The sequence below is a fragment of the Lacisediminihabitans profunda genome (genome assembly GCF_008040105.1).
Taxonomy (GTDB): Bacteria; Actinomycetota; Actinomycetes; order Actinomycetales; family Microbacteriaceae; genus Lacisediminihabitans; species Lacisediminihabitans profunda.
Window position 1 is genome coordinate 679,077 of record NZ_VRMG01000005.1, and the last position, 57,671, is coordinate 736,747.

Sequence of the window (57,671 nt, forward strand, 5' to 3'; positions counted from 1 at the left end):
ATCCCGGCGAACCAGCTCGACCTGGCCAATGGTCGGGAGAACGGCCTGAGCGTGGGCCTGCAGGACCGGCTCCGCCTCGACGAGAAGCGGCTCGCGTCCCTTGCCGAGGCCGTGCGACTCGTCGCCACACTCGTGGATCCGGTCGGCGAGTCCGTTCGCGGAAAGACCCTGCCGAACGGCCTCCAGCTCAGCCAGGTGCGCGTACCGTTCGGGGTGATCGGGGTGATTTACGAGGCCAGGCCCAACGTCACGATCGACATCGCGGCCCTCGCGCTCAAGAGCGGCAACGCGGCCGTGCTGCGCGGCGGAAGCGCCGCCGAGAACACCAACCGGGTGCTCGTGGACCTCATCCAGGGGGCGCTGGCGAGTGTCGGCTTGCCGAGGGACGCCGTGCAGACCGTCGACGAGTTCGGCCGGGACGGCGCGCGGCAGCTCATGCAGGCGCGTGGCCTCGTGGACGTGCTGATCCCACGAGGCAGCGCGGACCTCATCAACACGGTCGTCAACGAGTCGAAGGTTCCGGTGATCGAGACCGGGGCCGGAGTCGTCCACGTCTTCCTCGACGAGTCGGCGGACGAATCGTGGGCCGTCGACATCGTGCAGAACTCCAAGGTGCAGAGGCCGAGCGTGTGCAACGCCCTCGAGACGCTGCTCGTGCACGAGGGGTCGGCCGCCCGGCTGCTGCCGGCCGTTCTCGGCGAGCTGCGGGCATCCGGTGTCACGATCCACGCCGACGAGCGCACGCGGGCGATCTTCGCGGATGCCGTGCCGGCCACCGAAGACGACTGGTCGACCGAATACATGTCGCTCGACCTCTCGGTGCGGGTGGTCGACGGCCTGGACCAGGCGATCGAGCACATCCGCCGATACTCGACCCACCACACGGAGTCGATCATCACGAACGACCTCGGCAATGCCGAGCGCTTCCTCGCCGAGGTGGATTCGGCCGTCGTCATGGTGAACGCGTCGACCCGCTTCACCGACGGCGGGGAGTTCGGATTCGGCGCCGAGGTGGGCATCTCCACCCAGAAGCTGCATGCCCGCGGGCCGATGGGGCTCAGCGAACTCACGAGCACCAAGTGGATAGTGCGGGGCTCGGGCCAGGTTCGGCCGTAGCGCCGCAGCACGCCTGCGCGCGCCGTGGGCTCTCGCCCAGCCGCCGATTGCTAGGCTGCTCTAGTTGGGACCGAACGAAGATGGGTGGATGGCGTTGCTAAGCACGATTGTTCTGGCGGCCGCAGAGGCCAAGATTGAGCTGTTCTTTCCGGCGTGGGTCTTTCCGCTGATCGCCGTCGTCGTCTTCGCCGCGCTCGCGTTCGTCGTCTATACCTACCGCGACGTCGCCAACCGTCACAGTCACAAGGTCGATGCTTCGGCCTCCGCCCACGGAACCGACCACCACTAGCTTCACTCGTGGTCGACACTGCGCAGCGGCGCCTTAAAATCGGCGTCATGGGTGGCACGTTCGACCCCATCCACCATGGCCACCTCGTGGCCGCGAGTGAGGTCGCGCAGTCCTTCGGCCTCGATGAGGTCATCTTCGTGCCCACCGGGCAGCCGTACCAGAAGCCCGGCGCCACCTCGAGCGAGCACCGCTATCTGATGACCGTGATCGCCACGGCCTCCAACCCGCGGTTCACCGTGAGCCGGGTGGACATCGACCGCGAAGGTCCAACGTTCACCATCGACACGCTGCGGGACCTGCACGCCCAGCACCCGGATGCCGAACTGTTCTTCATCTCCGGCGCCGACGCGATCGCCCAGATCTTCGACTGGAAAGACGTGCGGGAACTGTGGTCACTCGCTCACTTTGTGGCCGTGACACGACCTGGCCACCAGCTCTCCATTTCCGGTTTACCGGAGTCGGACGTAAGCTTGCTGGAAGTGCCCGCGCTGGCGATCTCCTCCACTGATTGTCGCAGCCGGGTAAGCCGGGGTTTCCCGGTGTGGTATTTGGTCCCCGATGGTGTTGTTCAATACATCTCCAAACATCACTTGTATCGGAGTCTTACATGACAGCCTGGCACGATGAGCCGCCTATTAGCAGGCGACAGGTTCGGCAAAACGAGCGCGCAGACGCGGCCGACACGCAACTGAGCCTTGCCCAAATGCCCGAAGAACAGCCCCCGGTTGGGGCCTTTCCCCGGGAAGGGTGGGACGCGGATGCCCGTCGCCCCGCACCGCAGGACGATGCGTCAGCGACGCCCGATCCTTCGTCGACCCCTCCCGTAGCCGGTCGCCGCTCGCAGGAACCGGGCCAGGAATCCGCCTCTCCCCAGAACGACTACCCCACTCCGGCACGCCCCCAGGTGCCGAGCTACGACGGACCATCGTTCCGCAGCCGCTCGATCTCTGCCGTCCCCGAATCCCCGGCGGCATCATCCGCCGTGCCCGGTTCGGAGGGTGACACGGCAGGTGCCGACGGCGACACGCCGGTCGACCAGACCCCGCCGTCGAGCTACCGGGTACGCGACTTCAGCCCGGACGGGCGCCGTTCGTCCTTCCCCGCGGCGACATCGTGGTCGGCGCCGGTCGCTCCCGGAGCGACTCCGGTCGAACTCGACTATCACACGCTGGGTGCGCTGCCGTCGTCCCTCGCCTCGTCGCCACCGCCCGTGCCTGACCCCGCACCGCGCTACGAAGCCGCACCAGAGCGCACGATGACCCGACGTGAGATGCGGGCCCTCGAGCAGAGCGGCGCGCTCCGCCCGGTGGAGGACGCGCCGTCGCGGGAGCACAGCGAGGCGCCCCGCCTGCGCGAACGCATCCGCAACACCGCTCCAGAGGGCATCGACCCGATCGAGGCGCAGCCCACCGCTGCTCCGGTGAGTGCCACCCCGCCCGTCAGCGCGGCACCCCCGGTGACCGAGCCGCCAATCCTGGTCGAGCCGCCGCAGCAGCCAACCGTGTACGTCGCGTCGCCGAGTTTCGCCGAGCAGCCCAGCCTGCACCTCGAGGCGCCAGCCGACGACCATGTCGTCGAGGCCACCATCGAGCCGGAGTCGTCTGCCGGCAACTGGTTCGATGCGATCGCCGACGAGCAGGCCGCGGATGACGCCCCGGCAGTCGCGCACGACGCGCCGGTTCCGGCCGACGCGCCGAGGTCGTTCGCCGACTCGCCTGCGAGTTTCAAGTTCGAGGAGCTGCTGTTCAACGCCCCGGTGGCCGACGTGCCAGAGCCGTTCGTCGCCCAGCTCGAGCCCGAGCCGCTGCTCGAGGCGCCCGAACCCGCCGCGCCCGTCGAGCAGACGCCGGCACCGGCCGCCTGGCTCGCCGCCTTCCCGGCGACCAAGGCACCGCAGATAGTCGTGCCCCAGTCTGCGGCTCCCGCACCCGCTTCGCCAGCTCAGGCTCCGGCAGCGCAGCAGCCGGCATCGGAGGCCCGGCCCGCCGAGGTCGACACCGCCGCCTCGTATTCGCCGCCCGTCGGCCACTGGTCCACCCAGGCGTCGATCGACGACGACGAGCAGGTGCAGGAGAACACGTTCAGCCGCAACGTCGGCGCGACGAGCGGTGCGATCACCACGAGCGCCCTCGTTCTGCCGTCCATTCCCACGGCGGACGACATCCTGAGCCCGCTCGGAAGCACCGGTGAGATTCTCATCACCGGTTCGATCAACCTCCCGAGCAGCATGGGCACCACCGGCGTCCACCCCGCGCGCTACGACCACTCCGACGTGGACGCGCTGCTCGAGGCCGACGACCGCGAGGACTCCGACCACCCGGACTCCGCTCCGGTTCGTGCCATTCGCGCCGTGAGCACCCACACCTCGTCCGGCGCGGTGATCAGCGCGAAGAAGCCCAAGGGCGACAGCCGCCTGCCCATCGTGCTCGCCGTCTCGGCCGCGGTCATGGCCGTCGGCGTCGTCGTTCTGTTCGTGGTCGGAATGATCTTCAAGATCTTCTAAACCCGTGACATCCCCTTCTTGCCTCCCATCCGATAGGACCCTGTGACTGCGACCGACCATGCCCGCGAACTGCTTCAGATTGCCGCCGCGGCCGCCGACTCCAAGCAGGCGGAAGACCTCGTAGCGCTCGACGTGTCAGGTCCGCTTCCGCTGACCGACATCTTCCTGCTCGCCACCGGTCGCAACGAGCGCAACGTGATCGCCATCGCGAGTGAGATCGAAGACAAGCTCATCGAGCACGGGGCGAAGCCGTTGCGCCGCGAGGGTCGCGCGGAGGGCCGCTGGATCCTGCTCGACTTCGGCGACCTCGTGGTGCACGTCTTCCACGAGGAAGACCGCATGTACTACTCGCTCGAGCGTCTCTGGAAAGACTGCCCGGCCATCCCGATCACCGTTCCAGTGCGCGAGACCGCCGAGTAGCACCCGAACGATAGACCCGTGACGGACGGCCCGCTCGAGCTTCCGTCGTGGCGGCGCGCTCCGGATGACCGGGCACGCGCCCTCGCGGTGATCGACTCGTGGGCGGGGAGCGCCGCGCTCGCCGAACTCGTGGCGGCCTTCGGCGGCTCGACGGCGGCTCTGCCGGACGACCGCCTGCTGGACTACCTCGAGGCCTTCTCGGCGGAGCACTGGGACTTCCGAGCAGGCCGGGAACGCAACCTCGCCGAGCAAGTCACCCTCACTCCCGAGCAGGATGCCCTGATCCGCGCCCGAGCCAGTGCTCTCGGCCTCGCCGGGCGGGAGCGGCCCTCCGGGCGGCGTTACGATACCGTGCTGATGACCGGCGGCATGGTGCGGGCGGGCATCGTGAAGCCCCGGTTCGTTGCCGAGCTGCTCGACCGAGGGCTCGAGGTCGGTCACGTGGTGTTCCTCGGCGGATTCCGCGCCTTCGCGGGCGACGAGATCGAACTCGCGACGGCGCTCGGGGTGCGGGGGAGCGACGAGGTCGCCGCCATGGTGGGCGGCATGGAACTCGCCTTCGGGCCGCTCGGTGAACCGGAGGTGCAGGAGCGGATGACCGACAACCCCCACCTGTCCTGGCGCGAATACTCGTGGTCGACGCCCGGTGCGCGGCTGAGCGTGATCGCCGCTCCGTCGGCGGACCCGTCACGGCGGGCCAACTCCGTGGACACCTACCGCTTCTGGGCGCGCGAACGGCGGGCGGCATCCGAACTGTCGGTGCTTCTCGTGACCACGCCGGTCTACGTGCCGTACCAGGGCGCCGCAGCGGTGGAGATACTGGGGGTCGAGCACGGCCTCGGGGTAGAGGCCGTGGGGGTGAGCGCCTCGGCCAGCGACCTCGGCGAGTACAGCCAGCCGTTCCTGCCCCGGCACCACCTGCAGGAGCTGCGCGCGGCCGTCTGGGCGATGCGCTCCTTGCGCGGGAGGCTCATCGCCGAACGCGGCTAGTCCGACGCAATCGGTAACACCGATTTGTCGGCCGGCCGCGTCCTTGGCAGACTGGGTGGGCTGCCGTGTGCAGCCCCTTTTCGTGTCGCTCATCGTCGTGTGGCTTCCCTTTCGCGAGCGATGCGGTTTCGATGATCTCCCTCCAGAACGTCAGCAAGTCCTTCGGCAGTGGTCCGTCGGCGGTGATCGCACTCGATCGGGTCGACCTCGAGGTCGCCGATGGCGAGATTTTCGGTGTCGTCGGCCAGAGTGGCGCAGGCAAGAGCACACTGATCCGATCGGTGAACCTCCTCGAACGGCCGGACTCCGGAACGATCACCGTCAACGAGCGCGAGTTGACCTCGCTCTCCGACGCCGAACTGCGCGTCGAGCGACGCAGGATCGGCATGATCTTCCAGCACTTCAACCTGCTTTCCAGCCGCACGGTCCGCGGCAACGTCGAGCTCGCCCTCGAGGTGACCGGCGCCGAGCGTCGCGAGCGTCGCCGGCGTGCAGACGAGATCCTCGACCTCGTGGGGCTCACGGCGAAGGCGGGCGTGTACCCGACCCAGCTCTCCGGGGGACAGAAGCAACGGGTGGGAATCGCCCGCGCCCTCGCCGCGAATCCCCGGGTGCTCCTCTCCGACGAGGCGACATCCGCCCTCGACCCGGAGACGACCCGATCCATCCTCGAGCTCGTGCGAACCATCAATCGCGAACTGGGCCTCACGGTGCTGCTGATCACCCACGAGATGGACGTCGTGAAGACCGTGTGCGACTCGGCCGCGTTGCTCGAGGCGGGCCGCATCGTGGAACAGGGGCCGCTCGTGTCGTTGATTTCGACCGCGGGTTCCCGGCTCGCCCGCGATCTGTTCCCCCTGGGGCCGGTGCCCAGGCACGCCGGGAGCACCGTGATCGAGATCACCTTCAGCGGAGGCTCCGCCGACCGCCCGGTGATCGCGCAGCTCTCGCGCAACCACGGACTCGACGTGAGCATCCTCGGCGCCGTGATCGAGACCATCGGCGGCAATCAGGCCGGGCGCACGCGGCTGCAGATCCCCGGGTCGGCCGCCGGCGCGCGAGCGGCGATCGACGACCTCCGCTCGCAGGGACTTCTCGTCGAGGTTGTGGGGGAGGGGAACCGATGATCGATCCGAGCACACCGGGCTTTTGGCAGAACCTGTTGGGGGTTGTCATGGTCGGCACCGGCCAGACCCTCTACATGGTGGGAGTCGCCCTGGCGGTGACCATCCTCGTCGGACTCCCGCTCGGCATCGCGCTCGTCGGCACGGAACGCGGAGGACTCTTCGACGCGCCCTTCGGATCGCGAGCCGTGGGGGTGGCGACAAACCGCGTGCTCGACTTCGTCGTCAATCTGGGCCGTTCCATCCCGTTCATCATCGTGATGATCGCGATCATTCCCCTCACTCGACTCGTCGTCGGCACCTTCATCGGCACCACGGCGGCGATTGTTCCCCTGTCGATAGTCGCCATCCCGTTCTTCGCGAGGATGGTGGAGATCGCGCTCAAGGAGATCGACCCGGGGCTCACCGAGGCGGCCCAGTCGCTCGGCGCGACGCGGGCGCAGATCGTGCGCAAGGTGTTCATCCCCGAGGCGCTGCCGAGCATCGTGCTCGGGCTCGCGACGACCATCACCTCGATCATCAACTTCTCCGCGATGGTGGGTGTCGTGGCCGGTGGCGGCCTCGGCGACGTCGCCTTCCGCTACGGCTACCAGGCCTTCAGTCCCACCTACGTGCTCGTCGTCGTCGTCATCATCTTCGTCATCGTGCAGCTGATCGCCACGGCGGCCGCCGCGATCGCTCGCCGACTCAGCCACGCCTCGCTTCCGCAACCCGGGCTGCGCGGGATTCTTGCTCCGGGCACCCGGCAGCAAAGCATCTGAACCAACCACCACACCGAAGGAATAACCGCATGAATATCCCCACCCGCTTCGCCGCCGCCGGAGCGGTCGTCGCCCTCGCCGTCGCCCTCACCGCGTGCTCCACGACAGCGCCGGCCACGAGCGCGACGGTGAAGAGCCTCGGCACCATCAACGTCGGCGCGCTGCAGACCCCGGCCGGCGACATCCTCAAGTACGTTTCGGACAATCTCGCGGCGGACGCCGGTCTCACGATCACGTTCACTCCGTTCACCGACTACAACACGCCGAACACCGCGCTCGGCGACGGATCGATCGACGCAAACCTCTTCCAGAACAGCACCTTTCTGCAGACCTATAACACGGCGACCAAGTCCACCCTGGTGAGCGCCGGGGAGGTCTACCTGCCGAGCGCCGCCTTCTACAGCGACAAGATCTCGAGCCTCAAGAAGCTCGGCAAGGGTGCGAAGATCGCGGTTCCGAGCGACCCGACAAACGAGGGCCGCGCCCTCAAGATCCTGGCGGCGAAGAAGCTCATCACGGTCGGCGCCAACCCGACGAAGCTCGCGGACATCACCGCAAACCCGTCGAAGTTCGATTTCGTGGAGATCGACAACGCGACACTCGCGCGTTCGCTTCCAGATGTGGATGCGGCCTTCGTCACGATCTCCTTCGCGCTGCCGGCCGGCCTGACGGCCAAGCAGGCGATTCTCATCGAGGGCAGCGACAGCCCGTACTACAACGTGCTCGCCACCTCGAAGAAGCTTGAGAAGGACCCGCGCGTGCTCGAGTTGTACAAGCTGCTCACCTCCGCCGCGACCCAGAAATACATCGAGAAGACGTGGGGTGGCCTCGTCGTCCCGGTCGCGAAATAGGGCGTCCCGACACGGTCGACTCTCGCGCGTGTTTTATCGCGGGCGATCTGTAGTAATCTAGACAAGTTGTCCGGCTCACCAACTCAGTTGGAGGGTGGGGCGGCTTGGGTCCATGGCGCAGCCCGGTAGCGCACCTGCATGGCATGCAGGGGGTCAGGGGTTCGAATCCCCTTGGATCCACCAAAGTCCTTGGTCAGACGGCCATTTCTGAATCCTGAACAAGGGATCAGGGATGGCCGTTCTCCATTGATTCGCCCCTTCAGCGCACTCTTCTGGCACTCTCGGGTGTTCGGGGGAGTGTGCGCGCGCCCGTCGAGCATGACACCGAATCCCGCAGCCCCCGCTTCTCGCCCGCTGCACCCATACTCCTGCGGTATCGGGTGCAGGGGGTGAACAGCCGGCTAGGGCGCTTCTTCCAGGGTGGTTTTGTTGATGACCTCCTTCACCACCGCGCCGGGGAGATCCTCTGCGGCCCTCAGGTTCGCCTCCTCCTCCTGCTTAACCTCAACTCGGGCTGCCTGCCACGCCGACCAGTGGCCGGAGACGAGCGCCCACAACGACAGGGCGGAGACATACACAACGCTGTTCACCCAATGGGTCAGGAGAGAAATGGGGATCATGGCGATCCAAAACAGGGTCAACCACCCGTTGACGCGTCTCATGAAGATGGGATCGCCCTGAATTGATGACCACAGTGCTTTCATTTCCGCCTCCCTGGATCCGTCCGTTTTGTCACCAACAATCTAGATCTGTCCTTGGCTCAGGAAAAGTGAGAGATCTCACATGTTCTATCGCGCCACAGCTGCGGTCCGATATCAGAATGGGTGGCTGCAGCGATTTGTGATTGTCGGTTCGCGGCTCAGTCGACCTGAAGGGCGAACGCCCGATACACATGATGTAGGCGCGTCAATCTGCTGAGTGCGGCTAGTCAGGGTTCGAATCCCTTGGATCCAGCGAACTCGACGTCAGAGGGCCATTCCGGAATCTTGAATGAGGGATGAGAGATTGCTGTTCGCCATCTATTTGCCACTTCAGCGCGCCAGATCTTGCCTCCCGACTCGGCTTCACCGCCCAGAGCATCCACAAATTGCACGACCAGGGCCGCGGCTCGCGGGGCTTCAGGCTCGCCTCGGAGGTGCCCGCGAATGGACCTGTCCGGCTCGGTGCCTCGTGGCTCGTGGCGATGCTCCGGAGTCGCGGAATGGCGACGTCAATGCTCCTCAAGCGGAACGCCTTGCGGGTTGCTCTCACCCCGAGCGGGATTAAGACGCGAAAAGCCTCTTGCTTAGGGCCGGAACGACTAGTAACGTCCGCTCTAATGGGTCCGCGGACCGCTGGCCCCTTCGAGAGGACCCGCCATGCCAGCCGTCATCGCCCGCCACAACGTGAAGGACCCGGATCACTGGCTTGCCTCACCGAAGCGCCAGGAGGTCGTCGTCTCCTTCGGCGTCACCAACACTCGGACGCTCGGCGTGCTGGGTGAGACCGTGGTGTCTCGCATCGAGGCCTAGTTTCTCTTCCGGCGCCGGGCGGGCGCCGACGCATCTGCGGGGGTCGCGGGGGCAATCGAAAGCGATTCGATGATTGGTTCATCAAGCTCTGGCGGCGCACGATCGCGGCGGTCGCGGCGGTGGCTGGCCGCAACGCTGGCCTGGGCGACTGGTGCGGTACTCCTGCATCTCGTCGTGGTCGCGTCGCCCGTCGACGCGGCGAGCAGCTGCGGATCCGGGAATGCCGTCACCTGTGAGAACGCGCTCCCCGGCGACCCGGCGAGCGACTGGCAGGTGTCCGGGGCCGGAGACGCGACAATCCAGGGCTATGCGACCTCGATGAGCGTGAACATCGGCGAGACGGTGTCCTTCAAGATCAGCACTCCGGCGTCGAGTTATCACATCGACATCCTCCGGATGGGGTACTACCAGGGCAACGGCGCGCGCAAGGTTGCCGCCGGGCTGGTGCCCTCGGCGATCCTGCCGCAGAGTCAGCCCGCCTGCCTGACCGACTCCAGCACGGGTCTCATCGACTGCGGCAACTGGGCGGTGTCCGCGAGTTGGCCGGTCCCCGTAACCGCCGTATCGGGGGTGTATCTCGCTCACCTGGTGCGCAATGACACTGGTGGCAGCAGCCTCATCCCGTTCGTCGTTCGCAACGATGCGAGCACCAGCGACATGGTCGTCCAGACCAGCGACGAGACCTGGCAGGCCTACAACACCTACGGCGGCAACAGCCTGTACAGCTGCACCGTAGCCTGCCCGCCGGGAAACCCTGGAGGGTACAAGGCGGCGTACAAGGTGTCCTACAACCGGCCGTTCCACACGTCGCTCGACGACTCCGGCCGAAGCTGGCTGATGTACACCGAGTACCCGATGATTCGCTGGCTCGAGTCGAACGGATACGACCTCAGCTACATCAGCGGACTGGACGTCGCCACCCGCGGCGCTTTGCTGACCAACCACAAGACGTTCGTCTCCGTCGGCCACGACGAGTACTGGTCCGGGGACCAGCGTGCCAGCGTGGAGTCTGCGCGAGCCCACGGGGTGAACCTGGCCTTCTTCAGCGGCAACGAGGTGTTCTGGAAGACGCGCTGGGAGCCGAGCGCGGATAGCTCGAAGACTCCGGGACGCACGCTGGTGTCCTACAAGGAGACACACTTCGACGCGCCCACGGATCCGCAGGACCCGTCGACGTGGACCGGGACGTGGCGCGATCCCCGGTTCAGTCCACCCGCCGACGGAGGCCGGCCGGAGAATGCCCTCACCGGGCAGTTCTTCATCGTCAACGCGGGTACGACGGACATCCAGGTGCCGGCGCAGTACGCCTCGCTGCGGCTGTGGCGCAACACCGCAGTGGCTGGGCTGAGCGCCGGACAGAGCCTGACCCTCGGGTCCGGACTGGGAACGCTGGGCTACGAATGGGACGAGGACGCCGACAACGGCGCCCGCCCGGCCGGCCTGTTCGACCTGTCCGCGACTACCTCGACCAACGCGGAGGTATTCGTCGACTACGGCACGAACGTTGCGTCGGGAAGAACAGCGACTCACCATCTCACCGAGTACCGCGCCGCGAGCGGTGCCCTGGTCTTCGGTGCCGGAACCGTCCAATGGTCATGGGGTCTGGACAACGCGACGACCGGTCGCGCGACTGACAAGAACATGCAGCAGGCAACCGTGAATCTGTTGGCGGACATGGGCGACCAACCCGCCTCTCTCGCCTCGAACCTGATTGCGGCGGCGGCTTCGACGGACACCACCCCGCCGACATCGAGGGTGACGTCTCCCGCGGCCGGGACGATTCTCGCGGACGGCGCGGCGACGACGATCTCCGGCACCGCGACCGACGCCGGGGGCGGGACCGTGGCCGGCGTGGAGGTTTCCACCGACGGGGGAAAGACCTGGCATCCGGCGAAGGGAACAACGAGCTGGAACTACTCGTGGATTGCCCACGGCAGCCCGATCGCGACAATCCTCGTGCGGGCCACCGACGACAGCGGCAACCTCGAGACGCCGGGCCCTTCGACCACGGTCAACGTGTCCTGTCCGTGCTCGATCTGGGGGACAGCCGTGACGCCCGGCGGGGTCGACTCCAAGGATGGCAGTGCGATCGAGGTCGGCGTGAAGTTCACGACCGACACGTTCGGCACGGTCAGCGGCATCCGATTCTTCAAGGCGACCACGAACACCGGCACCCACGTCGGGAACCTCTGGACCTCGACCGGGCAACTCCTCGGCCGGGTGACGTTCACCGGTGAGACCGCCTCGGGATGGCAGCAAGCCCAGTTCGCGCAACCCATCGCGATCAGTCCCGGGGCGACCTATGTGGTGTCCTACTTCGCTCCCGTGGGTCACTACTCGCAGGACGAGGCCTACATGTACAACGCTCCTGCCCCGGAGCCAGACGGCAACGACAGCCTCGACAGTCCGCCGCTGCACGCGTTGCGCTCGACCGCGTCGAATCCGAACGGTGTGTACGCGTACACCAGCTCGACGACCTTCCCCAGCAATTCCTTCAACGGCGAGAACTACTGGGTCGACCTCGCATTCTCACCCTCGCCCGCGCCGGGCCAAGTCACCAATGTGGTTGCCACCGCCGGCAACGCCTCGGCCGGGGTCAGCTGGAGTGCCCCGAGCACCGGGGCCACCACGACCTACACGATCACCCCGTACGTCGGGACAACACCTCAGGCGGCGAGTACTGTCACCGGCAACCCTCCAGCCACCTCTACCGTCATCACCGGGCTGACCAACGGGACGCCATACACCTTCACGGTGACTGCGTCGAATCCCAATGGGTCAGGAGTGGCCTCGGCGGCATCGAATACCGTCACGCCGTCGGTCAGCGCCTCGTCCGTTCAGAACGGAGGCTTCGAATCGGGAATCACGTTGTGGACCACGGGCGGCGTACCACCGTCGAGTGCCAGCACCGCGACGGTGCACTCCGGCACCGGATCGGCCCTGCTCGGTGTCGTCTCCGGCACCGAACCCGGCGGCGACGGTTGGCTCAGCCAGACCGTCTCCGTGCCGAGCGGCACCAGTTCATTGAGCTTCTGGTACTGGCCGGCCACCACCGACACACTGTGTTCGGGGTCGGGGTGTGTCTTTGACTGGCAAGAGGCGCAGATCCGCACCACCGCTGGCGCCACGTTGGCGTCGGTGTTCAAGGGCAACAGCAATGCCCGAACGTGGACGCAGGTCACTTTCAACACCAGCGCCTACGCCGGGCAGACCGTCGTCCTCTGGTTCAACGTCCACGAGGACGCGTCCAGCCCGCCGGACGACACCTGGATGTACCTCGACGACGTTGCCCTGACCGGATCGCAGCCGACGGCACCGGCAGCGCCGACAGGGGTCAACGCGGCCGCAGGCAACGGCCAGGCCACCGTGTCGTGGACCGCGCCCGCGTCCGGCGGCGCGCCCATAACTTCGTACACCATCACGCCATACGCGGGAACGACAGCGCTCACGCCGACGACCATCGCCGGCTCCCCGCCGGCGACGTCGACCACCATCACGGGGCTGACCAACGGCACCGCGTACACCTTCAGGGTGTCGGCCACGAACAGCGTGGGAACCGGCCCGGCCTCGACTGCGTCCAACAGCGTCACACCGAGCGCGCCGACACCGCCAGGCGCGCCCACGTCCGTGACCGCAATCGGTGGCAACGGTCAGGCCACGGTGTCGTGGACCGCTCCCGGCGACGGCGGCTCACCGATCACCGCCTACACGATCACCCCCTATGTCGGCACAACCGCGCAGCCGTCGACCACCATCACCGGGACGCCGCCCGCGACGACGCTGACGGTCACCGGCCTGACCAATGGGACCACCTACACGTTCACCGTTACCGCGACAAACTCTCTCGGTTCCGGCACTCCGTCATCACCATCGAACGCGATAACGCCGTCGCCGGCGCCCCCAGTGGCGTTCGTGCAGCAAGCCGTCGGTCACGGCAGCGGGACGACGAGGTCTGTCACGCTCGCCTCTGCCGTTGCCTCCGGCGATCGGATCGTCGTCGAGGTCAGCATCTGGGCAGCCAATCATCCGACCGCGTCCTCGGTGACCGACTCGGCGGGAAACACCTACACGAGCGTGCTGCGGTTCACCGGTCCCGACGGCGATGAGGAGAGCATCTGGACGGCGCCGATCACCGCCGGCGGCGGAACCAAACCGACCATCACCGCGACCAGCACGTCGAGCGCAGACATGGGGGTGGCGGTGCTCGAATACTCGGGTCTGTCCACGACAGCCGGCATCGGTGCTGTCGACGTCTCCAAGGGTGCCACCGGCACGACGACGGCGGCCACGACCGTCTTCTCCGGAGCGGTACCGCCGACGACGGTCAACGGACTGGCCATCGGTTTCTACGCAGACTCCGGTTTCGGCAGCACCCCGACGCCATCGACGGGGTTCACCAAGCGGGCTTCGATCGCGGGTGCGGCGGACATGGACCTCCTTGTCGAAGACCAGGTCGTCTCCGCCGGGTCAACCCCCAATGCCGGCGCCGGCACGTCAGCGAACACGATCTGGTTGATGTCGACTGTGGTCTTCGCGAGCGCGGCGGGAACAGCACCGCTCACGCCCGGGGCTCCCACCGGAGTGACTGCCACGGCCGGCGACAGCCGGGCGACCGTTTCCTGGACCGCGCCAAGCAACGGCGGCTCGCCACTCAGCGCCTACACCGTGACCCCCTACATCGGCACCACTGCGCAGCCCGCGACAACGGTGACCGGAGCGCCGCCCGCCACGACGGCGACCATCGTCGGACTCACCAACGGGACGGCGTACACCTTCACCGTCTCCGCGACCAACTCGGTCGGAACGGGACCGGCTTCCGCGCCTTCCAACAGCGTGACCCCGGCCAGCACCTCCCAGGGCCAATGGGGCGCACTGCAGACCTGGCCGCTCGTCGCGATCACCAACGTCGCGTTGAAGACCGGGAAGTACCTCATCTTCGACGGATGGCAGAGCCCCACTCCGACGATGGTGTGGGATCCCGTCACCAACACTTTCACCACCGTCAACGCGCCGGCCAGCATCTTCTGTTCCGGCGTATCTCACCTACCCGATGGACGGGTGCTGGTCGCCGGCGGATTCGGCAGCCTCGGGATCACGACGACCTCGATCTTCGACCCGGCCACAACCGCCTGGACCACGGCGGCGAACATGAATCTTCCGCGCTGGTACCCATCGTTGCTTCAATTGTCCGATGGCCGGTACGTGGCCATCAGCGGGAATTCGACCGACGCAAGCCACTGGGCGGACACTCCCGAGGTCTACGACCCGGCCACCAACAAGTGGACGTTGCTCAGCGGGGTCAACACATCGCAGATCCATGAGGAGGAGTATCCCTTCTCGTACCTGATGCTCAACGGAAAGGTCTTCGCGATGGGACCGTCGGAGGACGTCTCCTACGTCCTCGACGTGAACGCACAGAACTGGACTCCCGTCGGGGCGAGCGGCGTCGTGAACGGGTCCGCCGTGATGTACCGCCCTGGCAAGATCCTCTACAGCGGCGGAGCACCCAGCGTCCTCACGACGACGGCGGCGTCCGCGACCACGGCCGTCATCGATACCTCCGCCGCCACGCCTGGTTGGCGCCAGACGGCCTCGATGAACACCGCGCGCGTCTATCACACCCTGACCATGCTCGCCGATGGCAAGGTTCTCGCGGTCGGCGGTGAACAGAGCAGCGATCAGACCAACGTGACGTCCGGCGTACTGTCGACCGAGATCTGGGATCCCTCGACCGAGACCTGGACCACCGGCGCGTCGATGACCGCGGCCCGCAACTACCACTCGACGGCCGTCCTGATGCCCGACGGCCGGGTTCTGGTGGCCGGGGGCGGACACGAGGACTCGCTCACCAATCCCGGCCAGTACTCGGCGCAGGTCTACACCCCGTCCTACCTCCTCAGCGGTGCGAGACCGACCATCGGATCAGCCACCACGTCGGCGTCCTACGGCGGCACCATCACCGTCAACACCCCGGACGCGGCGAGCATCTCCGCCGTCAATCTGGTTTCCCTCGCTGCGGACACCCACCAGGCCGACATGGGGCAGCACTTCGTTCCGCTGACCTTCACCGCCGGAAGTTCCAGCCTGTCGGTCACCGCGCCCGGCTCTGCCGCGATCGCCCCGCCCGGGGACTACATGATGTTCATCGTGAACGGCAGCGGCGTGCCGTCGGTGGCATCGATGGTGCACATCAGCTCCGCGGCCGCCACCGCACCGGGCGCCCCGACCGGAGTGGCCGCGACGGCCGGGGTCGGGCAGGCGACGGTTTCGTGGGCGGCACCGGTGGACGGTGGCTCCCCGATCACCTCCTACACGGTGACCCCCTACGTCGGCGGGACGGCGCAGACCCCGACGACGATCAACGGGGCACCGCCGGCCACGACAGCCACCGTCACGGGGCTCACGGCCGGGGTGACGTACACCTTCACCGTGGCAGCGACGAATGCGATCGGCACCGGGTCCCCCTCCGCGCCGTCGAACTCCGTCACGCCGACTGCGCTCACGGCGCCCGCCGCTCCGACCGGAGTCGCCGCAACCGCCGGAAATGCGCAGGCCACCGTGACCTGGACGGCTCCAAGCAATGGCGGGTCGGCCATTACGAGTTACACGGTCACTCCGTATGTCGCGGGCATCGCCCAGCCCGCGACCACGGTGAGCGGGTCGCCGCCTGCGACATCGGCGACGATCACCGGGCTCACCAACGGCGTGACCTACACGTTCACCGTGTCTGCGACCAACGCGATTGGCACCGGTCCGGCGAGTGCGCCGTCGAACTCCGCGACCCCCAATTCCGCCACTTCCGCGCCGAAGTTCGTCCAAAGCATCACGGCACATGGGGCAAACTCCGCGACACGGACGGCTGTCCTCCCCGCTGCGATCACGACGGGCGATCGGATCATCGTCGAGGTGGGGGTCTGGTCCTCGACGAACGCAACGGCGAGCACGGTGACCGATTCGGCCGGGAACACCTACACCGAAGTCCTGCACTTCACCGCCTCGGATGCGACCGAGGAGAGCGTGTGGACCGCGCCCATCACCGCGGGTGGCGGAACGAAGCCGACCATCACCGTCACGACCTCGAAGGCCGCGGATATCGGGATCGCGGCGCTCGAATACTCCGGGCTGTCCGCGGTGTCCGGCGCGGGGGCGGTCGACGTCTCCAAGACGGCGACCGGAACCGCCGCGGCGGCCGGCACGGTGGTCTCCGGCGCGACTCCGGCGGCGACCACCGCGGGCCTCGCGCTCGGCTTCTATGCCGATTCCGGGTTCGGGGTGACGCCGGTCGCCAGTTCTGGCTTCACGCCTCGCGCGACGATCAGCAACGTGACCGACATGGACCTGCTCGTCGAGGACCAGCCGACCGCGGTGGGCGCCACGCCGAGCGCGGGTGCGACCACGAAGGCTGGCACGATCTGGCTGATGTCGACAGTGGTGTTCAAGGGGGCCTGAGTCCGGCTCTCGCCGTCGAGCGGGGCGATATTCCCCTTCCGGGAGGCCCCGCCAGACGTCCCGAGAACCTTCCGCTATACTCGAACAACCACGACACCCGGTTCCGAGATGTCTCGAGTGATCAGGCGTTTTGCCGAGAAACAGCACGTTTCTTGGGTCCATGGCGCAGCCCGGTAGCGCACCTGCATGGCATGCAGGGGGTCAGGGGTTCGAATCCCCTTGGATCCACAGAGAGCCCCCGTGATCAGTGCGATCACGGGGGCTTGTTCGTTCCCCGGGTGCGCCTCGAGGCGCACCGTCGTTCAGAGCGTCGTGACGCGCCCGAACAGGACCAGGATGATGGACCTGGCCGGCGCTTCGGTGGTCGGCCCGCGTCCGACGCTCCAGCGGTCGTCGGAGGCCGTGAGGGTGCGCGCACGCACGATCGCCCTCGTGGCGGCCGGGCCCCCGGCGGCACGGGCGATGGCGACGGCGCCCGTCTCCACGGGAGAAAACGAAGGATCGAGGCCGAGCGGCACGGCGAGGTCGTAGCCGTGCACCACGACCTCGGTGAGCTCGTGCACCGACTTGCGTCCCTGCCCGGCCGCGTAGGCGGCGGCCGACTCGCGCAGCCGCCGCACGAGCTCGGCTGTCGGTGCGGTGGCGCTCTCGCGGCTGACCGCATCGATGATGCGGTCGGGGGTGAGCGTGCCCGGGCGCACTGCCCTCAGCCCGTCGCGCACGAGCCGGCGGGTGGGACCGAGGCGCCAGAGGAGGTGGCCGGCGACATCCCGAACGCTCCAGCCCGCGCAGAGGCTCGGCGTGGCCCACTGCTCGGGAGTCAGCCCGTCGAGCAGGTCGGCGATGCGCACCAGCCCGGCGGCGATGTGCGGCCGCCAGTCGCCCGTGACGGCGGTCTCGTCGTCGCCCGACCGGTGGCTGAGCGGAAGATACCGCGCGATATCCGGCATGCCTGCCTCCCGCCTCCCACGCTACGCCTCATCTATAGGATGGGGACAATGACCGACACCCGCCCCGTGCCCCTGTGGGCCGGTCGCAGCATGGCTCTGCTCGGCATCGTACTCGTGGCGCTGAACCTGCGCACCGCCGTCGCCGCGATCTCGCCGATCGCCGCGCAGATCGGGGCCGACGTGCCTCTCGGCGCCGTGGCGCTCGGCATCATCGGCATGGTGCCGCCCATCGCCTTCGCCCTCTCCGGCATCTTCGGCGCCTACGGGGCCCGCAAGGTCGGGCTCGAACGACTACTGGCGATCGCGATCGTGTCGATGATCGCCGGGCATCTGCTGCGCGCGGCCGCCACGTCGTACCCGGTGCTGCTCGTCGGCAGCGTTCTGGCCCTCGCGGGAGCCGGAGTCGGCAACGTGCTGCTGCCGCCGATCGTCAAGCGGTACTTCCCCGACCAGATCGGCCTCGTCACGTCGCTGTACGTCACGGTGATGTCTCTCGGCGCCTCGGTTCCCGCGCTCGTCTCCGCGCCGATCGCCGACAGCGGAGGATGGCGGCTGTCGCTCGCGGTCTGGTCGGTGCTGGCGCTCGGCAGCCTCGTGCCGTGGGTCGTGGTGATCGTGCAGCACCGGCGGGAGAAGGCCGCGCTCGAGAGCGATGTTGAGCCGCCGCACGAGCGGCTGTCGGGCAGTATCTGGCGGTCGCCGACCGCGTGGACACTGGCGGTCGTCTTCGGCCTGCCCTCCTTCCACGCCTACGCGGTGTTCGCCTGGCTGCCGCAACTTCTCGTCGACTCGGCCGGCGTCAGTCGCATCAACGCCGGAGCCCTGCTTGCGCTCTTCGGCATCATGGGTCTGCCGGCCGCGCTCATCGTGCCGGTGCTCGTGATCCGGCTGCACAATGTGAGGGGGCTCATGCTCGCGGGTCTCGCGGCCTTCGTGATCGGCTACCTGGGGCTCCTGCTCGCGCCCTCGACCCTCACCTGGCTCTGGGTGGCGCTCGTCGGGGCCGGTCCGCTGCTCTTCCCCGCGTGCCTCACGCTCATCAACCTGCGCAGCCGCAGCCACGAGGGATCGGTGGTCCTGAGCGGATTCGTGCAGGGCATCGGCTATTCGATCGGCGCTCTCGGTCCGCTGCTGGTGGGAATCCTGCACTCGGTGACCGGCTCGTGGACGGCCCCGCTTCTCCTGCTGCTGGCCACGGTCCTGGCCTGCGCGGTTCCTGCCGTGCTGGTGGGGCGCCGCACCTTCGTCGAAGACGAGTTGCTGCCGCACTGAGCGCCCGGCTGGTCGTCTCCTGCGGCGCTCAGCCGACGACGTTGGCGCGGTGGATGAGGGCGGCCGCACCGATGAGCGGCCCGTCGCTCGACAGGCCGGTGGGCACCACCTTGACCTTGGTGACGAATTCGAACTGCCAGCGCGTGGCGATGGCGGTGCGGATGTGGTCGAAAAGGTCGGGGGTGACGAGCGAGAAGCCGCCGCCGATGGCCACGAGCTCCAGGTCGACCAGGGCCGTCGCGGAGGCGATCGCCTGACCGATGGCCCGGCCGGAGCGCTCCACGGCCGCACGGGCGATGGGGTCGCCCGCGCGGTAGCTCGCACCGAGCTCCTCGCCCGTGGAGCCGGTCCAGCCCTGACGGTTCGCCCACGCGACGGTCTTGGGGCCGGACGCGATCGCCTCGACGCAGCCGATACCGCCGCAGAGGCAGGGGTCGTCGAATCCCGCGACCTCGACGTGGCCGATGTGGCCGGCGTTGCCGGTGGGCCCGGAGACCGTGTTGCCGTGCAGCACGAGCCCCCCGCCGATCCCGGTCGACACGATCATCCCCATGACGTTGTCGTAGCCGCGCCCGGCCCCGACCCAGTGTTCGGCGAGGGCGATGCAGATGCCGTCCATGCGCAGGGTGACCGGCATGCTCGGGAGGGCGGCGACCACGAGGTCACGCAACGGATACTGCCGCCAGGCCTCGAGGTTGAGCGGGGAGACCCGTCCCTCGGCCTCGTTCACCGGGCCGGCCGAGCCGACGCCGGCGCCGAGCAGGGTTGCGCCGGACGGTAGGGCGGTGAGAACGCCGCGGAGCACCTCGTTCACCGAGTCGGCGAGCTCATCCGCGCTGCGTTCGGGACCGGTGGGCGCGCGAAAGCGGCTCCCCGCCAGCACGACGCCGGACGGGTCGACGAGCGCGGCCTCGACCTTGGTGCCGCCGAGGTCGACGGCGATGGCGAACTCGAGGCTCATCGGGTGCCGCCGGTCGCCAGCGGCCGATCGAAATCGCTTCGTCGGATGGCCGCGGTGTCCGCGGGCTGTGCGCTCTCGAGCTTCGTCGTCATGCGATCAGCCTATTGGCCATGACCGGACCGGCCCTGACGGGATCGAGCCGCGACGGCGTAATGTCGTCCGCGTGGATACGGTCACCCTGCGGTTCGAGCGAGAGCTTGAGTGGTCGCCGGTGATCGTGTGGGATGCGCTCGTCGACCCCGTGCTCGTCGGTGGTTGGCTCGGGGACGCCCGGATCGACGGTCGCGTGGGCGGTCGGTACGACCTGTCTGGCGAGGGCTTCCCGGCCGTCACGGGACTGCGCGGCGAGATCACGGGGTTCGAGTCGCCCACCGAACTCGCCCTCTCCACCGATGATCGGGGCGCCCTGCGGTTCGCGCTCCGCGCGGTGCCGGGTGGGCCGCGAGGCACCAGCACGGCATTGAGCCTGGCCGTCAGCCTCGAGATCGAGTCGGCGTTCGCCGCGCGGATCGGCCAGTTGTGGGAGACCCGTCTCGACCAACTGCACGAACTGCTTCGCGGGCATCCGGCGCGTCGTGCTCATTTGAGCAGGGTCCCCACATCTGTTGATCCGGACACGAGGCGCGCGTAGGCTCGGGGCATGGCTGCCCGCGATGCGACGATGAGCGATGAACTGCTCTCGGTGCGCGCGGCCGAGCTCTACTACGACGACGTGAAGACCCAGGACGAGATCGGCGCCCTCCTCGGCATCACCCGGTGGAAGGTCGGCCGGCTGCTCGCCCAGGCCCGCGAGAGCGGGATCATCCGCATCGAGATCGTGCACCCCCGGGCAAGACGGCTCTCGCTCGAGCACGAGCTGATGGCGCGCTTCGGCCTGCGGGATGCCGTGGTGGTGCCTGTGCCGTCCGACGGATCGACCCTCCAGGCCCGCGTCGCCGAGGCGGCGGCCGACTACCTGCAGGCCCTTCGTCCGGTGCCGCGGACGCTCGGCGTGAGCTGGGGGCGCACCCTCGACGAGATCGCCGAACGTCTGCCCAACGGCTGGTCGCGCGGGGTGGACGTGGTGCAGATCAACGGCGGCGTGAGCCTCAACACGCGTTCGAGCACGGCGGCGGCCACCGCCGTCACGATTGCGCGCAAGGGCGGCGGCCAGGCGACCCTGCTGCCGATCCCCGCCATCCTCGAGCGCCGGGAGACGAGACTCGCGATCGAGGCGGACCGCGCCGTTGCCGGCGTCCTGGAACGTGCCGCCGAGGCATCCGCCTACCTGTACAGCGCCGGCGTGGCCGACGAGAGCTCGGTGCTCGTCGACAGCGGCTACCTGAGTCCGGGCGACGTCGCCGAGCTCGTGCGCAAGGGTGCGGTGGGCGACGTCGTCGGCCGCTACATCGACGCGAATGGCGCGATCGTCGACCACGATCTGGACGAGCGCACGGTGGGACTCGGGCTCGACGCCCTGCGCGCGGCGACCACGAGCATCGCGGTGGTTGCCGGCCGCGCCAAACAGCAGGTCGCGCGAGCGATCGTCCGCAGCGCGCTCTGCACGGTCTTCGTGACCGATGAGCAGACCGCCGCAGCACTAGTGGAGGAGAATAAATCATGACTCTCGACAACGCGGTGGCCCTGGCCCCGGCCGAGCGGGCGACCCAGCTCATCGGGGGCGACCTCACCGAGAAGAGCCTCCGGCTGCACCTCGAGGGGCTGCCCGGAGTGGATGCCGTGGGCCTGGAGGCGCGCGCGGCCGACCTCGGCACCCGCTCCATCAAGACCACCTCGAAGGCCCGTGCCCTCGACACCATCATCGGACTCATCGACCTCACCACTCTGGAGGGAGCGGACACGCCCGGCAAGGTGCAGTCCCTGGCCGCGAAGGCGATGATCCCCGACCCCTCCGACCTGTCGACGCCCCGGGTCGCAGCGGTCTGTGTGTACGGCGACATGGTGCCGTGCGCGGTCGAGGCGCTCGGCTCCGCCGGGGGCGAGGCGGGCATCCACGTCGCCGCGGTCGCCACGGCGTTTCCGAGCGGTCGTGCCTCGCTGCCGGTGAAGATCGCGGACACCCGGGATGCCGTGCTCGCCGGCGCGGACGAGATCGACATGGTCATCGACCGCGGAGCGTTCCTCTCCGGTCGGTACGGCCTCGTCTTCGACCAGATTGTGGCGGTGAAGGAGGCCTGCCGGCGCGAGGACGGGAGCTACGCGCACCTCAAGGTGATCCTCGAGACGGGGGAGCTGACCACCTACGACAACGTTCGCCGGGCGTCCTGGCTCGCGATCCTCGCCGGGGGCGACTTCATCAAGACCTCCACCGGCAAGGTGGCGCCGGCCGCCACCCTGCCGGTGACCCTGCTCATGCTGCAGGTGGTGAACGACTGGCACCGCCTCACCGGGGAGAAGATCGGCGTGAAGCCGGCCGGCGGCATCCGCACCTCCAAGGACGCCATCAAATACCTGGTGACGGTGGCCGAGACAGTGGGGGAGGAGTGGCTGCAGCCGCACCTCTTCCGGTTCGGCGCGTCGAGCCTGCTCAACGACGTGCTGCTCCAGCGCCAGAAGCTCACGACCGGCCACTACAGCGGCCCCGACTACGTAACGGTGGACTGACCATGACCGACATCAGCACGCGATTCCTCGACTACGCGCCGGCACCCGAGTCGACCTCGATCCTGCACCTTCGCGATTCCTATGGGCTCTTCATCAACGGCGAATTCACCTCCGGCCACGGCGAGACCTTCCAGACCATCTCGCCCGCCACGGAGAAGAAGATCGCCGACATCGCCTCCGCCGACGCGCAGGACGTGGATGCCGCGGTCGCCGCCGCGCGTCGCGCCTACGAGCGCACCTGGTCGAAGCTCTCCGGAGCGGACCGCGGCAAATACCTCTTCCGCATCGCCAGGCTCGTGCAGGAGCGCGCCCGCGAGCTCGCGGTCGCCGAGAGCCTCGACAACGGCAAGCCGATCAAGGAGACCAGGGACGTCGACATCCCGCTCGTCGCCGCGTGGTTCTTCTACTACGCCGGCTGGGCCGACAAGCTCGACTACGCGGGCCTCGGGCCCAACCCGGCATCGCTCGGTGTCGCCGCCCAGGTGATCCCGTGGAACTTTCCGCTGCTCATGCTCGCCTGGAAGATCGCCCCGGCGCTCGCCGCGGGCAACACCGTCGTGATCAAGCCGGCCGAGACGACGCCGCTCACCGCTCTGCTCTTTGCGGAGATCCTGCAGCAGGCCGACCTGCCGGCCGGAGTCGTGAACATCATCACGGGAGCCGGGGACACCGGTGCGCTGCTGGTGAACCACCCCGACGTCAACAAGGTGGCGTTCACCGGCTCGACCGCCGTCGGCCGCGCAATCGCCCGCTCCACGGCGGGCAGCGGCAAGAAGCTCACCCTCGAGCTCGGTGGCAAGGCGGCCAACATCGTCTTCGACGACGCGCCCATCGACCAGGCCATCGAGGGCATCGTCAACGGCATCTTCTTCAACCAGGGGCACGTCTGCTGCGCTGGTTCTCGCCTGCTGGTGCAGGAGAACGTGCACGACGAGGTGGTCGACAGGCTCAAGCAGCGGCTGACCACGCTCCGGCTCGGCGACCCGCTCGACAAGAACACCGACATCGGCGCCATCAATTCGCGCGAACAGCTCGACCGCATCCGAGAACTGTCGAACGTGGGAGACGAGGAGGGGGCCACGCGCTGGACCGCCCCCTGCGAGATTCCGGCGAAGGGCTTCTGGTTCGCCCCGACGATCTTCACCGGGGTGTCGACGAGCCACCGGATCGCGCGCGAGGAGGTCTTCGGGCCGGTGCTCAGCGTGCTGACCTTCCGCACCCCGGTCGAGGCGATCGCCAAGGCCAACAACACCCCGTATGGCCTCTCCGCCGGCATCTGGAGCTCCAACGGCAGCCGCGTGCTCGCGGTGGCCGACAAGCTCCGTGCGGGCGTCGTGTGGGCCAACACGTTCAACCAGTTCGACCCGTCCAGTCCCTTCGGCGGCTACAAGGAGTCCGGCTACGGCCGCGAGGGCGGCCGTCACGGGCTCGCCGCCTACCTCGAGTCCGCCGGCTGGGGCAGTCAGACCACGATCGCCAAGGGAGCCACCGCATGAGCCGGATCGCCGTCGCCAAGACGTACAAGCTCTACATCGGGGGCAAGTTCCCCCGCAGCGAGTCCGGGCGAGTCTACGAGGTCTCGACCGCCAAGGGCGCGTTCCTCGCCAACGCCGCCAAGGCATCCCGCAAGGATGCCCGGGATGCTGTGGTCGCCGCCCGCGCAGCGGTCTCCGGCTGGTCCGGCGCGTCCGGGTACAACCGTGGCCAGGTGCTCTATCGCATCGCCGAACTGCTCGAGGGCCGTCGGGCCCAGTTCGTGCAGGAGATCAGCCAGGGCGAGGGCGTCTCCTCTGCGGTCGCCGAGAGGCAGGTGGATGCCGCGATCGACGTGTGGGTCTGGTACGCCGGCTGGGCCGACAAGTACGTGCAGGTGGCCGGCAACGGAAACCCGGTGAGCGGTCCCTACTTCAACATCTCCACGCCCGAGCCGACCGGGGTGGTGGCGATCATCGCCCCGCAGGAGTCCAGCCTGCTCGGCCTGGTGAGCGTCGTCGCCCCGGCGCTCGTGAGCGGAAACACCGTGGTGGTGGTCGCGAGCGAGGCGGCGCCACTCAGCGCCATCAGCCTCGCCGAGGTGCTCGCGACGAGCGACGTGCCCGGCGGTGTCGTCAACGTGCTGACGGGATCGGCGGCCGAGATCGCGCCGTGGCTCGCCAGCCACGCCGACGTCAACGCGATCGACCTCGCCGGGGCCGGCGACCTCGCCGGCGACGCCACCTGGGTCGACCTGCAGATCGCCGCCGCCGAGACGCTCAAGCGCGTGCTTCCGCCCGAGGTGGGCGTCCCCGCCCCCTCGGTGGAACGAGTGACCTTCTTCACCGAGACCAAGACGGTCTGGCACACCAAGGGGCTCCTCTAGCGGGACTACCGATCGCCGTGTGGGGCCTGTGGCGATGGTATTCACAGAGCCATGCCGGGAGGGTGTTTCGGCTTCACCGCCACTGTGCGGCGCTCCCTTGCCCTGGCACGCGTTGTGCGGGACGTCCTGGCGACTTACGGGTGTCCATCCCGCAGACTCCAGTTGTGCAGGACGGGTTCTGCAGGACGGGTTAAGCAGGACGGCTCGGGCGTCCACGTGTGCCCACCCCGCAGACTCCAGTTGTGCAGGACGGGTTGTGCAGGACGGCTCGGGCCGACGGCGAGGACAAACGGCGAGGACAATAGGTGCAGAACCGACGGGAGCTCCTGCAGACCGGGATCCTTCGGGTTGCCACACCCCTGCCGTGTCCTGCACAAGCTGTCCTGAACAACTGGAGTCTGTGGGGTGGGCACCACGCCTCCCGGGGCCGTCCTGCAGAACACGGCCCGACCGACGCGGGCGGCACAACTACGCGGCACAGCTGGAGGGCCGAAAAGGTCCAGCCTCCGGCGTCGCGGCGACCGGCATGCGGCGGAGGGCGTTCGGGGTGGCCGCGAGGGACCCGGCGGCGACGTCCTAGGCTTGTCGGATGCGGAAGCCGAGAATCAGCACCGGAGCACGCGGCCTCGCGGTCGTGCTGCTCACGGCGACGCTCGCGCTCGTGGGGGTCGGCGCGGTCGGTGTGCAGTCCGCATCAGCGAGCGAGGCCGACACCATCGGGTCTCTCGTGAACGAGGCCCGCGCGGCCAACGGGCAGGCCGGGCTGCTGCGCAATGCCGCGATGGATGCTGTGGCCCTGACGTGGGCCGAGCAGATGGCGGCGACCAACAGCATGGTCCACAATCCGGACTACAGCGCGCAGATCCCGGTCGGATGGACGCGGGCCGGCGAGAACATCGCGATGGGCCAGCCGACACCGGGCGCGATGCACACGGCGTGGATGAACTCTCCGGGCCACCGGGCGAACATCCTCGGCGATTTCACGGACATCGGCATCGCCTTCATCACCGTGAACGGCGTGACCTGGGGCGTCGAGGACTTCGGCAAGTATCCGGGGCACGTCGGCCCGCTCCCGCCGGCCGCCGCGGCTCCGGCCCCCGCGCCGGCCGCTCCGGCCCCGAGGGCCGCCGCCCCCGTCCCCGCAGCGGTGCCCGCCGCGTCTGCGCCGGTCCAACCGAGTGCTGAGTCGAGTGCCGCACCGAGTGCCGCACCGAGTGCCGCACCGAGTGCCACACCGGTCGCCCGGTCGCACGGGCCGCTCGCGGCGAAGTCGACCGTCTCATCCACCCCATTCCCCTTCGGCTATCTCCTGGGCGGCGTGCTCGTGGTGCTCGGCGTCGCCGGCGGCATCTACGGCCAGGTGCTGCGCCGCCGCGGACGGCGACCTCCGGGAAACTGAGGCCGCACGCTCCCTCGGGCCTCCTCCTACCCGGCATTCAGGGGCTGTCCCTAGGCTTGGACGATGGCCATTGCAGGAACAGCGCTCGTCACCGGTGCCACCGGATACATCGGCGGGCGCCTCGTGCCCCGTCTCCTCGCCGCCGGCTACACCGTGCGGGTGCTGGTGCGTGATCCGGGCAAGCTCACCGACGTGCCCTGGGCCAGGGACGTGCAGATCGTCACGGGCGACCTCGGCGACGCGTCGACCCTCGTCCCCGCCGTGGAAGGCGTCTCCGTGCTCTACTACCTCGTGCACTCGATGGGAGGCAAGGGCGACTTCGAGAGGACCGAGCGCACCGCGGCGACGAATGCAGCGCGCGCCGCGAAGGCGGCCGGTGTCGAGCGGATCGTGTACCTCGGCGGACTGCACCCGGACGGCAAACTGTCCCCGCACCTCCGGTCGCGGGCCGAGGTGGGCAGGATCCTGCTGGAGTCGGGCGTGCCGACCGCGGCTCTGCAGGCCGGGGTGGTGATCGGGTCCGGGTCGACGTCGTTCGAGATGATCCGTCACCTCACCGACGTGCTCCCGTACATGCCGGCGCCGAAATGGGTGCGCAACTTCATCCAGCCGATCGCGATCCGCGACGTGCTCTACTATCTCGTCGAGGCGGCCGGGCTCCCGGCCGACGTCAACCGCACCTTCGACATCGGCGGCCCAGACGTGCTTCGCTACGGGCAGATGATGAACGGCTATGCCCTCGAGGCCGGCCTCAAGCAGCGTCCGATCGCCTCCCTGCCCGTGCTCACGCCGTGGCTCGCCTCGCAATGGGTCAACCTCGTGACGCCGATCCCGCGCGCCCTGGCGGTGCCGATCATCGCCTCACTGCAGTACGACTGCGTCGTTCACGAACACGATATCGAGAAGTTCATCCCCGATCCGGAGGGTGGCCTCACGCGCTACCGCACGGCGGTCAAGCTGGCCCTCGAACGGATGCGAGACGGCGAGGTCGTCACCAGTTGGCAGAACTCGGCCGTGCGCGGGGCTCCGAGCGACCTGCTGCCCAGCGATCCGGACTGGACGGGCCACACCGTCTACACCGATCTCAGGGAGCGGGATACCGATGCCCCGGCCGGCGAGGTCTGGCGTGTGATCGAGGGAATCGGGGGCGATAACGGCTGGTACTCGTTCCCGCTGGCGTGGGCCGTGCGCGGCTGGGCGGACAAGATCGTGGGGGGAGTGGGCCTGCGCCGGGGTCGCCGCAATCCTGACCATCTCCACGCGGGCGACGCCCTCGACTTCTGGCGCGTCGAGGAGTTGCGGCGCGGAAGCTTCCTGAGGCTTCGGGCCGAGATGAAGGTGCCGGGCCAGGCCTGGCTCGAGCTCAGCGTCACCCCGAACAGCCGGGGTGGATCCCACTATCGGCAGCGGGCAGTGTTCTTTCCGCGGGGGCTGGCCGGGCGCCTGTACTGGTTCAGCATCCTGCCGTTCCACGGCGTCATCTTCAGCGGGATGGCGGACAAAATCACCCGGACCGCCGAGGCGCAGGCGCGGTCCCGGAAGGTGGATGAAGGCATCGCGGCCTGACCTCCGAGCCGAAGGTCCCTAGCGATTCCCAGCCTGGCTTGCAATCATGGAGTAAGTGGTCCTCACTATGACGCGACCTCGGGAGGTCACACAATGACTGAAGAAACCGTACTCTTTCTCGGCGACAGCATCACGCAGGGCGGGGACTGGGCCACGTGGTTTCCCGGCGTCACGACCCTCAATTTCGGCGTCGCCGGCAACAGCTCCGAGGACGTGCTGGCCCGCCTGGACACCGTGGTCGCCGCCAAGCCGGACGAGATCGTGCTCCTGATCGGCACCAACGACCTGGGCATGCGACGCAACGTCGAACAGCTCGTGCGCAACATCCAGTCGATTCTGGTCGATCTGCGCCGCGACCTTCCGGGATCCCGGATGCTCGTGCAGTCCGTTCTTCCCCGCGGACGGGAGTTCGCCGACCGCATCCGCGAGGCGAACATCCACCTTCGCCAGTTCGCGCCGACGGTGCACGCCCAGTATCTCGACCTCTGGCCGACGATGGCGCTGGAGGACGGCGAGCTCAACCCCGCCTACTCCGACGATCGCCTGCACCTCAACGCGGCCGGCTACGAGGCGTGGCTGACCGAGTTGCGTCCGGCGCTCGAGCGACTGCGCGACGAGCCGCCGATGAGTCGCCCGATCCAGGCCATCATCTTCGACGAGTACGCGAGGCCGGGCTCCTAGTCGAACCGGCTCACAGCCCGGCGATCAGCCTCGTGTAGAAGTCGACCCCGCGCAGCAGGGTGGACACCCTCAGGCGCTCGTTTCTGGCATGAAGGGTGCCGCGCTCCGCCGTCGACATCTCGAACGGGCTGAACCGGTAGACACAGTCGCTGATGCGGGTGAAGTGACGGCTGTCGCTCGCCGCCATCATCACGTACGGTGTGACGATCGTGCCGGGGAAGGACTCGCCGATGGTGCGCCGCACCAGTTCCCAGCCCGGCCCGCTCGTCGGCGACACGGGTGATGGCTCGTGCGGGTGCTGCACGGCGATCACCACCCGCGGGTCGCGAATGGCTCGGCGAACGTGAGCCACGGCATCCGCGACGCTGGAATCGATCGCGACGCGGATGTTGACGGTCGCGACCGCGCGCTCCGCGAGGGCGTTGGCCGCCTGGCTGCCCCGCAGCATGGTCACCGCCTGGGTGGTGCGGATGAGGGCGTTGGTCTCGTCGCTCAACCGCGCGAACACCGCGAGCAGCACCGGCCTGGTGAGCCACAGATTGGTGAAGGCGAAGCGAAGCGGCCCCCTCGCGTGCGCCCCGAGTGTGCCGATCATCTCGAGCGTCGGCGCGCTGAAACCCGCGCGGAACGGGCGCCGGTTGAGCCGCACTATCGCCCGTGCGAGCCGGGCGGTCGCGGAGAACCTCGGGGGAGTCGACGCGTGGCCACCGCCCTGTTCCACGGTGAGGGTGACGCTCAGGATGCCCTTCTCGCTCACGCCGACGACCGCGATCGGCCCGCTCACCCCGGGGAAGACGTCTTCGACGATGGCGCCGCCCTCGTCGATCACGAGACCGGCGCGGATGCCGCGGGACTGGAGCAGGTCGACGATGGCGCGCGCGCCAGAGCCCACCGTCTCCTCGTCGTGGCCGAAGCTCAGGTACACGTCGCACCGGGGAGTGTGGCCGGCCAGCACGCTCGCCTCCACCCCCTCGAGCACGGCGACGAGCGCCCCCTTGTCGTCGAGGGTGCCCCGCCCCCAGACGACCCGGTCGTCGCCCTCGCCGGTGACGTCTGCGGAGAACGGCGGATGCTCCCAGCCCTCGTCGGTGGCCGGCACCACGTCGTAGTGGGCCATCAGCACCGTCGGCGGGCCATCGGTGCTGCCCTTCCAGCGGTAGAGCAGGGAGTGCTCCGCCACGATCTCGAGGCTGAGTCGCCGGTGGGTGGCGGGGTACAGCGACGGCAGGAGCGCGACGAGGGCGCGAAACGGCGCCCAGTCGGTGTCGGCCGGATCCTGGCCGGAGACGGTGGGAATCCGCACGAGGGAGCGCAGGTTGGCGAGGGCATCCGGCATCCCCCCATCCTCGTGCACGCGGTGCGCCGTCGGCCGCAGGCGAGGGCACAGAATAGAGCCATGACTTCCTACCCGACCCCCGAGTTCCGCCGACCGGCGCTCGCCCCCGGCATCCTCGGCGCGATCGTGCTGCTCGCCGGGCTCGCGCTGCTCGACAACGCCGGGGGCTACCTGTTCATCCGGTTCGGGGTGAGCATCCTGGCCCTGATCCTCTGCGTGTTCGCCTACCAGGCGGCGCAGTGGTGGTGGATCGTGGGCCTCGCGGCCATCGCCGTCGTCTGGAATCCGGTCGTGCCATTCGAGTTCCACGGCCAGCTCTGGGTTGCCGCGCAGTTCGTGGGGACACTCCTGTTCGTGGCGGTCGGGCTGCTCGTGAAGGTGAAGAATCCGGAGGACCGCAATCGGCGCCGCTGACGACGCCTGCCGCCGACACGGCAAGTTCATAGCCTCTTCCCGGCTGGTGGACGGGCTGCGCTTGTCGTGCCCATAGCGCGGGGGAGCATCGTTGTACCTGCGAGGCCGTCCAGGTCTCCCGAACACAGGCTTCCCGAAGGAGCACCAATGCCCAGCGAACCGACCCAGGACACCACCCCCGACGACCAGAGCGCTCCCTCCGGGCAGGCCGGCTATGCCGGCAACCCGCCGGTCCAGGGCTCGCGACCGCGTCGCGGACTCGTGCTCGCCGGCGCGATCGTGGGCGCCGTCGTCGTGCTCGGCGCCACCTTCGGCGGCGGGGTGCTCGTCGGATCGGCCACGCACGTCGACGGCCCGTCGATGCGGCAGGCCGACCGCGCGCCCGGCAACGGACAGCGTGGCGACCGTCCCGACCACGGCTTTATGGGACCGCGGGGCGACCAGCGGGGTTCCAACGACGGGGGCTATCCCGGCAACTGATCGCCGACGGCTCCGGGGTACGGATCCTGCCCGTCGGGTGTCCCCTGCGGGAGGCGCTAAAATGGCCCTAGCTAATGTCTCGCGCCGATTCGATCGTCGAGCGATTCGGGCTCGAACGATTGGGCCATACCGTGAACGACATCCAGCCATCCGGCGCGCTTCTCCCCACCGCAAGCCTGTCCCCGGTTCCGAACCGCGCGGACCTCGTGCTCTCGAAGGGTCGCCTCGCGATCCGCAACTCTCACCTCACTCCCCGTGAGGCGATGATCGAGGACCTGCTCTTCATCCGCTCGGTGCTCGGGGCGGCCTCGATCGACTTCCTGCTCGTACGCGGCAACGACGATCGCCCGCTGATCGCCGTGGAATGGCGCGACCGCAAGCGGCTGAGGGCGGCCCTTGCCGAGGCCTGCGCCGACGAACCGTTCTATTCGAAGCCCGCCGACGGGGCCACGGGAGTCCCGGTGCTGCTGGCCGACGGACGGCTGTCCACCGACTCGACGCAGCGCGCCTTCACCCTCTTCCGCCCGCGGGTCACCGAGAGCGGCGGCCTTCGCTATGGCGCCCGCACCGGTGTTCGACTCGAACTCTGGCGCACCGGAAGCGACACGATCTCCGCGCCGGCGGAGAACTCGCTCATGCGCACCGCCCTCCCGCGCACCGAGGCGATCCCCGCCACCGTCGAACTCTACGGACGGAGTTGGCCGACACTGGCCGGCATGTTCGAGCCGCAGGCGAGCGACATCACCTTCGACATCGACATGGTCTTCTCCTGGGTGGATGGGGCGGCGATCGAGTGGCAGCGCGCCCGCGCCAGGCGCATGAAGAGCTACGTGGTGGGCGAGGGCGATGACTCGCACGCCCGCTTCCGCCAGCTCGACGAGCTGAAGTACGCCCTGCGGTCGGTGAACCTTTTCGCGCCGTGGATCCGCAACGTCTACATCGTCACCGACTCGCCCCGCCCGGAGTGGCTCGCCGAGCATCCGAGGGTCACCATCGTGCCGAGCGAGGAGTTCTTCGCGGACACCTCGGTGCTGCCGACCCACAATTCGCACGCCGTCGAGAGCCAGCTCCACAACATCCCGGGCCTCAGCGAGCACTTCCTCTACTCCAACGACGACATGTTCTTCGGTCGCGCCGTCACGCCGGACATGTTCTTCTCGCCGGGCGGGGTCACCAAGTTCATCGAGGCGACGACGCGGATCGGGCTCGGGCCGAGCAACCTCGAGCGGAGCGGATTCGAGAACGCGGCTCGCGTGAATCGCGCGGCACTCGAAGACCGCTTCGGCAAGACCATCACCCGCCACCTCGAGCACACCGCGGCGCCGCTGCGCAAGTCGGTGATGCGAGAGTTGGAGCTGGAGTTCCCGGCGGAGTTCGCGCGCACCGCCGCGAGCACCTTCCGTTCGGCCACCGACGTGTCGGTCACCAACTCCCTCTACCACTACTACGCCCTCATGTCGGGTCGCGCAGTGCTCCAGACGCAGGCGAGGGTGCGCTACGTCGACACGACCATGCGTTCGGGCCTCTCGGATATGAAGCGACTGCTCAAGCGGCGTGACATCGACCTGTTCTGTCTCAACGACGGCAGCTTTCCCGAGCTCACGGTGGAGGAGCGGGCGGATGCGATCCGCGAGTTCCTGGACGCGTACTACCCGATCGTCGCCCCGTGGGAGCGCCCGGTCGCCTCGGAGGAGACCTCCAACCCCGACCTTCCCGCTGACGCCGCAAACCTCTAGGGGTTCGGGGGCCGGGTTAGCCAGTCTTCTCGGTCTCGGCTTACCGTGTCGGGCGCGTTCATTCCCCTCGCGGCGGGAGTAATCGCCGGCCGTGGCGGGGAAAAGTGCCCGCGGAGGGAGTCGTGCCTCCCGCCGCGACGTAGTTTCCCCGCCGCGAGGTGGGGAGGGCGTGGACTTCTCCCGCCGCGACGCGATAGCTCCCGTCGCGAGGTGGGGCGGGCGTGGATAGCTCCCGCCGCGAGGCGGGGAACGGCCGCCGCAGCGCGAGACGGCAGGCGGCCCCAGGCGCAGAGACCGGAAGGGCTAGACCGTCGCGAGCTCGCGCGTCGGCGGGTGCAGTTCCTCGTCCGGGAGCACCGGCCCATTGACTCGTGGCGGGATGGTGACGTTCTCCCTGGCGAGGATCTCCGCCGTCTCGGCCGCGCTCACGAACGACACCGGAGCGTACCGGCCGATCGGGACGACGGAGTGCAGAACCGTGTTCTCGTACACGTGCACGAGGTTGAAGGACTGGGCACCGTCCTGGCCGCGCGTTCCGCCCACCGGTACATTGAGGTCCTGGGTGTAGCAGGTCGCCGAGGCTACCGACACTGGGACGCCGGCGAACGTCGACGTCGTCGAATAGTGCAGGTGACCGGCGATGATGGCCCGCACATCCGAACCGCGCACCACCTCGGCGAGACCGTTCTGCTCGCGGAGCTCGACGAGCACGGCGAGGTCGAGCACGCTCGGCACCGGAGGGTGGTGCATCGCCAGGATGGTCCCGTGCGGGGCGGGGGAGGCGAGTTCCTCGGCGAGCCAGTCGAGCTGCGAGTCGGAGACGAGGCCGTGGTGATGGCCGGGAACCGTGGTGTCCAGGGCGATGATGCGAAGTCCGTTGATGTCGTGCACCCGGTCGACCGGGGTTGTGGTGGGAAACTGCCCGAGCAGCCCGCTGCGGAAGTGACCGCGGTCGTCGTGGTTTCCCATCACCCAGACGACCCGCGAGCCGAGTCTGGCCGCCGCCGGCTCCACGATCGCCCGGAGCTTGGCGTAGGCCTCCGGGTCGCCCTTGTCGGCGAGGTCGCCGGTGAAGACGATCGCCTCCGGGTGAGAACCGGATGCCTCGAGGTCTGCGAAGAGGGAGCGAAGGTGGGATTCGCTGTCGACCGCGCCATACAGTGGACCGTCCCCGGCGACGAAATGCGTGTCGCTCATGTGGACTATGAAGTGATCGGGCCTGGGAAACTGGGCCGTATAACCGGTCATGTATCAATCACACCACTCCAAACTGGCCAGCGGGTGAACGGTAGGCGGCGATCCGCACCCCAGTATGCGGGGCGCCGTGCGTGCGCGAATCGCGATTTCGGGCCTAAACTGGCCTGAGCACTCGACGAAACCCATCATCGTCTCGACCTCGGCACCCGAGTCTCTCTCGGTACCGATCTGCTCGAGCCCGGTGTAGTCGAGTCAGGATTCGGCGCCTGGCAACTCGGCAGCAGGTCCCTCATCGGGAGGGACCAGGCCTTCGTCAGCCATGGTGCCCATAGATGCGGGAGAAGCATGGCTCGGTCCGGCCAGGGTCAGTCGGGGCAAGGCAAGTCGACGGGGAGAAAGCAAGCCTCCACGCGAAAGCCGGCCCAACGCCAGACGACGCAGCGCGCGTCGTCGCGCCGTTCGAGGGGGGCGGATGACGCCGGGGTGATCCCCGTGCTCGCCCGAGCCGTGCGTGAGGTCGAGGGCGCCGCCGAACGTGGCAAGGTCGGACCCACGAACCGCACGAAGTTCCAGGTAATCGCACTGCTCATGCGCGAGGAGCGTGCGAAGGCGAAGACCGACAAGGAACTCACCGACGCCGAGCGCACCGAGACCCTCAAGCGCCTCGACGGGGTGGCCACGATCCTGGCCAAGACCGCCGCCCGCGACACCTCCCTCATCCAGCTTCTCGCCGAAGAGACGGCCGTGACGGATGCCGCGCGCACTCTCCGGCGGGACATGCTGATCGCCGCGGGAGTCGAACTCTCCCCGGACGAACTGCTCATCGTGCGCGAACCGGAGCCGGTGGCTGCCGCCGCCGAACGCGCCGTCTTACCCCAGTCGGTGATCGCGAGGCAGCTCTCCAACCCGTTCCTCGCCCCGGACTTCAGCCAGCCGGTCAAGGCGGCCCCGGTCGCCCGCCGGCTCGCCAACTGGGAGCTTCTCGAACCGCTCTTCCGGGCATTCGAGTACGGTTCGGGCGGCAACGTCGCGAGCATGGCGCTCCCGGAGCCTACGGCCGCGGACCGCAGGGTGCCCGACGGCCTCGAGCTCTTCCACCACCAGGCCGAATTCGTCGCCAGCGCGAGGGCGGGTCACCGTGCATACCTCCTCGCCGACGAGCCCGGCCTCGGCAAGACCGCGCAGGCGCTGCTCGCCGCGCAGGTCACCAACTCGTATCCGCTCCTCGTCGTGGTGCCGAACGTCGTCAAGATGAACTGGGCACGGGAGGTCGAGCTCTGGACGCCGAAGCGGACAGCCACGGTCATCCACGGCTCGGGGGAGAACCTCGACGCGTTCGCAGACGTCGTGATCGTCAACTACGACGTGCTCGACCGGCACATCGGCTGGCTCGGGACCCTCGGGTTCAAGGGCATGGTCGTCGACGAGGCGCACTTCATCAAGAACCGCGACTCGCAGCGCTCCAAGCACGTGCTGGCGCTCGCCAAGAGCATCCGAAGCCGTTCGCCGCGCGCCCTGATGATCGCCCTCACCGGAACGCCGCTCATCAACACGATCGAGGACTTCCGCGCGATCTGGCAGTTCCTCGGCTGGATCGACGGCGAAAAGCCGACGGCCGAGCTCATGGAACACCTGGAAGACAACGGGCTCACCCCGGCCGACTTCGGCTTCTTCGCCGAGGCACGTCAGACGGTGATCGACATGGGAATCGTGCGCCGCAAGAAGATCGACGTGGCGGCCGACCTGCCCGCCAAGCGCATCGCCGACCTCCCGGTGGAACTCGACGACGATCTCGGCCGGTCGATCCGGCAGGCGGAGCACGAGCTCGGACTCCGGCTTCTCGCGCGCTACACCGCGCTGCTCAAGGCCCGCTCCGAGACCTCTGATACCGCGCACCCGGAGCTCGTGCGCATGGTCGCGAAGGCAGAGCTGGAGGAGTCGAAGGCCGCGAAGACGGGCGAGAACGTCTTCACCATGGTCCGCAAGATCGGCCAGGCCAAGGCGGTGCTCGCCGCGGACTACACGGCGCAGCTCGCCCGCTCGGTGGGCAAGGTCGTGTTCTTCGCCAAACACATCGACGTGATGGATGCCGCGGAGGAGACGCTCGCCAAGCGCGGTCTCAAGACTGTGTCGATCCGGGGCGACCAGACGGCCGCCTTCCGGCAGGCGCAGGTCGACGCGTTCAACAACGACCCGGGGGTCTCGGTCGTGGTGGCCTCCCTCACCGCGGCCGGTGTGGGGCTCAACCTGCAGGCGGCGTCGAACGTCGTGCTCGCCGAACTGAGCTGGACGAGTGCCGAGCAGACCCAGGCGATCGACCGGGTGCACCGCATCGGCCAGGAGGAGCCCGTGACCGCGTGGCGCATCATCGCGTCGCAGACGATCGACGCGAAGATCGCCGAACTCATCGACAGCAAGGCGGGCCTCGCGGCTCGGGCCCTCGACGGTGACGACTCGGAGATCGCCGCGGAGTCCAGCGTGCAACTCGACGCCCTGGTGCACCTGCTCGAGCAGGCCATCAGCGAGGCGGCCGCCTGACCCAGTGCGCCGGGCGGGCGATCAGGACTGCGTGGCGCGTTCGATGAGCCTCGTGATCGCGTCGCGAGGGATCGACAGCCAGGCCGGCCGATTGCGCGCCTCGTAGACCGCCTCGTAGAGCGCCTTGTCGATCTCGAACGCGTCGAGCACGGCTCGGTGGGCGCGCACGTCGCGGCCGGAGCGTTCGATGTAGCCGTCGAGGAAGGCACGACGGCAGGCGAGCGCCCACTCCGTCACTGACCGCCCGGGCTGGCTGAGGGCTATCGACCCGGCCACGTAATCGAAGGAACGCAGCATGCCGGCGACGTCGCGCAACGGGATGTCGGGGAGTGATCGTTCGGTCATCGGGCGCAGCGGTTCGCCCTCGAAGTCGAGCACGACCCAGCCGCGGCCGGGGACCGCGAGCACCTGGCCGAGGTGGAAGTCGCCGTGGATGCGCTGCAGCGGCGGCCACGGGCTCGACGCCGCGCGCACGTAGACCTCACGGAGCGCCTCACGGTAGACGGCGAGGCTCGGCACCTGGGCCGCCGCCATCTCGAACCGCTCGCGCATGTTCGAGACGATCTGCACGATGTCGGCCGGCGTGGTGGCCCGCGACGGCAGGGCCGTGGCGAGGGTGCGGTGCATTTCCGCGGTCGTCTCGCCGAGCGCCCGAGAGGGTGCGGTGAAGTCCTCGCCGACGTCCGCCGCCCTCAGGGCCACCCGCCAGGCATCCTGCACCCCCGGCAGGAACTCCTCGGCGAACGCGAGGTGGCCGGTCGCGAGACCGTGGGGTTTTCCGCTGTCCCGCCACTGGCCGGTGAGGTGGCCGATCACGCGCGGCGCGACTGTCGATCCCGCCGTGCCGAGGGCCTCGGTGAGAACGACATCCGGGTTGTCGCCGTCGTGCAGGGCGCGGAAGAGCTTGCAGATGACCGGGGAGCCCGGGCCGTCGCCGCGCAGGACCGTCTCATAGACGATCGACGTGTTCGACTGTTCGCCGCCGAGCACTCGCGATGACACGACCCCGAGGCCGTCCCCGTACGGGTAGCGATGGCCCCGGGCGGCGAGACGGCCCGAGGTGCGAGGGTCCTGCACCTCGCGTTCGTCGAGTATCAGCCTGAGCAGCGCGGTCGCGTAGGCCGGGTCGAATGGTCCGTCGTAGATATGGGTGGACCCCGACTCATCGACCAGGGTGGCGACGAGGCCGCTTTCCCCGCCCGGAAGAGGAGTTCGGCGTTCAGTGAGGGGAACCTGGTAGAGCACCGGATTGGCGGCGTGGTCGAGGATCAGGTGGACGCGAATGGAAACCTGCCCGTGCGAGCCGTCTGACACGTCTTCGAGCTCGAATCCGCCGATGTCCTCGAATCGCGGTGCTCGCCCCTTGCCGGCGTACCAGCGTTGGGTGACGATCCACGCTTCGAGGTAGTCGGGGATCCCGTTCACGTGCACCTCCATGGGCAAGCGGTCGATCCGCCCCTTTGTCACCATACGCAGCAAGCCCCGTGGGGGACACCCTTGCAGCCGGGTGTCCGGGAAATCATCACCGCACACTCAGGTTCGGCCTCCCGGGACCCGGGCCTCAACTCTCTAGTGAAACTTGACGGGTTGCGCCGAGGAAGGGGCGGGGCTATTTTGGTGGCACGGAGCAGATCTAACAGTCTCTCTAACGAAAGGCTTCGGTCAGCCACACTGCGGCAGTGCTGCATTGGCCCCGGAGCCTTTCGCTCTGCCGGCCCGGAATCTCGAGCCCGGCGGCAGCGGTACACGGCGTGTCCCCCTTTCGGCCAACCCCCTTTCGAGGGCGCCCCTCACTGGGGGCATACACGGGCGGCACGGGTGCCATATTCTCGAACTACGCAACACCGGGGGACACCTGGGTGGCGGTGATTTCGCGAATGTCGCATGCTGGATACGGGGGTATTCCAGCGGGAGGCAGTCGCAGCAAAGAAGTCACCGCCCCCAAGTTTTTGGCTCCGACCCGGGTGCGTTCCGTTCCAGCAGACAACCAGTCGCAGACACGATAATGGTGTGATGGTTTCTCGGACCCTCGCCAATGATCTTCGACTGGCCGGCGTGCGCTGGCGCCCGGCATCCGGAGACACCTTCGTCATCGCCCGGGAGGGCTTCGAGGGCGACGTCTTCGTGGTGAGCGACATGACCATCGAGTCGCACGAGTTCGAGACCGGCACGATCCTCGGGTTCAACGGCACCACCGAGTGGGCACTCGACTCGGTCGCCCTCGAGGATGCGCTCTGGTTGCCGCAGGAACACCAGTTGCGCGCGCTGCTCGGTGGCACCTTCCGGTCGCTCGTGCGCACCGCCTCCGGCTACCGCGTCGAGCTGAGTGTGGGGGGCGAGGCGACGATCGTCGAGGCGGAAGAGGCGGATGACGCCTACGCCGAGGCGCTCCTGACCCTGGTCTACGCCGCGCTCTGACTCATTCCCGCAGCCCGAGAAGGTGGGCGTTCATTCCCGCGCTGAGCGCGTGGTCGACGGGGAATGGCATGCCGTCGAGTTCGCGCACCGGCGCGGCGAGCCGCACGCTCGAGACGAGCCACGCGGCATCCGCCTGCCGGAGGGTCTCGGGAGTGGCGCGCTCGAAGCCGGTGCCGAGGCCGAGCGATTCCGCCCACTGGAAGATGCTCGACTGGGTCGTGCCCTCGAGGATTCCGAGCCCGGTGCCCGGGGTGAGCAGGCGATCGCCCGACCGGTAGACGACGGTCGAGGTGGGACCCTCGAGCACGAAACCGTCGCTGGAGACGAAGATCACGTCATCCGCCGAGCGCCTCGCCGCCTCGCGCAGCACCGACCGGTTGATCGCGTAGCTGAGCGTCTTGGCCCCGGCGAGCAGCCAGGGGGAGGTCTGCTCCACATCGTGACGGTAGCCGCGATCGAGCATGACCACGCGGAGGCCGTCGACGCGCGCGGAGTCGTAGTCCGCGCCGAGGCTCGCGTGCACCCAGCCGGTCGGCCTGCCGTCCCCCTCGACCCCGCGGGTCAGCACGGTCTTCACCGAGCTCTCGGGCACGGCGCCCAGCTCGGCGATGGCGGCGAGGATCGCCGTGCGCCAGACGTCGGAGTCCGGCGTCGGGAGGTCGAGCGCCGCCGCCGACCTGGCGAAACGCCGCAGGTGGTGCTCGAGCGCCTGCGGGTGGCCGTCTCCCACGCCGATCGTCTCGAACACCCCGTCGCCGCGCGTCACGCCCAGGTCGAGGGCGCTCACCTGGGGCAGCGCCGGGTCGACGAGCGCGAACGTCGGAGCGCCGACGAGATGCGGCGGAGCGTCTGCGGACGGCTGGTTGAGCATCAGGAGAACGGAGTTCGGCATCTCACCATTCTGTCGGTTCGCCCGCCGGCCGATGACCGGGGATCGTGGTCATCCCCGTGCGCCGGAGGCTGGACCGTCTCGGCCCTCTGGTTGTGCCGCCTAGTGGTGCCGCCCGCGTCGGTCGGGCCGTGTTCTGCGGGACGGGCCCCGGAGGTGTGGGTGCCCACCCCACAGACTCTGGTTGTGCAGGACAGCTTGTGCAGGACAGCTCGGGCAGGGTGTGGCGACCCGAAGGGTTCCGGTCTGCAGGACGCTCCCGTGGGTTCTGCACCTTGCGTCATCGCTGTCCGCCCGAGGCGTCCTGCGCAACCCGTCCTGCCGTCCTGCAGAACCCGTCCTGCACAACTGGAGTCTGTGGGGTGGGCACCCGTCGACGCCCGAGTCGTCCTGCACAACGCGTCCTGCACAACTGGAGTCTCGGGGTGGGCACCGGTGGGACGCCCGAGCCGTCCTGCACAACGCGTGCCAGGGGCAAGGGAGTGCCGCACAGTGGCGGAGACACAAGCCCCACCGCCAACGGAGCCCGCCCACCCATCAGCCGGCTAACCAGCGTCCCTAGGCAGTGCGGCTAGGCGCGTTGGATGGGGATGCTCGCGGTGCCGGGAAAGCCGGTGCCGCGGGTGGGAATGAAGGCTCCGATGATAACGCCGGTGAGGGCGACGCCGGCGCCCATCGCGAACACGAGCTGGAACGCCTGGGTGGTGGGGATGCCGATGCCCCCATCGAGCACGAGGTGGGACGACAGAATCACTCCGACGAGGGTGGCGGCGACCGTGGAGCCGAGCGTGCGCATCACCGAGTTGAGGCCGTTCGCCGCGGCCGTCTCGTTCGGCGGCACCGCCCGCATGATGAGGGTCGGCATGGCCGCGTAGGCGAATCCGACCCCGACGCCGACGATCGCCGAGATGAGGATCACGTGCCAGATCGCCCCGTGCAGCCAGACGGCCAGGGCGAAGGCCGCCGTGATGATGGCGCCGCCCAGGATCAGGCTCGTGCGGGGGCCCCGGGCGTTCGACAGTCGAGCGGCCACCGGCGACAGGAAGAACATGATGAGGCCGAGCGGCATGAGGCAGAGGCTCGACACGAGCAGCGACTGGCCGAGTCCGACACCGGTGGTGGTGGGCGCCTCGAGCAACACCGGGAGCGCCGCCGTGGTGATGAAGAAGGCGAAACCGACGGAGATGGAGGCGAGGTTGGTGAGCAGCACCGGCCGCCGGGCCGCGACGCGAAGGTCGATGAGCGGGTCGGTCATCCGCAACTCCACCGCACCCCAGATCAGGAGCACCGCGATGCCACCGATCAGCAGTGACAGCGTGACGGGGCTCGTCCAGCCCCACTCGTTGCCCTTCGACACGGCCAGCAGGATGCCCACGAGCCCCACAGCGAAGCCGACGGCCCCCACGAAGTCGAACCGGCCGCCCGCGCGGAGCGTGCTGACCGGCACGATCGTGCCGACGAGCACGATCGCGACGACGGCGAGCAGGAGCGCCAGCCAGAACAGGTAGTGGTAGTCGAAATTCTGGGCGATCACCGCCGCGACGGGAAGGCCCACCGCGCCGCCGACGCCCAGGGTGGCGCTGACAAGCGCGACGGCGCCGCCGAGGTTCTTGGGGTGGATCACATCGCGCAGGATGCTGATCCCGAGCGAGATCACGCCGAGCCCGACGCCCTGGAGCACTCGGCCGACGATCATCGGGATGAGGGTGTTGGACAACGCGCTGACGATCGAGCCGCCGGCCATGATGATCAGCAACACCAGCACGATGCGGCGCTTGCCGTACATGTCGCCGAGCCGACCGCTGATCGGCGTGGAGATCGCTGCCGCGAGCAGCGTGGAGGTGAGCACCCAGGTCGAGTCGGCCGCAGTGGTGTCGAGGAGGGCGGGCAGGTGCGGGATGATCGGCGTCACGAGCGTCTGCATGAAGGCCGCGATCAGGCCGGTGAGCGCGAGGGTCGTGGTGATGGCCCGGTCGCTCGGTCGCCGGCTCAGCCGCTTGCGCTCGGCTGCGCTGAGGACGCCGCCGCTCTGGTCGTTGGTGTCTCCGGCGTCTGTCACTGGTCAACCCTACGCCGCGTATCCGACCCGGCCGTCGCCCCGCGCGGTCCGAACGGCTAGCGCGAGAGGGTGTAGATGCCCCAGTCGTCGACCTTCCAGTCGATCCAGCCGTTGACCCGCTGGAGGCTCACGGTGACGTCATACGAGTCGCCCTTCGTGCTCGTCGCCGAGCAGCTGAACGTCTGTCCGACCAGCACCGGGGGAGTCGTGGGGCACGTCACCGCGAGGTTCGCGCCGATGATCGACGCCTCGGCCGCGACCTGCTGCTCGGCCTCCATGCTGAACGCGCCGGGGAGGGCGGAGATCAGCAGTCCGGGAACGACCAACACCGAGCCGAGCTGGAGCAGACCGAGGCCGGCCCAGACGAGCAGCGGGGCCAGGCCGAAGCCGGCGACCCGGCTCACGCTCATCGAACGCACGATGAGGTAGACCGGGGCGGTGAGGAGCGCCCACGCCCAGCTGGCGGGACGTTCGTGGCCCGCTCGCTTGAGCAGCAGGTAGTCGATGATCGCGAGAATCAGGATGAGCAGGTACGGACCGCCCCAGATCGTGGCGGTGATCCCGATCCCGACCGAGGACCCGAAGCCGAGCAGCAGGAGCAGGCTGACCACGAGCTGCAGCATCGGAACCAGCGCGATGATCCAGATGGGAGCGGTGTAGATCGGCAGCTTCTCGACCGTCGTGACGCGAGCCGCCGGCTCCGCAGCGCGGGTGCGCTGGCGCTCCTCGTCGATCGGGTCGCGGTCGAAGACCTGGCGCGCCGATTGGGTGCTGCTCTGCGTGGACTGGGTGCTGGGGGACGATACGGCGCTCGCTGCGGCGCGAGGGGTGAATCGGGTGTCCATGTCGTCGAGGCGCTCATCGACGATGTCGGCCTCGAGCGTGGGAGGGGACGCCGGGTTGGGCTCCGCCGCGGCCTGGCGCACCTCGGTCTGCTCCGCTTCGACGGCCAGCGGTGCCGGCGGCTCGAGCTCCTTGAGCGTCACGGTGAGCGGGGCCTGGGCGGCGACGGCATCGCGCGCGTCGTCCGCGTCGGTGGCGAGGTGGGCGTACTGCTCATCGCGTTCGCGCTGTTCGCGCTGCTGGCGGCGGGTCGGAAGCTCGTCGTCCGCGTAGGCGAGCCGAGTCGGCTGCTGCATCACGAGCGGCGGGCGGGCCTCGGTCGTGAGCTCGGTCCAGGCGTGATTGTTCCACCAGCGCAGCTGGGGCAGACCCATGGGGTCTGGATACCAGCCTGCCGGTACCGTCACGTCATCCTCGAACATACTGCCCTCCGCAGTCGGCCATCGACGGCCAGATTACTGGGAATCGCCTAAAGCAGACATTCCCCTGGGGTGTTACATATTCGGGTACGGCTAATCTATCGGGCCGCGACCCCGCGCGGGAGGGCCTGCGGCCGGGGAGGTGCCCCCAATTCGGGGCCGCGATTCCGGGGAAACCGGGCCGAAATGGCCCGGCCGGGCCAGTGCCCAGCTTGCTCCCAGCGCTATCTCGGGAGCGACCGGTAGCGTCGTCAGCATGGGAGATCCGAAAGAGTCGAGTGTCGCGTCCGGCGGAGCCGCTCGATCGATTCTGAGACGGGTTCCCGTCTGGGTCTGGCGAAGCCTGATGGCGCGACTCGGCCCGAGCGAGCGGGTACGGCTCAACGTCGATCCGATCACGACCGTGGACTACGTGTCAGACGTCGACTTCGTCGGCGACGGCATCCGCGAACACCGCCTCGACGTGATCTCGCCGAAGGAGTCGCATGGCCCGTTGCCGGTCTACGTGTACTTCCACGGCGGGGGCTGGACCTCCGGCGACAAGTCGGCACTCACCAAGTACTGCGCGAGCCAGGCCATGGCGGGAATGGTCGTGGTCAACGTGAACTACCGCATGGCCACGTCGTTCCGCATGTCGCACATGCTCGAAGACGCGGATGCGGCGCTGGCCTGGGTCTCGGCCAACATCCGCGAATTCGGAGGCGACCCGAGCCGGGTCGTGCTCGGCGGGGACTCGGCCGGTGGCCAGATCGCCGCCCTGTACTCCTCGCTCGTGGTGGACCACCGCCTCTCGGGCCACTACTCCCTCGAGCCCTCCCTCGACCGTTCCAGCCTGCGCGGACTGGTGCAGCACTGCAGCGCCGTCGACTTCTCGGTGATCTTCGAGCGCGGCTTCATCCTGAGCCTCGGCTTCATTCGCATGCTCCTCCCGCACGGCGGCCGCGGCTCGGCCCTCAGGTCCGCCGCGCGCTACCTGTCGCCGATCGAATGGGTCGGTGCCGGGCACCCTCCGGTCTTCGTCACGACCTCCGAGCGCGACTACTTCTACCGGGCGAACCTCAACTACGTCGCCCGCCTCCGCAAGCACGGCGTGCCGGTCGACACGGTGATCTTCGAGCGGGCCAGCCGCAACACCGAGCACACCTGGCAGCAGGACGCGCGCTTTCCGGAGTCCCAGGAGGTCTATCGCAGGCTCCAGGAGTTCGTGGGCCGCGTCGCGAGCCCGGCGAAGGTCGTTGCGCACTAGCCAGTCGCGCAGTGACCGCGGAGCTCGGCCTGGATGCGCCGCCGTGGGGATACATTGGGCGAGTGACTAGCGGAGAAGGCTCGACCGCCGGAGCGGACCCCGAGGGCTTCGGTTCGTCGGCGATCGACGAGGCCGCGCGGCTGGACGCCGCCCTGCCGGACATCGACTGGACGGTTCCGCCGCCCGGCGCGACCGCCTTGGCGTTTAGCGCACCGAGCGGCGACCTGAGCATGCTGACGATCGGCGACCCGGGAAACACGCGGGTGGTGCTGGTCCCCGGCGTCACCGGGTCGAAGGAGGACTTCACGCTCATGCTGCCCGGGCTCGCCGCGGCGGGGTACCACGTGCAGACCTACGACCTGGCCGGCCAGTACGAGTCGGCGTCGGCCGGTCCGCAGAACCTGCGTCCGCCGCGACCGCGCTACGACTACGACCTGTTCGTGGGCGACCTCATCGCCGTGCTCGAGTCCGGTCAGGCGCCGGCACACGTGCTCGGCTACTCCTTCGCGGCGAGCGTCGCGCAACTGGCCTACACCCAGCGCCCGGAGCTCTTCGCGAGCCTCACCTTCCTGAGCGCTCCGCCCCAGCCGGGTCAGGCCTTCCGCGGGGTGAGCAGGATCGGCCGGCTCAGCTGGCTGGCCCCGGGGCGGGTGGGGGCGTCGCTGATGATCTGGGGGATCAAGCGCAACTTCGTGAAGGTGAGCCCCGGCCGCCTGCGGTTCGTCAACATCCGGTTCGCCGCCACCAGATTCGACTCGGTGAGCGACATCATCACTCTCATGAAGCGCACGCCGGATCTCCGCGGCGAGCTCGCGGCCTCCGCCATCCCCAAGCTCGTGGCGGTGGGCGAGCACGACCTCTGGCCGCTGAGGCTGCACACCGGGTTCGCCCGCGAGATCGGCGCCCAGCTCGCCGTCTACCGCGCCGGGCACAGTCCGTGCGAGACGTCGCCCAACCAGCTCAATCGCGACCTGCTCGCGCTCTTCTCCCGGGCCGGGTAGCCAGCGCTCAACCGGTACGAGGGCGCTCGTCGGCCTCGTGCTGCCTCGCCCAGGCGCGCCTCGCCCGGAGCCTCGGGAGGGGGCGTTGTTGGCTGAAGTCCTTCGACAGGGTCGGGGTCACCCAGGAGAGTCGGCGAGCGAGGGCGCTCCACGAGTCGAACGGCCGCGCGGACACGGCGACCCTGAGGGTGGGGTCGTAGATGACGCTCATGTCCGGCTCGAGGTGGTAGCTGAGATCGAGATCGTCGTGGATGTGGGGGAGCGAACGGTTCACCCTCCCGCGAACCCGCTGCCACACCCGGGAGGGCATCGCGAAGTTCGACCCGAAGAGCGGCGGGTGACCGAGCATGGCTCCCACGAACACGAACATGCCGCCGATGTAGATCGTGCGGGCCACCCAGCGCACGAACCGGTTGGATCCGTAGAAGTCGCCCGGACCGGTGATGCAGGCGAGACCGTCGGTGTCGACGAGGGCGGCCTCGATCCGCTCCAGCCAGTCCCTGGGGGGAACGGAATCCGCGTCGAGCCTGGCGATGATGTCGCCGCGCGCGGCGTCGTAGCCGGCCGCCGCCGCCGGGAAGATGCCGCTGACCTGTTCCGTGATGACCCGCGCGCCCCCGGCGAGACCGACCTCCGTCGTGTCGTCTGTGCTGTCGTTGTCCACGACGATGATCTCGTCCGCCGGCCTCGACTGCGCGGCGAGGGCCGCGAGGCAGACCCTGAGCATGGGCGCATCGTTGAAGACCGGGATGACCACGGAGATGGTTGCCATGATGGCTCGACTCTACGCCGAACCGGTTTCCGGCCGTGCCCGGCCCTCCGGTGAGGCCGGCGTTTATCTCCGGGTTGCCTCCCGTTCCGCTTCCTGTAAGACTCTGGCCAGTGGACATCTCAGTCATGGTCGCGCTGGTCATCGCACTGGCTCTCTTCTTCGACTTCACGAACGGGTTCCACGACACCGCCAACGCGATGGCGACCCCGATCGCGACGGGCGCACTCAAGCCGAGGATGGCCGTGGCCCTCGCCGCGGTGCTCAACCTCGTCGGCGCCTTCCTCTCCACCGCCGTCGCGCAGACGATCTCGGGCGGGCTCATCCGAGAGGGGTCGAACGGTGTCCAGATCACGCCCGTGATGATCTTCGCGGGCCTCATCGGCGCGATCCTCTGGAATCTCGTCACCTGGCTGCTCGGGCTCCCGTCGAGCTCGAGCCACGCCCTGTTCGGCGGGCTGATCGGCGCCGCCGTCGTCGGAGCCGGGTTCGGCTCGATCGACGTCTCCGTGCTGCTGTCTAAGGTCGTGTTCCCGGCGATTCTCGCCCCGGTCACCGCCGGTCTCGTGGCGTACCTGGCGACGAAGATCGCCTACGCCGTGACGAAGAAGAAGCAGCGGGGCCGGTTCCGCTACGGGCAGGTGTTCACGTCGTCGCTCGTCTCGCTCGCCCACGGCACGAACGACGCGCAGAAGACCATGGGAGTGATCACCCTCACCCTGATCGCCGCCGGCACGCAGAAGGCGGGCACGGGCCCTGCGCTCTGGGTGATCGTGGTCTGCGCGCTCGCGATCGCCATCGGCACGTACACGGGCGGCTGGCGCATCATCCGCACCCTCGGCAAGGGGCTCACCGAGATCGAGCCGGGTCAGGGATTCGCGGCAGAGGCGGCGACGACGGCGACGATCCTGGCGTCGACCCACCTCGGGTTCGCCCTCTCGACCACCCAGGTTGCCTCCGGCTCGGTGATCGGAACCGGCATCGGTCGCAAGGGCGCGTCGGTGCGCTGGCGCACAGCCGGGCGCATCGCGGTCGGCTGGGTGATCACCATCCCCGCCGCCGGCCTCGTCGGCGCGCTCGCCTCCTGGATCGCGCTCGCCGGGATCGTCGGCATCCTCGCGGATGCCGCGGTGGCCGTGGGGGTCATCGTCTGGATCTTCGTCTACTCGCGACGCAACCGGGTGCACGCCCAGAACGTGCACCTGGAGCCGACCGCCTTCGTGCGGCCGAAGAGACGTAAGAGGGACCGCACGGGAAGGACGGCGAAGTGACCATCGAATGGGGCAACTTTCTCATCGTGCTCGTCGCGTCCGTGGTCGCCGCGTGCGGGGTGGTCGCGCTCTTCTCGGTCGGCATCCGGCTCGTCTCGGCGTCCGGACCGTGGCTGCGCGCCACCGGGATCGCGTCGTTCGTGGCCTGCGGCGCGCTCGTGCTCTACGGCGTATACCTGATCGTGCCCACGCTGCATCGTTAGCCGGGAAACGCTCTGACGGGGGCGCCGGTAGACTCGATCTCGTCACCCAGCCACAAGCGATCTGACCGGCAATGGAGCCTAAAAAAAGTGAGCAACAACTCAGTGAACGACGACACCGTCAACGACGACCTGATGGAGAACGAGAGCCGGGTGCGACACCCCGCCCGGGTCGATGCCCCCCACGTCAACTACGCCTCGACCCACACCGCGCCACTGCCGGTGCGCTCCGCCACCCGCACCGAGACCGACTCGCTGGGATCGATGGAGATCCCGGCGGATGCCTACTGGGGCATCCACACGGCGCGCGCCCTCGAGAACTTTCCGATCACCCGTCGGCCGATCGCCGTCTACAAGGACCTGGTCGAGGCCCTCGCGCGGGTGAAGCAGGCCGCCGCCCGGGCAAACAAGGAGCTCGGGGTGCTGGATGCGGCGAAGGCCGACCTCATCGAGCGGGTGTGCGAGGAGATCGTGGCCGGCAACCTGCAGGACGAATTCGCGGTCGGTGTGATCCAGGGCGGTGCCGGCACCTCCACCAACATGAACACCAACGAGGTGATCGCCAACCGCGGCCTCGAGATCATGGGCTTCGAGTTCGGCGACTACCAGCACCTGCACCCGATCGACGACGTCAACCGCAGCCAGAGCACCAACGACGTGTACCCCACCGCGATCAAGCTCGCGATGGTGTTCGGGGTCAAGCGGCTCCTGCACGAGCACCGCAAGCTCACCGAGGCCTTCGCGCGCAAGGGCGTCGAGTTCGCCGACGTGCTCAAGGTGGGGCGCACCCAGATGCAGGATGCCGTGCCGATGACCCTGGGCCAGGAGTTCAGCGGATTCGCCCACACCCTCGCCGAGGACTTGGACCGGCTGGGCGAGACCATCCCGTGGCTCAACGAGATCAACATGGGCGCGACGGCGATCGGCACCGGCATCACCGCCGACCCCCGCTACGCCGAGGCGGTCTGTCGCCACCTGAGCGAGATCACCGGCGTGCAGATGGAGACGGCGGCCGACCTCATCGAGGCGACCTCGGACGCGGGCATCTTCATGACGCTGAGCGGCACCCTCAAGCGGGCCGCCGTCAAGCTGTCCAAGATCTGCAACGACCTGCGCCTGCTGTCGAGTGGACCGCAGGCCGGTTTCGGCGAGATCAACCTGCCGCCGCGCCAGGCCGGGTCGTCGATCATGCCCGGCAAGGTCAACCCGGTGATCCCCGAGGTCGTCAACCAGGTCGCGTTCAGCGTGATCGGCGCGGATGCCACGGTGACGGCGGCGGCGGAGGCCGGCCAGCTCCAGCTCAACGCCTTCGAGCCGGTGATCGCCCACAGCATCCTGCAGTCGATCGCCTGGATGACCAACGCGGACTACACGCTCCGGGTGAACTGCATCGACGGCATCACGGCGAACACCTCGAGGCTCGCCGCGCAGGTGGAGTCGTCGGTCGGGGTGGTGACCGCGCTCACGCCGTACATCGGCTACGCGGCCTCCGCGGCCCTGGCGCACACGGCGCTCACGACCAACGCATCGATCGCGGAACTCGTGGTCTCCGCCGGCCTGATGACCAAGGAGGAGGTGGCGCACGTGCTGTCTCCCGGCCGGTTGAGCGGTCTCGTGCCCGTCACCGGGGTGATCAACGTGGTGCAGCCGGTGGAGACCGACCGCGACTGATGCCGGTCGCGGGGCGCTAGCGCGCCGCCCACAGGTGCAGTCCGGCGTAGCTGCGCCACGGGGCCCAGCGCGTGCCGCGCGCGGCCAGCGCTCGGGAGGTCGGCGGTAGTCCGAGCCGACCGGCGCTGGCGAGCATGACGAGGTCGGTCGCGAGGAGCACGTCCGGGCTGCCCAGCACCCGCATGGCGAGGTAGCCGGCGGTCCACGGTCCGACTCCGGGCAGCGCGGTGAGGCGGGCGGTGAACTCCTCGGTGGTCATCCCCACGTCGATCGCGAGTGACCCCTCAGCCATCGCGCGGGCGACGCCGAGAACGCTCGCCACCCGGGAGGACGGCCCGCGGAGCACCTCACTGCCGTGCTCGGCGATCGTGGCGGCGGTGGGAAAGAGCCCGGGGGCCTCCGACAGCTCCCGTGCGAGCCTGGCGAGCACCGTGCTCGCCGCGGCGACCGAGATCTGCTGCCCGATCATCGTGCGGAAAAGGGCCTCCTCGGCATCGAGACTCCCGGGCAGCCGCAACCCCGGGCGAGCGAGGACGAGGGGCGCCAGCACCGGATCGCGCGAGAGCGAGGAATCGATCGCCTCGGAGTCGGCGTCGAGGTCGAGCAGCCGACGCACCCGGGAGACGAGGGTGGACAGGTCGGCGATGTTCTCGAGCCTGGCGGTGCAGAGCACGGCCGTCGGCCCGTCGAGACTCAGCTCGACCTCGCCGACGCCATGAGGCAGGCGTACCGAACGGCAGAATCGACTGGCATCTGCGGTCTCGATGCCGGCTATCGCGTGATCCGCGAGAAAGCGCATCAGGCCGGCGCCATCGAACGGGGCCCTGGCCGGCAGCCTCAGCGTGATGCTGGTGGGCTTCGTCGCGGTGGCAGCCTGACGGTGGCGCTCCGCCGCGCCGCCGCCGCGCGCCCGCAGCGCGGTCGGCGTCGACTCGTACACCGCGAGCATCGTGTCGTTGAATTGGCGGATGCTCGAGAAGCCGGCCGCGAACGCGACGTCCGCGACAGCGAGATCGGTGCTCACGAGGAGCGTGCGGGCGGTCTGGGCCCGGTGCGCGCGGGCGAGGGCGAGCGGGCCGGCCCCCAACTCGCTGACGAGCACGCGCCCGAGGTGCCGCGGGGTGTAGCCGAGTCGGGCGGCCAGACCGGGCACGCCGTACCGCTCGACGGTGCCGTCGGCGATGAGCCGCATCGCGCGGGAGGCCACGTCGTCCCGGATGTTCCACTCCGGCGAGCCCGGCACGGCATCCGGAAGGCAGCGCTTGCAGGCGCGAAGCCCGGCCTCGTGAGCGCCGGCGGCGGTGCGGTAGAAGGTGACGTTCGACGGCTTCGGCGTCATCGCCGGGCAGCTCGGGCGGCAATAGATGCCCGTGGAGTGCACCCCGGTGATGAACTGCCCATCGAAGCGCGAGTCGCGGGACGACATCGCCCGGTAGCGCTCCGCGAACAGCGGGTCCCTGGCCCGGACGGCGGCCGCTGGTGTGGAGGTCATTGCTCCACTCTCACACGGGCGCCCGACATTGACTAGCGGAAATCGGACACCGCGACGAGGCTACTGTGGGACCATGTCACGCGACTCAACAACGAATTCCCGCTCCGGAGTGACCGTGGTGGGCAGCGCGAACCGGGACATCGTATTCACCGTCGAACGCATCCCGCAGCCCGGCGAGACGATTCTCGCGAAATCGACCGCCAAGTATGCGGGAGGCAAGGGACTCAACCAGGCGGTGGCCGCCGCCCGAGCCGGAGCGGCCACGACGTTCATCGGCGCGCTCGGCCGCGACGAGGACGGCGAAGCGCTCGCCGGCACCCTTCGCGACGAGTCGATCGCCGATCACCTCGTGCGGCGCACCGATGAGCCGACTGGTCAGGCCTTCATCGTCGTCGACGGCTTCGGCGAGAACACGATAATCGTCGCCTCCGGGGCCAACGGTTCCTTCTCGACGGTCGGGTCGGCCGACCGGGAGGCGATCGGGGCGGCGAGCGTCGTGCTCCTGCAACTGGAACTTCCGCTCGAGCGGGTCGCGGAGGTCGCGGAGGCGGCCGGCGCGCTCGGCGCGACCGTGATGCTCAATGCGGCCCCCGCCCGGGCGCTGCCGCGAGGGCTGATGGCGAGCCTCGACTACTTGATCGTGAACGAGCACGAGGCGTGCGCGATCGGCGGATCCGACCGGCTGGATGTCGCCTCCGCGACCCTCGCCTCGCTCGTCGGCCGAGTGGTGGTCACCCTCGGCTCGGCCGGGGCTGTGCTCTACGACCGCGGGGCGGAACTCGTGCGAGTGGCCGCCCCTCGCGTCACCGCCGTGGACACGACCGGTGCCGGCGACACCTTCTGCGGGGCGTTCGCCGCCGCGATCGCGGACGGCCGGGAGTACGAGGACGCCGCACGATTCGCGACCGCGGCCGCCGCCCTCTCCGTGCAGTCGATCGGCGCGGTGCCCTCCATCCCGTTCCGGGCCGCGATCGAGGAGGCCGGCCGATGAGCACAGAGGAGGCCCTCGCCGCGCTGCGCTCCGCCGTGGGCGCGGCCCTCACGACCGACCAGCGGCGACTGGCGGCGCTCACCACCGACAAGTCCGGCCACGACTCGCGGTCCCTCCCGCTGGCGCTCGTGACGGCTCGCGGCGTGGAGGACGTGCAGGCGACCCTGCGCATCGCGAACGACCACGGCATCCCGGTGGTCCCGCGGGGCGCCGGTACCGGCCTCGCCGGCGGGGCGATCGCGAGTGCCGGCGATATCGTGCTCTCCACCCTCGCGATGGACCGAATCCTCGAGATCTCCGCGGCCGACGAACTCGCGGTGATCGAGCCCGGGATCATCAACTCGAAGCTCAACGAGGTGCTCGCGACCCACGGACTGTGGTTCGCCCCGGATCCGGCGAGCAAGGCGATCTCCACCGTCGGCGGCAACATCGCCACCAACGCGGGTGGCCTGCTCTGCGCGAAGTACGGGGTGACCCGCGAAGCGGTTCTCGGCCTCAAGGTGGTGCTCGCCGACGGCACGCTTCTCAGCCTCGGCCATCGCAGCGTGAAGGGTGTCACCGGCCTCGACCTCACCGCGCTGATGATCGGATCGGAGGGCACCCTCGGCGTCATCGTCGAGGCGACCGTGAAGCTGCGTGTGCTGCCGAGTGGACCGGTCGCCACGATCGGCGCCTTCTTCCCCAGCATCACCGCCGCCGCGGGGGCCTCCGCCGCGATCACCGCGGCCGGCCTGCGCCCGGCGGCGCTCGAGTTGCTCGATGCGGCGGCGCTCCGGGCGATCGACGCGCATCTCTCGCTCGACCTCTCCGCGCGGGGCGATTCGTGGCTGCTCGTGCAGACGGATGGAGCGGCGAGCGCGGCCGAGGCGCGGGCGGCGATCGAGATCATCCGTTCACACGGCGGAGACGCCGAGATCACGACCGATCGCGAGGAGGGCGAACGGCTCTTCGCCATCCGGCGCGCCTTCCATCCGGCGCTCGAGGCCCGGGGGACCGTGCTGATCGAGGACATCGCGGTGCCGCGCTCGGCCCTGCCGCAGATCTTCGCCGCGATCGTGGACATCGGTGACCGCTACGGCATCGAGATCCCCACCGTCGCGCATGCCGGAGACGGCAACCTGCATCCGAACTTCGTCTACCCGGCGCAGGAGAGCGGCGGCGTGCCGGATCAGATCTGGGCCGCGGCCGACGAGCTCTTCGTCACCGCGCTGCGCCTCGGCGGCACCCTCACCGGCGAGCACGGGGTGGGCATCCTCAAGCGGCGCTGGCTGGCAGACGAACTCGGCGAGGCGCAGCTCGAGATCCAGCGACAGATCAAGCGGGTGTTCGACCCGCGCGGCATCCTCAACCCCGGCAAGGTCTTCGCGCCGGAATCGTAACGTTGCGCGCCCGGAGCGGCGACTCCCTAGGCTGTTCGCATGACCTTCCTGCCGATGACCACGCGTGACGAACTGCCGCCAGAGGCGCGCTCCGCCGTCGAACGACGACTCGAGTTCGACGCTTCGCCCATCACGGCGCTCGAGTCGACGATTCTCGCGAACCCGGCGAGTTTCGCGGCGTACCTCGAGTGGTACGCCCTCCGGGAGGAGATCGCCCCCTGGATCGGCGAACGAGCCGTGTCTCTCTTCTCCTACGCGATCTCGGATGAGAACGACTGCGAGGTGTGTTCGCTCGCGTTCCGCAGGCTGCTGGTGGACTCGGGAGACGACCCGGACCGACCGGAGGTCACGGAGACCGAGCAGCTTCTCATCGACTGGGGCCGACTGATCGTGCGCAGTCCCCACGGCATCCCGGACGCGTTCTACGCGCGGCTCGAGTCCGCCTTCAGCCCGGAACGCCGCCTCACCCTGCTCGCGTTCGCCGGCCAGATGATCGCCGTCAACCTCATCGCCACCGTGGGCCGGGTGCCGCTCGACCCCGCTCTCGCCGCCTACCGCCGCCCGGGTCGGGATGTCTGAGCCCAGGCACGGTCGCCAGGGGGTCACGCCGAGCGACGACCCCGTCGCCGTCGTGCCCGGATCGGCACCGGTCCCGGTGCGCCGGGGGGCCGGAACCATCGTGCTGGCCATCCTGGGATTCCTGGTGCTCTCGGTGCTGCTCGTGGCGGTCGCGGGCTACCTCGTGCGCGTGCTCGGCCCCGGCACGCTCGCCATCTCCCTGGTGCTGGCGAGCATCCCGCTCGTGATCGTGCTGCTCGGCATCCGCTGGATCGACCGCTGGGAACCTGAGCCGCGCGGCGCACTGCTCTTCGCCTTCCTCTGGGGTGCCGCGGCCTCCATCTCGATCGCGCTCGTGTTCTCGGGGATCACCCAGTACTACGAGGCGGCGGCCGGGATTCCCCGGTCGGCCGGCTCCGAATTCTTCGCCGCGGTGTTCCAGGCGCCCGTGGTGGAGGAGTTCGCGAAGGGGCTCGGCATCCTGCTCGTCTTCTGGGCGATGCGGCGCACCTTCGACGGGCCGGTCGACGGCGTGGTCTACGGGGCGACGATCGCCATCGGGTTCGCGTTCACCGAGAACCTGCAGTACTTCGGGCTCGCGATCATCGAGGACCGCGGCTTCGGCAGCGACATCGTGCAGACCTTCCTGCTGCGCGCCATCCTCTCGCCGTTCGCGCACGTGATGTTCACGGCCTGCACCGGCCTGGCCCTCGGTCTCGCCGCCCGCCGCGCGAGCGGTCTCGGAGCCGTCGGCTACTTCATCGCGGGCCTCATCCCGGCCATCCTGCTGCATGCGTTCTGGAACAGCGCCGGCTACTGGGCGACGGACTGGTTCCGCTACTACTTCCTCGTGCAGGTTCCCCTCTTCGCGCTCGCGATCGTGGGGGTCGCCCGGCTGAGGAGGCACGAGCAGAACCTCACCCGGGAGCGGCTGGCCGAGTACGCGGCCGTCGGCTGGTTCACGCCCACCGAGGTCGGCCTGCTCTCGACCGCCGCCGGCCGACGGCAGGCTATCGCGTGGGCGTCGCGCTTCGGGTTGAGGCCCCAGTACGTCCGATTCGTGCGCACCGCCACCCGGCTCGCCTTCACCAGGCAGAGGGTGATCTCCGGCCGGGGATCGATCGGCGCCGGGCTCGACGAGTCCGACCTGCTTGCCGAGCTCAGCGCCAACCGCCGGGCGCTCGCCGCCCTCCCGTCGCCCGCCTGAGCACACCTCCCTGCCCCCCTTCCGAAATCCATGCAATCCTCGACCGCGGCGGCGTGTCATGCACCGACACACCGCACCTGGCGAAGGAAAGCATGGATTTCGGAAGGGGCCGAGAGCGAACACCGCCCGCGTCGAGACAGAACGGTCCGGTTGCCTCCCGGGAAGCGACTAAACTTGAACGCTGGATTTGAGGGGTGTTTGAGTGGTCGATCACGAGCTGCAACGCGAACAGGAATACGTCGGAACTCTCTACGCGAGGCTTGACGCGCTCAAGCGCGAGGCCGAGCTGCAACTCGACGCGGTGAGGCTGCTGGATGTGGGCGGCAACCACCAGGGACGTTCAGAACGGGACACCTTCGCGCGCATCTACGAGGACCGGATAGTTCAGCTGCGCGAGGTGGACGAGCGGCTCGCCTTCGGCAGGCTCGAGCTCGAACCGAACGACGAAGACGGCGACGACGTGCTGCGCTACATCGGCCGGATCGGCTTGCGCGACAAGGATCTGCAGCCGATCCTGCTCGACTGGCGCGTTCCCCAGGCCAGCGCCTTCTACCAGGCGACCGCGGCGACGCCGCTCGGGGCCAGGGCCAGGCGGCACCTGCTCTCCAAGGGTCGCAGCGTCATCCGCATCGAGGACGAGATCTTCGACGCGACCCTGCTCGAAAGCGACACGACCGAGCTTCAGGGCGAGGGCGCCCTGCTGGCGGCGCTCACCGCGCAACGCACCGGGCGGATGTCCGACATCGTCGCGACGATTCAGGCCGAGCAGGACCGCATCATCCGGTCCGACCTCGGCGGTGTGCTCGTGGTGCAGGGCGGCCCCGGCACCGGGAAGACCGCGGTCGCGCTGCACCGGGCCGCCTACCTGCTCTACTCGCACCGCGACCGGCTCAAGAACTCCGGGGTGCTCATCGTGGGGCCGTCCCGATCGTTCCTTCAGTACATCGAGGCCGTGCTGCCGTCCCTCGGCGAGACCGGCGTCGTGCTCGCGAGCGTTGGGCAGTTGTACCCGGGAGTCGAGGCGACGAGGGAGGATTCCCCGGCCGTGGCCGCGCTCAAGGGCAAGGCGTTCATGGCCGGGCTCATCGCCCGCGCGGTGAAGTCGAGGCAGCGTGTGCCGGCCGAGCCGCAGGTTCTCGACGTGAACGGCGACCGGCTCACCCTCGACCCGCAGCTCATCCAGAACGCGATGAACCGGGCGCGCGAGGGCGGCAAGCCGTACAACGAGGCCCGCGTCACCTTCGTGAAGAACGCCCTGGGCGCGCTCTCCCGGGAGTGGCTTGCGCAACTCAAGTCCAACGGCAACTCGATGGACGAGTCGGATCTTCCCATGCTTCGGGAGGACCTGCGCTCGGCCGAAGACGTGCGGGTGGCGCTCAACACGGCGTGGCTGCCGCTCACGCCGCAGAAGCTCCTGCAGGACCTCTACGCCCGCCCGCAGTGGCTCGCCGAGCTGACCCCGCGCTGGACCGCCGAGCAGCGGGCCCTGCTGAGGCGAAGCCGGGATGCGGAGTTCACGATCGCCGACATCCCGCTTCTCGACGAGGCCGCCGAGCACCTCGGCGAATACAACCTGGTCGATGCCGCGCAGAAGCGCGAACAGAAGCAGCAGCGCAAGCGAGACATCGAGAACGCGGAGGCGGCCATCCAGAACATGGATGTGAAGGGCCAGGTGAACGCGAAGGACCTCGCAGACAACTTCGCCGAGCTCGGCGACCGCGCGACGACGGCGGAGCGTGCGGCGCTGGACCGCACCTGGACCTACGGCCACGTCGTGGTCGACGAGGCCCAGGAGCTCTCGCCGATGCAGTGGAAGCTGCTGCTGCGGCGGGGCCCGCTCCGCTCGTTCACCATCGTCGGCGACATCGCCCAGGTCGCATCGGCCGCCGCCTCCTCGAGCTGGCTGACGGCGCTCGACCCGCTGCTCGCCGGTTCGGCGGAGGCCGAGCGGTGGAGGCTCGAGGAACTCACCGTCAACTACCGCACGCCGAGCCAGATCGCGGCCTCGGCAGAGTCGATGGCGGTCGCCCACGGACTGCCGGTGACGCCGTCGAGGGCGGTGCGGGCGAGCGAGTGGCCCATCGAGGTTCTCACCGACGCCGTGGAGGCGGTGCGTCGGGAACGCGACCTCGACGCGGGAGGCACCCTCGCCGTGATCGTGCCGGAGACCGGGATCGACGAGCTCGGCGCGAGGCTCGCGGAGGAATTCGGCTCAGCGGTGGGCCTCGGCGCCCAGGGGCTCACCCGCGACATCGCGCTGCTCTCCCCACAGGAGGCGAAGGGCCTCGAGTTCGATTCGGTGATCGTCGTCGACCCGGCGGGTATAGTCGCGGCCTCGGAGCGTGGTGCCGGCGCCCTCTACGTGGCGATGACCCGCGCGACCCAGCGGCTCTACCTCGTGGCGGATGGGGACCTGCCGGCGGGCATTACCCTCGGCTGACCCGACTCTTCGCCGCCTTCCGAAATCCATGCGATTCTCGGCGACACGCTGCCCGATGCGCAGTTGAGCGGCGTGTTGCCCAGGAATGCATGGATTTCGGAAGGGGAAGAGGCTCAGGGGGTGGGGGTGAGCGCGTCGTAACGCAGGAAGCCCCGCTGGAGTCGGGTGACGGCCAGGAGCAGGCTCAGGATGAGCAGGCCGCCGAGAAGAGGCGGCAGCCAGAGCGCCCCGATCGCCGCCACCACCCCGACGAAGATGTCGCCGACCCGAGGGCCACCGGTGACGACCACGGTGAAGACCCCCTGCAGCCT

Annotated in this window: 47 protein-coding genes and 2 tRNA genes (2 of these 49 cut by a window edge); 37 read left to right on the forward strand and 12 right to left on the reverse strand. The window is 68.9% G+C overall.

Annotation, left to right across the window (positions count from 1 at the left end; genetic code table 11):
• The 10 genes from FVP33_RS07750 to FVP33_RS07795 all read left to right on the forward strand — a co-directional run.
• On the forward strand, window positions 1–1,116 hold the 3' portion of the coding sequence (locus FVP33_RS07750) for a glutamate-5-semialdehyde dehydrogenase (RefSeq protein ID WP_147783018.1). The gene continues 153 nt to the left of window position 1, outside the view; only the last 1,116 of its 1,269 coding nucleotides appear in the window; its start codon lies beyond the left edge, outside the window; it ends in the stop codon at window positions 1,114–1,116.
• A gap of 88 nt (window positions 1,117–1,204) precedes the next feature.
• The gene (locus tag FVP33_RS07755; protein WP_147783019.1) at window positions 1,205–1,405 is read left to right on the forward strand and encodes a hypothetical protein; all 201 of its coding nucleotides are present in this window, start codon (window positions 1,205–1,207) and stop codon (window positions 1,403–1,405) included.
• Between the two features lie 8 nt (window positions 1,406–1,413).
• A complete protein-coding gene (nadD, locus tag FVP33_RS07760) occupies window positions 1,414–2,016 on the forward strand; it encodes a nicotinate-nucleotide adenylyltransferase (RefSeq protein ID WP_147783020.1) in 603 nt (200 codons plus the stop codon).
• Window positions 2,017–2,108: 92 nt separating this feature from the next.
• A complete protein-coding gene (locus FVP33_RS07765) occupies window positions 2,109–3,908 on the forward strand; it encodes a hypothetical protein (protein WP_147783021.1) in 1,800 nt (599 codons plus the stop codon).
• Between the two features lie 42 nt (window positions 3,909–3,950).
• Window positions 3,951–4,328 (forward strand): ribosome silencing factor, encoded by a 378-nt coding sequence (gene rsfS / locus FVP33_RS07770; RefSeq protein ID WP_147783022.1) that lies wholly within the window; start codon window positions 3,951–3,953, stop codon window positions 4,326–4,328.
• An 18-nt stretch (window positions 4,329–4,346) separates the two neighbouring features.
• On the forward strand, window positions 4,347–5,318 hold the full coding sequence (locus FVP33_RS07775) for a hypothetical protein (protein ID WP_147783023.1): 972 nt from the start codon (window positions 4,347–4,349) through the stop codon (window positions 5,316–5,318).
• A 131-nt stretch (window positions 5,319–5,449) separates the two neighbouring features.
• The gene (locus tag FVP33_RS07780; protein WP_147783024.1) at window positions 5,450–6,445 is read left to right on the forward strand and encodes a methionine ABC transporter ATP-binding protein; all 996 of its coding nucleotides are present in this window, start codon (window positions 5,450–5,452) and stop codon (window positions 6,443–6,445) included.
• A complete protein-coding gene (locus tag FVP33_RS07785; protein WP_147783025.1) occupies window positions 6,442–7,203 on the forward strand; it encodes a methionine ABC transporter permease in 762 nt (253 codons plus the stop codon). Before FVP33_RS07780 ends, FVP33_RS07785 begins: the two co-directional genes overlap by 4 nt.
• Window positions 7,204–7,232: 29 nt before the next feature.
• Window positions 7,233–8,054 (forward strand): MetQ/NlpA family ABC transporter substrate-binding protein, encoded by an 822-nt coding sequence (locus FVP33_RS07790; protein WP_147783026.1) that lies wholly within the window; start codon window positions 7,233–7,235, stop codon window positions 8,052–8,054.
• 106 nt (window positions 8,055–8,160) lie between these two features.
• Window positions 8,161–8,237 (forward strand) — tRNA-Ala (locus tag FVP33_RS07795).
• 218 nt (window positions 8,238–8,455) lie between these two features.
• Here the strand turns inward: FVP33_RS07795 and FVP33_RS07800 are convergent.
• Window positions 8,456–8,758 carry a hypothetical protein gene (locus tag FVP33_RS07800; RefSeq protein WP_147783027.1) on the reverse strand — a complete coding sequence of 101 codons (303 nt, stop codon included), beginning with the start codon at window positions 8,756–8,758 and terminating at the stop codon, window positions 8,456–8,458.
• A 654-nt stretch (window positions 8,759–9,412) separates the two neighbouring features.
• Here FVP33_RS07800 and FVP33_RS19465 point away from each other — a divergent pair.
• From FVP33_RS19465 to FVP33_RS07810, 3 genes are all read left to right on the forward strand, one after another.
• Window positions 9,413–9,565, forward strand: a complete 153-nt coding sequence (locus tag FVP33_RS19465; RefSeq protein ID WP_187270616.1) for a hypothetical protein — start codon at window positions 9,413–9,415, stop codon at window positions 9,563–9,565.
• Between the two features lie 69 nt (window positions 9,566–9,634).
• Complete coding sequence (locus FVP33_RS07805; RefSeq protein WP_147783028.1) at window positions 9,635–17,014, forward strand: N,N-dimethylformamidase beta subunit family domain-containing protein; 7,380 nt, start codon at window positions 9,635–9,637, stop codon at window positions 17,012–17,014.
• Window positions 17,015–17,168: 154 nt separating this feature from the next.
• Window positions 17,169–17,242 (forward strand) — tRNA-Ala (locus FVP33_RS07810).
• 74 nt (window positions 17,243–17,316) lie between these two features.
• Here FVP33_RS07810 and FVP33_RS07815 read toward each other — a convergent pair.
• Window positions 17,317–17,964 carry a maleylpyruvate isomerase family mycothiol-dependent enzyme gene (locus FVP33_RS07815; RefSeq protein ID WP_147783029.1) on the reverse strand — a complete coding sequence of 216 codons (648 nt, stop codon included), beginning with the start codon at window positions 17,962–17,964 and terminating at the stop codon, window positions 17,317–17,319.
• A gap of 48 nt (window positions 17,965–18,012) precedes the next feature.
• On the opposite strand from FVP33_RS07815, the gene FVP33_RS07820 reads away from it, so the two are divergent.
• On the forward strand, window positions 18,013–19,236 hold the full coding sequence (locus FVP33_RS07820) for an MFS transporter (RefSeq protein ID WP_147783030.1): 1,224 nt from the start codon (window positions 18,013–18,015) through the stop codon (window positions 19,234–19,236).
• A 28-nt stretch (window positions 19,237–19,264) separates the two neighbouring features.
• Here FVP33_RS07820 and FVP33_RS07825 read toward each other — a convergent pair whose 3' ends face one another.
• Window positions 19,265–20,197: an ROK family protein gene (locus tag FVP33_RS07825; protein WP_147783031.1), complete on the reverse strand. Its 933-nt coding sequence runs from the start codon at window positions 20,195–20,197 to the stop codon at window positions 19,265–19,267.
• 163 nt (window positions 20,198–20,360) lie between these two features.
• Here FVP33_RS07825 and FVP33_RS07830 point away from each other — a divergent pair, with 163 nt between their 5' ends.
• The 8 genes from FVP33_RS07830 to FVP33_RS07865 all read left to right on the forward strand — a co-directional run bounded on the left by FVP33_RS07830 (window position 20,361) and on the right by FVP33_RS07865 (window position 28,806).
• Window positions 20,361–20,828: an SRPBCC domain-containing protein gene (locus FVP33_RS07830; RefSeq protein ID WP_187270617.1), complete on the forward strand. Its 468-nt coding sequence runs from the start codon at window positions 20,361–20,363 to the stop codon at window positions 20,826–20,828.
• Between the two features lie 9 nt (window positions 20,829–20,837).
• Window positions 20,838–21,800, forward strand: a complete 963-nt coding sequence (locus FVP33_RS07835) for a sugar-binding transcriptional regulator (RefSeq protein WP_147783033.1) — start codon at window positions 20,838–20,840, stop codon at window positions 21,798–21,800.
• Complete coding sequence (gene deoC / locus FVP33_RS07840; protein ID WP_147783034.1) at window positions 21,797–22,801, forward strand: deoxyribose-phosphate aldolase; 1,005 nt, start codon at window positions 21,797–21,799, stop codon at window positions 22,799–22,801. Before FVP33_RS07835 ends, deoC begins: the two co-directional genes overlap by 4 nt.
• Before the next feature lie 2 nt (window positions 22,802–22,803).
• The gene (locus FVP33_RS07845; RefSeq protein WP_147783035.1) at window positions 22,804–24,297 is read left to right on the forward strand and encodes an aldehyde dehydrogenase family protein; all 1,494 of its coding nucleotides are present in this window, start codon (window positions 22,804–22,806) and stop codon (window positions 24,295–24,297) included.
• Window positions 24,294–25,160: an aldehyde dehydrogenase family protein gene (locus FVP33_RS07850; protein ID WP_147783036.1), complete on the forward strand. Its 867-nt coding sequence runs from the start codon at window positions 24,294–24,296 to the stop codon at window positions 25,158–25,160. The genes FVP33_RS07845 and FVP33_RS07850 overlap by 4 nt, the downstream gene beginning before the upstream one ends.
• A gap of 589 nt (window positions 25,161–25,749) precedes the next feature.
• Window positions 25,750–26,559, forward strand: a complete 810-nt coding sequence (locus FVP33_RS07855) for a CAP domain-containing protein (RefSeq protein WP_147783037.1) — start codon at window positions 25,750–25,752, stop codon at window positions 26,557–26,559.
• Between the two features lie 63 nt (window positions 26,560–26,622).
• On the forward strand, window positions 26,623–28,125 hold the full coding sequence (locus FVP33_RS07860) for an SDR family oxidoreductase (RefSeq protein WP_147783038.1): 1,503 nt from the start codon (window positions 26,623–26,625) through the stop codon (window positions 28,123–28,125).
• A 93-nt stretch (window positions 28,126–28,218) separates the two neighbouring features.
• Window positions 28,219–28,806, forward strand: coding sequence for a GDSL-type esterase/lipase family protein (locus FVP33_RS07865; RefSeq protein WP_147783039.1), 588 nt, complete (start codon window positions 28,219–28,221; stop codon window positions 28,804–28,806).
• Between the two features lie 10 nt (window positions 28,807–28,816).
• Here FVP33_RS07865 and FVP33_RS07870 read toward each other — a convergent pair whose 3' ends face one another.
• A complete protein-coding gene (locus FVP33_RS07870; protein ID WP_147783040.1) occupies window positions 28,817–30,142 on the reverse strand; it encodes a M20/M25/M40 family metallo-hydrolase in 1,326 nt (441 codons plus the stop codon).
• A gap of 60 nt (window positions 30,143–30,202) precedes the next feature.
• On the opposite strand from FVP33_RS07870, the gene FVP33_RS07875 reads away from it, so the two are divergent.
• The 3 genes from FVP33_RS07875 (at window position 30,203) to FVP33_RS07885 (ending at window position 32,772) form a co-directional block, all read left to right on the forward strand.
• Window positions 30,203–30,556, forward strand: a complete 354-nt coding sequence (locus tag FVP33_RS07875; RefSeq protein ID WP_147783041.1) for a DUF6804 family protein — start codon at window positions 30,203–30,205, stop codon at window positions 30,554–30,556.
• A 147-nt stretch (window positions 30,557–30,703) separates the two neighbouring features.
• Window positions 30,704–31,036: a hypothetical protein gene (locus FVP33_RS07880; protein ID WP_147783042.1), complete on the forward strand. Its 333-nt coding sequence runs from the start codon at window positions 30,704–30,706 to the stop codon at window positions 31,034–31,036.
• Window positions 31,037–31,110: 74 nt separating this feature from the next.
• Window positions 31,111–32,772, forward strand: coding sequence for a stealth family protein (locus tag FVP33_RS07885; RefSeq protein ID WP_147783043.1), 1,662 nt, complete (start codon window positions 31,111–31,113; stop codon window positions 32,770–32,772).
• A 303-nt stretch (window positions 32,773–33,075) separates the two neighbouring features.
• Here the strand turns inward: FVP33_RS07885 and FVP33_RS07890 are convergent, their stop codons facing one another.
• Window positions 33,076–34,020 (reverse strand): phosphodiesterase, encoded by a 945-nt coding sequence (locus FVP33_RS07890; RefSeq protein WP_147783044.1) that lies wholly within the window; start codon window positions 34,018–34,020, stop codon window positions 33,076–33,078.
• A gap of 294 nt (window positions 34,021–34,314) precedes the next feature.
• Between FVP33_RS07890 and FVP33_RS07895 the strand changes: the two genes are divergently transcribed.
• On the forward strand, window positions 34,315–36,507 hold the full coding sequence (locus tag FVP33_RS07895; protein ID WP_147783045.1) for a DEAD/DEAH box helicase: 2,193 nt from the start codon (window positions 34,315–34,317) through the stop codon (window positions 36,505–36,507).
• A gap of 21 nt (window positions 36,508–36,528) precedes the next feature.
• On the opposite strand, the gene FVP33_RS07900 is transcribed toward FVP33_RS07895, so the two are convergent.
• Window positions 36,529–37,932, reverse strand: coding sequence for a maltokinase N-terminal cap-like domain-containing protein (locus tag FVP33_RS07900; RefSeq protein WP_246142224.1), 1,404 nt, complete (start codon window positions 37,930–37,932; stop codon window positions 36,529–36,531).
• Between the two features lie 588 nt (window positions 37,933–38,520).
• Between FVP33_RS07900 and FVP33_RS07905 the strand changes: the two genes are divergently transcribed.
• Entirely contained in the window at window positions 38,521–38,925 is a 405-nt protein-coding gene (locus tag FVP33_RS07905) for a hypothetical protein (RefSeq protein ID WP_147783047.1), read from the forward strand.
• 1 nt (window position 38,926) lies between these two features.
• Here FVP33_RS07905 and FVP33_RS07910 read toward each other — a convergent pair whose 3' ends face one another.
• The 3 genes from FVP33_RS07910 to FVP33_RS07920 form a co-directional block, all read right to left on the reverse strand.
• Window positions 38,927–39,817 carry an aminodeoxychorismate lyase gene (locus tag FVP33_RS07910; RefSeq protein ID WP_147783048.1) on the reverse strand — a complete coding sequence of 297 codons (891 nt, stop codon included), beginning with the start codon at window positions 39,815–39,817 and terminating at the stop codon, window positions 38,927–38,929.
• Window positions 39,818–40,385: 568 nt separating this feature from the next.
• Entirely contained in the window at window positions 40,386–41,873 is a 1,488-nt protein-coding gene (locus FVP33_RS07915; RefSeq protein WP_246142225.1) for an MFS transporter, read from the reverse strand.
• A 56-nt stretch (window positions 41,874–41,929) separates the two neighbouring features.
• Window positions 41,930–43,123 carry a DUF2510 domain-containing protein gene (locus tag FVP33_RS07920; RefSeq protein WP_222706649.1) on the reverse strand — a complete coding sequence of 398 codons (1,194 nt, stop codon included), beginning with the start codon at window positions 43,121–43,123 and terminating at the stop codon, window positions 41,930–41,932.
• 268 nt (window positions 43,124–43,391) lie between these two features.
• Between FVP33_RS07920 and FVP33_RS07925 the strand changes: the two genes are divergently transcribed.
• A complete protein-coding gene (locus FVP33_RS07925; protein ID WP_246142226.1) occupies window positions 43,392–44,381 on the forward strand; it encodes an alpha/beta hydrolase in 990 nt (329 codons plus the stop codon).
• Window positions 44,382–44,443: 62 nt separating this feature from the next.
• The gene (locus tag FVP33_RS07930; RefSeq protein ID WP_246142227.1) at window positions 44,444–45,382 is read left to right on the forward strand and encodes an alpha/beta fold hydrolase; all 939 of its coding nucleotides are present in this window, start codon (window positions 44,444–44,446) and stop codon (window positions 45,380–45,382) included.
• 7 nt (window positions 45,383–45,389) lie between these two features.
• On the opposite strand, the gene FVP33_RS07935 is transcribed toward FVP33_RS07930, so the two are convergent.
• Complete coding sequence (locus tag FVP33_RS07935; protein ID WP_147783050.1) at window positions 45,390–46,154, reverse strand: glycosyltransferase family 2 protein; 765 nt, start codon at window positions 46,152–46,154, stop codon at window positions 45,390–45,392.
• A gap of 110 nt (window positions 46,155–46,264) precedes the next feature.
• Here FVP33_RS07935 and FVP33_RS07940 point away from each other — a divergent pair, with 110 nt between their 5' ends.
• The 3 genes from FVP33_RS07940 to FVP33_RS07950 all read left to right on the forward strand — a co-directional run bounded on the left by FVP33_RS07940 (window position 46,265) and on the right by FVP33_RS07950 (window position 49,293).
• Window positions 46,265–47,422, forward strand: coding sequence for an inorganic phosphate transporter (locus FVP33_RS07940; protein WP_147783051.1), 1,158 nt, complete (start codon window positions 46,265–46,267; stop codon window positions 47,420–47,422).
• A complete protein-coding gene (locus tag FVP33_RS07945) occupies window positions 47,419–47,625 on the forward strand; it encodes a hypothetical protein (protein WP_246142228.1) in 207 nt (68 codons plus the stop codon). Before FVP33_RS07940 ends, FVP33_RS07945 begins: the two co-directional genes overlap by 4 nt.
• 132 nt (window positions 47,626–47,757) lie before the next feature.
• A complete protein-coding gene (locus tag FVP33_RS07950) occupies window positions 47,758–49,293 on the forward strand; it encodes an aspartate ammonia-lyase (RefSeq protein ID WP_147783236.1) in 1,536 nt (511 codons plus the stop codon).
• Between the two features lie 16 nt (window positions 49,294–49,309).
• Here FVP33_RS07950 and FVP33_RS07955 read toward each other — a convergent pair whose 3' ends face one another.
• Entirely contained in the window at window positions 49,310–50,785 is a 1,476-nt protein-coding gene (locus tag FVP33_RS07955; RefSeq protein WP_147783052.1) for an AlkA N-terminal domain-containing protein, read from the reverse strand.
• A 73-nt stretch (window positions 50,786–50,858) separates the two neighbouring features.
• Between FVP33_RS07955 and FVP33_RS07960 the strand changes: the two genes are divergently transcribed.
• From FVP33_RS07960 to FVP33_RS07980, 5 genes are all read left to right on the forward strand, one after another.
• A complete protein-coding gene (locus FVP33_RS07960; RefSeq protein ID WP_147783053.1) occupies window positions 50,859–51,776 on the forward strand; it encodes a ribokinase in 918 nt (305 codons plus the stop codon).
• The gene (locus FVP33_RS07965) at window positions 51,773–53,155 is read left to right on the forward strand and encodes an FAD-binding oxidoreductase (RefSeq protein ID WP_147783054.1); all 1,383 of its coding nucleotides are present in this window, start codon (window positions 51,773–51,775) and stop codon (window positions 53,153–53,155) included. The genes FVP33_RS07960 and FVP33_RS07965 overlap by 4 nt, the downstream gene beginning before the upstream one ends.
• A gap of 39 nt (window positions 53,156–53,194) precedes the next feature.
• Entirely contained in the window at window positions 53,195–53,734 is a 540-nt protein-coding gene (locus tag FVP33_RS07970) for a hypothetical protein (RefSeq protein WP_147783055.1), read from the forward strand.
• The gene (locus FVP33_RS07975; RefSeq protein WP_147783056.1) at window positions 53,727–54,920 is read left to right on the forward strand and encodes a PrsW family intramembrane metalloprotease; all 1,194 of its coding nucleotides are present in this window, start codon (window positions 53,727–53,729) and stop codon (window positions 54,918–54,920) included. The genes FVP33_RS07970 and FVP33_RS07975 overlap by 8 nt, the downstream gene beginning before the upstream one ends.
• A 202-nt stretch (window positions 54,921–55,122) precedes the next feature.
• Window positions 55,123–57,360, forward strand: a complete 2,238-nt coding sequence (locus FVP33_RS07980) for a HelD family protein (protein WP_147783057.1) — start codon at window positions 55,123–55,125, stop codon at window positions 57,358–57,360.
• A 113-nt stretch (window positions 57,361–57,473) separates the two neighbouring features.
• On the opposite strand, the gene FVP33_RS07985 is transcribed toward FVP33_RS07980, so the two are convergent.
• Window positions 57,474–57,671, reverse strand: the final stretch of a protein-coding gene (locus FVP33_RS07985) for an MFS transporter (protein ID WP_147783058.1). Its footprint extends 1,137 nt past the window's final position; the window shows 198 of its 1,335 coding nt (coding positions 1,138–1,335); the start codon falls outside the window, past its right edge; its stop codon occupies window positions 57,474–57,476.

What these genes read in the sequence shown, in the direction of transcription:
- FVP33_RS07955 (WP_147783052.1), bottom strand. Translation starts at nt 50,785, where the DNA reads ATGACCTCCACACCAGCGGCCGCCGTCCGGGCCAGGGACCCGCTGTTC.
- FVP33_RS07850 (WP_147783036.1), top strand. Translation starts at nt 24,294, where the DNA reads ATGAGCCGGATCGCCGTCGCCAAGACGTACAAGCTCTACATCGGGGGC.
- FVP33_RS07885 (WP_147783043.1), top strand. Translation starts at nt 31,111, where the DNA reads ATGTCTCGCGCCGATTCGATCGTCGAGCGATTCGGGCTCGAACGATTG.
- FVP33_RS07975 (WP_147783056.1), top strand. Translation starts at nt 53,727, where the DNA reads ATGTCTGAGCCCAGGCACGGTCGCCAGGGGGTCACGCCGAGCGACGAC.
- FVP33_RS07845 (WP_147783035.1), top strand. Translation starts at nt 22,804, where the DNA reads ATGACCGACATCAGCACGCGATTCCTCGACTACGCGCCGGCACCCGAG.
- FVP33_RS07910 (WP_147783048.1), bottom strand. Translation starts at nt 39,817, where the DNA reads ATGCCGAACTCCGTTCTCCTGATGCTCAACCAGCCGTCCGCAGACGCT.
- FVP33_RS07755 (WP_147783019.1), top strand. Translation starts at nt 1,205, where the DNA reads ATGGCGTTGCTAAGCACGATTGTTCTGGCGGCCGCAGAGGCCAAGATT.
- FVP33_RS07960 (WP_147783053.1), top strand. Translation starts at nt 50,859, where the DNA reads ATGTCACGCGACTCAACAACGAATTCCCGCTCCGGAGTGACCGTGGTG.
- FVP33_RS07860 (WP_147783038.1), top strand. Translation starts at nt 26,623, where the DNA reads ATGGCCATTGCAGGAACAGCGCTCGTCACCGGTGCCACCGGATACATC.
- FVP33_RS07865 (WP_147783039.1), top strand. Translation starts at nt 28,219, where the DNA reads ATGACTGAAGAAACCGTACTCTTTCTCGGCGACAGCATCACGCAGGGC.
- FVP33_RS07935 (WP_147783050.1), bottom strand. Translation starts at nt 46,154, where the DNA reads ATGGCAACCATCTCCGTGGTCATCCCGGTCTTCAACGATGCGCCCATG.
- FVP33_RS07870 (WP_147783040.1), bottom strand. Translation starts at nt 30,142, where the DNA reads ATGCCGGATGCCCTCGCCAACCTGCGCTCCCTCGTGCGGATTCCCACC.
- FVP33_RS19465 (WP_187270616.1), top strand. Translation starts at nt 9,413, where the DNA reads ATGCCAGCCGTCATCGCCCGCCACAACGTGAAGGACCCGGATCACTGG.
- FVP33_RS07965 (WP_147783054.1), top strand. Translation starts at nt 51,773, where the DNA reads ATGAGCACAGAGGAGGCCCTCGCCGCGCTGCGCTCCGCCGTGGGCGCG.
- FVP33_RS07970 (WP_147783055.1), top strand. Translation starts at nt 53,195, where the DNA reads ATGACCTTCCTGCCGATGACCACGCGTGACGAACTGCCGCCAGAGGCG.
- FVP33_RS07875 (WP_147783041.1), top strand. Translation starts at nt 30,203, where the DNA reads ATGACTTCCTACCCGACCCCCGAGTTCCGCCGACCGGCGCTCGCCCCC.
- deoC (WP_147783034.1), top strand. Translation starts at nt 21,797, where the DNA reads ATGACTCTCGACAACGCGGTGGCCCTGGCCCCGGCCGAGCGGGCGACC.
- FVP33_RS07855 (WP_147783037.1), top strand. Translation starts at nt 25,750, where the DNA reads ATGCGGAAGCCGAGAATCAGCACCGGAGCACGCGGCCTCGCGGTCGTG.
- FVP33_RS07815 (WP_147783029.1), bottom strand. Translation starts at nt 17,964, where the DNA reads ATGCCGGATATCGCGCGGTATCTTCCGCTCAGCCACCGGTCGGGCGAC.
- FVP33_RS07880 (WP_147783042.1), top strand. Translation starts at nt 30,704, where the DNA reads ATGCCCAGCGAACCGACCCAGGACACCACCCCCGACGACCAGAGCGCT.
- FVP33_RS07820 (WP_147783030.1), top strand. Translation starts at nt 18,013, where the DNA reads ATGACCGACACCCGCCCCGTGCCCCTGTGGGCCGGTCGCAGCATGGCT.
- FVP33_RS07790 (WP_147783026.1), top strand. Translation starts at nt 7,233, where the DNA reads ATGAATATCCCCACCCGCTTCGCCGCCGCCGGAGCGGTCGTCGCCCTC.
- FVP33_RS07895 (WP_147783045.1), top strand. Translation starts at nt 34,315, where the DNA reads ATGGCTCGGTCCGGCCAGGGTCAGTCGGGGCAAGGCAAGTCGACGGGG.
- FVP33_RS07950 (WP_147783236.1), top strand. Translation starts at nt 47,758, where the DNA reads ATGGAGAACGAGAGCCGGGTGCGACACCCCGCCCGGGTCGATGCCCCC.
- FVP33_RS07925 (WP_246142226.1), top strand. Translation starts at nt 43,392, where the DNA reads ATGGGAGATCCGAAAGAGTCGAGTGTCGCGTCCGGCGGAGCCGCTCGA.
- FVP33_RS07785 (WP_147783025.1), top strand. Translation starts at nt 6,442, where the DNA reads ATGATCGATCCGAGCACACCGGGCTTTTGGCAGAACCTGTTGGGGGTT.
- FVP33_RS07825 (WP_147783031.1), bottom strand. Translation starts at nt 20,197, where the DNA reads ATGAGCCTCGAGTTCGCCATCGCCGTCGACCTCGGCGGCACCAAGGTC.
- FVP33_RS07800 (WP_147783027.1), bottom strand. Translation starts at nt 8,758, where the DNA reads ATGAAAGCACTGTGGTCATCAATTCAGGGCGATCCCATCTTCATGAGA.
- FVP33_RS07905 (WP_147783047.1), top strand. Translation starts at nt 38,521, where the DNA reads ATGGTTTCTCGGACCCTCGCCAATGATCTTCGACTGGCCGGCGTGCGC.
- FVP33_RS07780 (WP_147783024.1), top strand. Translation starts at nt 5,450, where the DNA reads ATGATCTCCCTCCAGAACGTCAGCAAGTCCTTCGGCAGTGGTCCGTCG.
- FVP33_RS07835 (WP_147783033.1), top strand. Translation starts at nt 20,838, where the DNA reads ATGGCTGCCCGCGATGCGACGATGAGCGATGAACTGCTCTCGGTGCGC.
- FVP33_RS07890 (WP_147783044.1), bottom strand. Translation starts at nt 34,020, where the DNA reads ATGACCGGTTATACGGCCCAGTTTCCCAGGCCCGATCACTTCATAGTC.
- FVP33_RS07765 (WP_147783021.1), top strand. Translation starts at nt 2,109, where the DNA reads ATGCCCGAAGAACAGCCCCCGGTTGGGGCCTTTCCCCGGGAAGGGTGG.
- FVP33_RS07805 (WP_147783028.1), top strand. Translation starts at nt 9,635, where the DNA reads ATGATTGGTTCATCAAGCTCTGGCGGCGCACGATCGCGGCGGTCGCGG.